This window comes from Mesorhizobium sp. P3_A2 (assembly GCF_056403115.1).
On sequence record NZ_JBFUGC010000003.1, the window covers coordinates 221,124 to 277,315 of the forward strand.

At 63.5% G+C, this 56,192-nt stretch carries 53 protein-coding genes (1 of these 53 only partly in view); 27 read left to right on the forward strand and 26 right to left on the reverse strand.

Annotated elements, in window-relative coordinates; all coding sequences use genetic code 11:
• Window positions 1–21 precede the first annotated feature (21 nt).
• Window positions 22–2,820, reverse strand: a complete 2,799-nt coding sequence (gene gyrA, locus AC1DXM_RS08590) for a DNA gyrase subunit A (RefSeq protein ID WP_477232664.1) — start codon at window positions 2,818–2,820, stop codon at window positions 22–24.
• A gap of 211 nt (window positions 2,821–3,031) precedes the next feature.
• Here gyrA and AC1DXM_RS08595 point away from each other — a divergent pair, with 211 nt between their 5' ends.
• Window positions 3,032–4,720, forward strand: coding sequence for a SulP family inorganic anion transporter (locus tag AC1DXM_RS08595; RefSeq protein ID WP_477232665.1), 1,689 nt, complete (start codon window positions 3,032–3,034; stop codon window positions 4,718–4,720).
• Window positions 4,717–4,854 carry a hypothetical protein gene (locus tag AC1DXM_RS08600; protein ID WP_477232666.1) on the forward strand — a complete coding sequence of 46 codons (138 nt, stop codon included), beginning with the start codon at window positions 4,717–4,719 and terminating at the stop codon, window positions 4,852–4,854. The genes AC1DXM_RS08595 and AC1DXM_RS08600 overlap by 4 nt, the downstream gene beginning before the upstream one ends.
• A 2-nt stretch (window positions 4,855–4,856) precedes the next feature.
• On the opposite strand, the gene AC1DXM_RS08605 is transcribed toward AC1DXM_RS08600, so the two are convergent.
• The gene (locus AC1DXM_RS08605) at window positions 4,857–5,717 is read right to left on the reverse strand and encodes a helix-turn-helix transcriptional regulator (RefSeq protein ID WP_477232667.1); all 861 of its coding nucleotides are present in this window, start codon (window positions 5,715–5,717) and stop codon (window positions 4,857–4,859) included.
• An 86-nt stretch (window positions 5,718–5,803) separates the two neighbouring features.
• On the opposite strand from AC1DXM_RS08605, the gene AC1DXM_RS08610 reads away from it, so the two are divergent.
• The 3 genes from AC1DXM_RS08610 to AC1DXM_RS08620 all read left to right on the forward strand — a co-directional run bounded on the left by AC1DXM_RS08610 (window position 5,804) and on the right by AC1DXM_RS08620 (window position 7,484).
• Window positions 5,804–6,340, forward strand: a complete 537-nt coding sequence (locus AC1DXM_RS08610) for a hypothetical protein (RefSeq protein WP_477232668.1) — start codon at window positions 5,804–5,806, stop codon at window positions 6,338–6,340.
• A 32-nt stretch (window positions 6,341–6,372) separates the two neighbouring features.
• Window positions 6,373–6,750, forward strand: coding sequence for a VOC family protein (locus tag AC1DXM_RS08615; RefSeq protein ID WP_477232669.1), 378 nt, complete (start codon window positions 6,373–6,375; stop codon window positions 6,748–6,750).
• Window positions 6,751–6,854: 104 nt separating this feature from the next.
• Window positions 6,855–7,484 (forward strand): MarC family protein, encoded by a 630-nt coding sequence (locus AC1DXM_RS08620; protein ID WP_023822237.1) that lies wholly within the window; start codon window positions 6,855–6,857, stop codon window positions 7,482–7,484.
• Between the two features lie 34 nt (window positions 7,485–7,518).
• Here AC1DXM_RS08620 and AC1DXM_RS08625 read toward each other — a convergent pair whose 3' ends face one another.
• The 3 genes from AC1DXM_RS08625 to ssb are packed head-to-tail and all read right to left on the reverse strand — an operon-like array spanning window position 7,519 to window position 8,935.
• A complete protein-coding gene (locus AC1DXM_RS08625) occupies window positions 7,519–7,944 on the reverse strand; it encodes an OsmC family protein (RefSeq protein ID WP_477232670.1) in 426 nt (141 codons plus the stop codon).
• Window positions 7,945–7,971: 27 nt separating this feature from the next.
• Entirely contained in the window at window positions 7,972–8,367 is a 396-nt protein-coding gene (locus AC1DXM_RS08630) for a DUF2306 domain-containing protein (RefSeq protein WP_477232671.1), read from the reverse strand.
• A gap of 40 nt (window positions 8,368–8,407) precedes the next feature.
• Window positions 8,408–8,935: a single-stranded DNA-binding protein gene (gene ssb / locus AC1DXM_RS08635; RefSeq protein WP_192253736.1), complete on the reverse strand. Its 528-nt coding sequence runs from the start codon at window positions 8,933–8,935 to the stop codon at window positions 8,408–8,410.
• Between the two features lie 209 nt (window positions 8,936–9,144).
• On the opposite strand from ssb, the gene AC1DXM_RS08640 reads away from it, so the two are divergent.
• From AC1DXM_RS08640 to AC1DXM_RS08680, 9 genes are all read left to right on the forward strand, one after another.
• Window positions 9,145–9,534 (forward strand): cupin domain-containing protein, encoded by a 390-nt coding sequence (locus AC1DXM_RS08640; RefSeq protein ID WP_203278375.1) that lies wholly within the window; start codon window positions 9,145–9,147, stop codon window positions 9,532–9,534.
• A gap of 44 nt (window positions 9,535–9,578) precedes the next feature.
• Window positions 9,579–9,893, forward strand: coding sequence for an ArsR/SmtB family transcription factor (locus AC1DXM_RS08645; RefSeq protein ID WP_477232672.1), 315 nt, complete (start codon window positions 9,579–9,581; stop codon window positions 9,891–9,893).
• Window positions 9,890–10,363 carry an SRPBCC family protein gene (locus AC1DXM_RS08650; RefSeq protein ID WP_477232673.1) on the forward strand — a complete coding sequence of 158 codons (474 nt, stop codon included), beginning with the start codon at window positions 9,890–9,892 and terminating at the stop codon, window positions 10,361–10,363. Before AC1DXM_RS08645 ends, AC1DXM_RS08650 begins: the two co-directional genes overlap by 4 nt.
• Window positions 10,364–10,391: 28 nt before the next feature.
• The gene (locus AC1DXM_RS08655; protein WP_477232674.1) at window positions 10,392–11,000 is read left to right on the forward strand and encodes an ATP-dependent Clp protease proteolytic subunit; all 609 of its coding nucleotides are present in this window, start codon (window positions 10,392–10,394) and stop codon (window positions 10,998–11,000) included.
• Between the two features lie 110 nt (window positions 11,001–11,110).
• Window positions 11,111–11,368, forward strand: coding sequence for a hypothetical protein (locus AC1DXM_RS08660; RefSeq protein ID WP_477232675.1), 258 nt, complete (start codon window positions 11,111–11,113; stop codon window positions 11,366–11,368).
• A 734-nt stretch (window positions 11,369–12,102) separates the two neighbouring features.
• Window positions 12,103–15,024 carry an excinuclease ABC subunit UvrA gene (gene uvrA, locus AC1DXM_RS08665; RefSeq protein WP_477232676.1) on the forward strand — a complete coding sequence of 974 codons (2,922 nt, stop codon included), beginning with the start codon at window positions 12,103–12,105 and terminating at the stop codon, window positions 15,022–15,024.
• 35 nt (window positions 15,025–15,059) lie between these two features.
• A complete protein-coding gene (locus AC1DXM_RS08670; RefSeq protein WP_477232677.1) occupies window positions 15,060–15,530 on the forward strand; it encodes a GNAT family N-acetyltransferase in 471 nt (156 codons plus the stop codon).
• Window positions 15,531–15,554: 24 nt separating this feature from the next.
• A complete protein-coding gene (locus tag AC1DXM_RS08675; protein ID WP_477232678.1) occupies window positions 15,555–16,358 on the forward strand; it encodes a DUF72 domain-containing protein in 804 nt (267 codons plus the stop codon).
• Window positions 16,359–16,575: 217 nt separating this feature from the next.
• Entirely contained in the window at window positions 16,576–17,721 is a 1,146-nt protein-coding gene (locus tag AC1DXM_RS08680; RefSeq protein ID WP_477232949.1) for a GGDEF domain-containing protein, read from the forward strand.
• 58 nt (window positions 17,722–17,779) lie between these two features.
• On the opposite strand, the gene AC1DXM_RS08685 is transcribed toward AC1DXM_RS08680, so the two are convergent.
• From AC1DXM_RS08685 to urtA, 6 genes are all read right to left on the reverse strand, one after another.
• Window positions 17,780–17,956: a hypothetical protein gene (locus AC1DXM_RS08685; protein ID WP_112561526.1), complete on the reverse strand. Its 177-nt coding sequence runs from the start codon at window positions 17,954–17,956 to the stop codon at window positions 17,780–17,782.
• Window positions 17,957–18,481: 525 nt separating this feature from the next.
• Entirely contained in the window at window positions 18,482–19,177 is a 696-nt protein-coding gene (gene urtE, locus AC1DXM_RS08690) for an urea ABC transporter ATP-binding subunit UrtE (protein ID WP_013895283.1), read from the reverse strand.
• Between the two features lie 69 nt (window positions 19,178–19,246).
• On the reverse strand, window positions 19,247–19,993 hold the full coding sequence (urtD, locus tag AC1DXM_RS08695; protein ID WP_192253719.1) for an urea ABC transporter ATP-binding protein UrtD: 747 nt from the start codon (window positions 19,991–19,993) through the stop codon (window positions 19,247–19,249).
• Window positions 19,994–19,997: 4 nt separating this feature from the next.
• Window positions 19,998–21,230 carry an urea ABC transporter permease subunit UrtC gene (urtC, locus tag AC1DXM_RS08700; protein ID WP_477232679.1) on the reverse strand — a complete coding sequence of 411 codons (1,233 nt, stop codon included), beginning with the start codon at window positions 21,228–21,230 and terminating at the stop codon, window positions 19,998–20,000.
• Window positions 21,227–22,843, reverse strand: coding sequence for an urea ABC transporter permease subunit UrtB (gene urtB / locus AC1DXM_RS08705; RefSeq protein WP_477232680.1), 1,617 nt, complete (start codon window positions 22,841–22,843; stop codon window positions 21,227–21,229). The genes urtC and urtB overlap by 4 nt, the downstream gene beginning before the upstream one ends.
• A gap of 104 nt (window positions 22,844–22,947) precedes the next feature.
• Window positions 22,948–24,258, reverse strand: coding sequence for an urea ABC transporter substrate-binding protein (gene urtA, locus AC1DXM_RS08710; RefSeq protein ID WP_112561521.1), 1,311 nt, complete (start codon window positions 24,256–24,258; stop codon window positions 22,948–22,950).
• 313 nt (window positions 24,259–24,571) lie between these two features.
• On the opposite strand from urtA, the gene AC1DXM_RS08715 reads away from it, so the two are divergent.
• Window positions 24,572–24,967 carry a hypothetical protein gene (locus AC1DXM_RS08715; RefSeq protein ID WP_477232681.1) on the forward strand — a complete coding sequence of 132 codons (396 nt, stop codon included), beginning with the start codon at window positions 24,572–24,574 and terminating at the stop codon, window positions 24,965–24,967.
• 120 nt (window positions 24,968–25,087) lie between these two features.
• Window positions 25,088–27,001, forward strand: coding sequence for a PhoX family protein (locus AC1DXM_RS08720; protein WP_477232682.1), 1,914 nt, complete (start codon window positions 25,088–25,090; stop codon window positions 26,999–27,001).
• A gap of 101 nt (window positions 27,002–27,102) precedes the next feature.
• Here the strand turns inward: AC1DXM_RS08720 and AC1DXM_RS08725 are convergent, their stop codons facing one another.
• The 3 genes from AC1DXM_RS08725 to AC1DXM_RS08735 form a co-directional block, all read right to left on the reverse strand.
• Window positions 27,103–28,674, reverse strand: coding sequence for a GMC family oxidoreductase (locus AC1DXM_RS08725; protein ID WP_477232683.1), 1,572 nt, complete (start codon window positions 28,672–28,674; stop codon window positions 27,103–27,105).
• A gap of 49 nt (window positions 28,675–28,723) precedes the next feature.
• On the reverse strand, window positions 28,724–29,254 hold the full coding sequence (locus tag AC1DXM_RS08730) for a gluconate 2-dehydrogenase subunit 3 family protein (protein WP_477232684.1): 531 nt from the start codon (window positions 29,252–29,254) through the stop codon (window positions 28,724–28,726).
• An 82-nt stretch (window positions 29,255–29,336) separates the two neighbouring features.
• Window positions 29,337–29,732 carry a VOC family protein gene (locus AC1DXM_RS08735; RefSeq protein ID WP_477232685.1) on the reverse strand — a complete coding sequence of 132 codons (396 nt, stop codon included), beginning with the start codon at window positions 29,730–29,732 and terminating at the stop codon, window positions 29,337–29,339.
• Between the two features lie 221 nt (window positions 29,733–29,953).
• On the opposite strand from AC1DXM_RS08735, the gene AC1DXM_RS08740 reads away from it, so the two are divergent.
• The gene (locus tag AC1DXM_RS08740; protein ID WP_477232686.1) at window positions 29,954–30,256 is read left to right on the forward strand and encodes a ribbon-helix-helix domain-containing protein; all 303 of its coding nucleotides are present in this window, start codon (window positions 29,954–29,956) and stop codon (window positions 30,254–30,256) included.
• 3 nt (window positions 30,257–30,259) lie between these two features.
• Here the strand turns inward: AC1DXM_RS08740 and AC1DXM_RS08745 are convergent, their stop codons facing one another.
• Together AC1DXM_RS08745 and cckA are read right to left on the reverse strand one after the other, a co-directional pair.
• On the reverse strand, window positions 30,260–30,970 hold the full coding sequence (locus AC1DXM_RS08745) for a purine-nucleoside phosphorylase (RefSeq protein WP_477232687.1): 711 nt from the start codon (window positions 30,968–30,970) through the stop codon (window positions 30,260–30,262).
• Between the two features lie 172 nt (window positions 30,971–31,142).
• The gene (gene cckA / locus AC1DXM_RS08750; RefSeq protein WP_477232688.1) at window positions 31,143–33,716 is read right to left on the reverse strand and encodes a cell cycle histidine kinase CckA; all 2,574 of its coding nucleotides are present in this window, start codon (window positions 33,714–33,716) and stop codon (window positions 31,143–31,145) included.
• 207 nt (window positions 33,717–33,923) lie between these two features.
• Between cckA and AC1DXM_RS08755 the strand changes: the two genes are divergently transcribed.
• Window positions 33,924–34,637, forward strand: a complete 714-nt coding sequence (locus tag AC1DXM_RS08755) for a hypothetical protein (RefSeq protein ID WP_477232689.1) — start codon at window positions 33,924–33,926, stop codon at window positions 34,635–34,637.
• A gap of 173 nt (window positions 34,638–34,810) precedes the next feature.
• On the opposite strand, the gene dksA is transcribed toward AC1DXM_RS08755, so the two are convergent.
• Complete coding sequence (gene dksA / locus AC1DXM_RS08760) at window positions 34,811–35,227, reverse strand: RNA polymerase-binding protein DksA (RefSeq protein ID WP_112395407.1); 417 nt, start codon at window positions 35,225–35,227, stop codon at window positions 34,811–34,813.
• A gap of 254 nt (window positions 35,228–35,481) precedes the next feature.
• Between dksA and AC1DXM_RS08765 the strand changes: the two genes are divergently transcribed.
• From AC1DXM_RS08765 to AC1DXM_RS08780, 4 genes are all read left to right on the forward strand, one after another.
• Complete coding sequence (locus tag AC1DXM_RS08765) at window positions 35,482–35,985, forward strand: SixA phosphatase family protein (RefSeq protein WP_477232690.1); 504 nt, start codon at window positions 35,482–35,484, stop codon at window positions 35,983–35,985.
• 84 nt (window positions 35,986–36,069) lie between these two features.
• Window positions 36,070–37,548 (forward strand): YcjX family GTP-binding protein, encoded by a 1,479-nt coding sequence (locus AC1DXM_RS08770; protein WP_477232691.1) that lies wholly within the window; start codon window positions 36,070–36,072, stop codon window positions 37,546–37,548.
• Window positions 37,545–38,609: a YcjF family protein gene (locus AC1DXM_RS08775; RefSeq protein WP_477232692.1), complete on the forward strand. Its 1,065-nt coding sequence runs from the start codon at window positions 37,545–37,547 to the stop codon at window positions 38,607–38,609. Before AC1DXM_RS08770 ends, AC1DXM_RS08775 begins: the two co-directional genes overlap by 4 nt.
• An 83-nt stretch (window positions 38,610–38,692) precedes the next feature.
• Complete coding sequence (locus AC1DXM_RS08780; RefSeq protein ID WP_477232693.1) at window positions 38,693–39,241, forward strand: hypothetical protein; 549 nt, start codon at window positions 38,693–38,695, stop codon at window positions 39,239–39,241.
• A gap of 72 nt (window positions 39,242–39,313) precedes the next feature.
• Here the strand turns inward: AC1DXM_RS08780 and AC1DXM_RS08785 are convergent, their stop codons facing one another.
• The 3 genes from AC1DXM_RS08785 to AC1DXM_RS08795 form a co-directional block, all read right to left on the reverse strand.
• Window positions 39,314–39,580, reverse strand: coding sequence for a hypothetical protein (locus AC1DXM_RS08785; protein ID WP_112561811.1), 267 nt, complete (start codon window positions 39,578–39,580; stop codon window positions 39,314–39,316).
• A 181-nt stretch (window positions 39,581–39,761) separates the two neighbouring features.
• Window positions 39,762–40,970 carry an MFS transporter gene (locus AC1DXM_RS08790; RefSeq protein WP_477232694.1) on the reverse strand — a complete coding sequence of 403 codons (1,209 nt, stop codon included), beginning with the start codon at window positions 40,968–40,970 and terminating at the stop codon, window positions 39,762–39,764.
• 60 nt (window positions 40,971–41,030) lie between these two features.
• On the reverse strand, window positions 41,031–42,020 hold the full coding sequence (locus AC1DXM_RS08795; RefSeq protein ID WP_477232950.1) for an AraC family transcriptional regulator: 990 nt from the start codon (window positions 42,018–42,020) through the stop codon (window positions 41,031–41,033).
• 161 nt (window positions 42,021–42,181) lie between these two features.
• Between AC1DXM_RS08795 and AC1DXM_RS08800 the strand changes: the two genes are divergently transcribed.
• Both AC1DXM_RS08800 and AC1DXM_RS08805 read left to right on the forward strand, forming a co-directional pair.
• A complete protein-coding gene (locus AC1DXM_RS08800) occupies window positions 42,182–44,032 on the forward strand; it encodes a monovalent cation:proton antiporter-2 (CPA2) family protein (RefSeq protein ID WP_477232695.1) in 1,851 nt (616 codons plus the stop codon).
• Entirely contained in the window at window positions 44,029–44,577 is a 549-nt protein-coding gene (locus tag AC1DXM_RS08805; RefSeq protein WP_477232696.1) for a DUF924 family protein, read from the forward strand. The genes AC1DXM_RS08800 and AC1DXM_RS08805 overlap by 4 nt, the downstream gene beginning before the upstream one ends.
• Here AC1DXM_RS08805 and folK read toward each other — a convergent pair.
• From folK to folP, 3 genes are read right to left on the reverse strand one after another with little or no spacing between them, the layout of a single operon-like run.
• Window positions 44,574–45,086, reverse strand: coding sequence for a 2-amino-4-hydroxy-6-hydroxymethyldihydropteridine diphosphokinase (gene folK / locus AC1DXM_RS08810; protein WP_477232697.1), 513 nt, complete (start codon window positions 45,084–45,086; stop codon window positions 44,574–44,576). The genes AC1DXM_RS08805 and folK overlap by 4 nt on opposite strands.
• Entirely contained in the window at window positions 45,070–45,429 is a 360-nt protein-coding gene (gene folB, locus AC1DXM_RS08815) for a dihydroneopterin aldolase (protein WP_112395424.1), read from the reverse strand. The genes folK and folB overlap by 17 nt, the downstream gene beginning before the upstream one ends.
• Before the next feature lie 17 nt (window positions 45,430–45,446).
• The gene (gene folP / locus AC1DXM_RS08820) at window positions 45,447–46,292 is read right to left on the reverse strand and encodes a dihydropteroate synthase (RefSeq protein WP_477232698.1); all 846 of its coding nucleotides are present in this window, start codon (window positions 46,290–46,292) and stop codon (window positions 45,447–45,449) included.
• 118 nt (window positions 46,293–46,410) lie between these two features.
• On the opposite strand from folP, the gene AC1DXM_RS08825 reads away from it, so the two are divergent.
• The gene (locus tag AC1DXM_RS08825; protein ID WP_477232699.1) at window positions 46,411–47,031 is read left to right on the forward strand and encodes a DUF922 domain-containing Zn-dependent protease; all 621 of its coding nucleotides are present in this window, start codon (window positions 46,411–46,413) and stop codon (window positions 47,029–47,031) included.
• Between the two features lie 217 nt (window positions 47,032–47,248).
• Window positions 47,249–48,733: an MDR family MFS transporter gene (locus AC1DXM_RS08830; protein WP_477232700.1), complete on the forward strand. Its 1,485-nt coding sequence runs from the start codon at window positions 47,249–47,251 to the stop codon at window positions 48,731–48,733.
• Window positions 48,734–48,754: 21 nt separating this feature from the next.
• Here the strand turns inward: AC1DXM_RS08830 and AC1DXM_RS08835 are convergent, their stop codons facing one another.
• The 3 genes from AC1DXM_RS08835 to AC1DXM_RS08845 form a co-directional block, all read right to left on the reverse strand.
• A complete protein-coding gene (locus AC1DXM_RS08835; protein WP_477232701.1) occupies window positions 48,755–49,786 on the reverse strand; it encodes an NAD(P)/FAD-dependent oxidoreductase in 1,032 nt (343 codons plus the stop codon).
• 105 nt (window positions 49,787–49,891) lie between these two features.
• Entirely contained in the window at window positions 49,892–50,212 is a 321-nt protein-coding gene (locus AC1DXM_RS08840; RefSeq protein WP_023707481.1) for a 2Fe-2S iron-sulfur cluster-binding protein, read from the reverse strand.
• 157 nt (window positions 50,213–50,369) lie between these two features.
• Window positions 50,370–50,708, reverse strand: coding sequence for an Hpt domain-containing protein (locus AC1DXM_RS08845; RefSeq protein ID WP_477232951.1), 339 nt, complete (start codon window positions 50,706–50,708; stop codon window positions 50,370–50,372).
• A 317-nt stretch (window positions 50,709–51,025) separates the two neighbouring features.
• Between AC1DXM_RS08845 and AC1DXM_RS08850 the strand changes: the two genes are divergently transcribed.
• Window positions 51,026–56,192, forward strand: partial view of an apolipoprotein A-IV repeat region-like domain-containing protein gene (locus AC1DXM_RS08850; protein ID WP_477232702.1) — the 5' portion only. Its footprint extends 893 nt past the window's final position; the window shows 5,167 of its 6,060 coding nt (coding positions 1–5,167); its start codon is at window positions 51,026–51,028; the stop codon falls past the right edge of the window.

Sequence of the window (56,192 nt, forward strand, 5' to 3'; positions counted from 1 at the left end):
CCGGCGTTGTTGTGTCTGAGCCTATTCGGCGCTGTCGGGTGCGGCATCCGCAGCATCCGGGCCACCCTCGGCCGCACCCTCGCCGCTCTCTTCGACATCCTCGTCAGACTGCGGTTCCGATATCCGCTCGACCGAAACCACCTTCTCGCCTTCGGCGGTATTGAAGATGGTCACGCCCTTGGTGGCGCGGCTTGCGAAACGGATGCCGTTGACCGGCACCCGGATGACCGTGCCGCCGTCCGAAACCAGCATGATCTGGTCGTCATTGCCGACAGGGAAGGTCGCAACCAGCTGGCCGATCTCTGCCGTTTTCGACACGTCGGTGGCGCGGATGCCCTTGCCGCCGCGCCCAGTCAAGCGGAAATCATAGGACGACGAGCGCTTGCCGTAGCCATATTCGGTTACCGTCAGCACATACTGCTCATGCGCCTTGAGGAACTCGTAGCGGTCGTCGGACAGCTCCGCCTCCTCGCCGATCTCCTCATTGGTCAGCGCGATCTCTTCTTCCTCGCCGGCCGTCTCGAGCCGCCGCTCCGCCGCCGCCCGCTTGAGGTAAGCGGCGCGCTCCGCCGGTGAGGCATCGACATGCTCGATCACCGACATCGAGATGATGCGGTCGGTCTCGGCCATGCTTATGCCGCGCACGCCGACCGAATTGCGGCTCTGGAACACGCGCACGTCGCCGACCGAGAAGCGGATGCACTGGCCGGAGTTCGCCGTCAAAAGCACGTCGTCATTGTCGGTGCAGGTCTCGACGCCGAGGATCTCGTCGCCTTCCTCCTCCAGCTTCATGGCGATCTTGCCGTTGCGGTTGACCTGGACGAAGTCGGACAGCTTGTTGCGCCGCACCGTGCCGCGCGTGGTGGCGAACATCACGTCGAGCTCGCCCCAGCTGGTCTCGTCCTCGGGCAGCGGCATGATGGTGGTGATGCGCTCGCCCTGCTCCAGCGGCAGCATGTTGATCAGCGCCTTGCCGCGCGACTGCGGGTTGCCGATCGGCAGCCGCCAGACCTTTTCCTTGTAGACGATGCCGCGCGAGGAGAAGAACAGCACCGGCGTATGGGTGTTGGCAACGAACAGCCGGGTGACGAAATCCTCTTCCTTGGTCGACATGCCGGAGCGGCCCTTGCCGCCGCGGCGCTGTGCCCGGTAGAGCGACAGCGGCACGCGCTTGATGTAGCCGGAATGACTGACGGTGACGACCATGTCCTCGCGCTGGATCAGGTCCTCGTCTTCCATGTCGGCGCCGCCGTCGGTGAGCTCGGTGCGGCGCGGCGTGCCGAACTCGTCGCGCACGGCGGCAAGCTCGTCCTTGACGATCTGCTGGATGCGCGCGCGGGACGACAAAATATCAAGGTAATCAACGATTTCGGCGCCGATCGTGTTCAACTCGTCGGCGATCTCGTCGCGGCCGAGCGCGGTCAGGCGCTGCAGGCGCAGTTCGAGGATGGCGCGCGCCTGTTCCTCGGACAGATTGTAAGTGCCGTCCTCGTTGATGCGATGGCGCGGATCGTCGATCAAAAGGATCAGCGACTCGACATCGCCGGAGGGCCAGCGCCGCTCCATCAACTGCTCGCGCGCCGTCTGCGGGTCGGGCGCGGTCCGGATCAGCTTGATCACTTCGTCGATGTTGGCGACGGCAATGGCGAGACCGACCAGGACATGGGCGCGGTCGCGCGCCTTGCGCAGCAGGAACTTCGTTCGCCGGCTAATCACCTCTTCGCGGAAGCCGACAAATGCCTTCAGCATGTCGGTCAGCGTCATCACTTCCGGCTTGCCGCCGTTCAGCGCCACCATATTGGCGCCGAAGGAGGTCTGCAGCGGCGTGAAGCGGTAAAGCTGGTTGAGGATGACGTCGGCGACAGCGTCGCGTTTCAGTTCGATGACGACGCGGTAGCCCTGGCGGTCGCTCTCGTCGCGGATGTCGGAAATGCCCTCGATGCGCTTGTCGCGCACCAGCTCGGCCATTTTCTCGATCATCGAGGCCTTGTTCACCTGGTACGGGACTTCGGTGATGATGATCGATTCACGGTCGTTGCCGCGCTGTTCGACATTGACCTTGCCGCGCATGACGATGGAGCCGCGACCGGTCGCGTAGGCGCTGTAGATGCCGGAACGGCCAAGCACGATGCCGCCGGTCGGGAAATCGGGCCCTGGAATGATCTCCATCAGTGCCGGCAGGTCGATCGCCGGATTGTCGATGATGGCGATGGCGCCGTTGCAGACTTCGGCCAGATTGTGCGGGGGAATGTTGGTGGCCATGCCGACGGCAATGCCGCCGGAACCGTTGACCAGAAGGTTGGGGAAGCGAGCCGGCAACACCTTCGGCTCGGTGTCGGAGGCATCATAGGTCTCCTGGAAATCGACGGTTTCCTTGTCGATGTCCTCAAGCAGTTCATGCGCGACCTTGGTCAGGCGCGATTCGGTGTAGCGCATCGCCGCCGGCGGATCGCCGTCGATGGAGCCGAAATTGCCTTGGCCGTCGATCAGCGGCACGCGCAGCGACCAGTCCTGCGCCATGCGCACCAAGGCGTCATAGATCGAGGCATCACCATGCGGATGGTATTTACCCATCACGTCGGCGACCGGGCGGGCCGACTTCACATATTTGCGGTTCCAGTGGTAGCCGCTCTCATGCGCGGCATAGAGAATGCGCCGATGCACCGGCTTCAGGCCGTCGCGAACGTCCGGCAGCGCACGGCTGACGATCACGCTCATGGCGTAGGAGAGGTAGGAGCTCTGCATCTCCTCGATGATGGAGATCGGCTCGATGCCGGTGGGGCCGCCGTCGGCGCCGCGCGGTGTCTTTTGGTCGGTCAAATTGGATCACAATCTAATCAGGAATCACTGACCGCTTATATAGGAAGCCCGCTCGAAACTCCAATGTTCCCAGCACTTTTCCAAAGACAATTTCGGTGGTAATTTCAAATGGATACCGCTGATTGCGACGATTTGGCAAAAGCGTATTTCGCCGCCGCCAGAGCAAAAGCCTGCGGTGGACCGTTTTCCCCGGCCGGGAGCCTCGATCACGATGAACTGGACCCGGTGGCTGCCTTTGCGAGCGCTGAGCGGTTGGCGGCCCGGGGATCTCAATGGCGATCTGGCCGCAGGGCTGACGCTGGCGGCAATCGCCATTCCCGAACAGATGGCGACGGCGCGGCTTGGCGGCTTTGCGCCCGAGATCGGCTTCTTCGCCTTTGTCGCGGGATCGCTGGGCTTTGCCCTGTTCGGCGACAACCGCCATCTGTCGACCGGCGCGGATTCGACCATCACACCGCTTTTTGCCGGCGGCCTCGCACTCATCGCCGTTGCCGGCTCGGCGCATTATCTGGCGCTGGCGGCGATGCTGGCGCTGATGGTCGGTTTGCTGGTGGGTTTGAGCGGCATACTCCGGCTCGGCTGGATCGCCGACCTTCTGTCGGTGCCGGTCACCACCGGTTTTCTGGCCGGCATTTCGGTCCATATCATCGTTTCGCAACTGCCCGGACTGCTCGGCCTGCCGCCCGAAAGCGGTGAAACGCTGCGCCGCGTCGGTGAGATCGCCGCCAACCTGCATCTGACCAACCCGTGGAGCCTGACGCTCGGCCTTGGCGTCTTTGCCATTGTGTTCGCCGCCGAACGCATCAGCGCCCGCATCCCCGGCGCCTTGATCGGCATGGTGCTGGCGACGCTGGCGGTTGCTGTCTTCGATCTGAAGGCACGCGGCGTCGAGGTGCTTGGCGCCTTGCCCAACGGCCTGCCGCAGGCGGGCCTGCCGACGGTCAGCCTTCGCGATGCCCAGGCGCTGCTGCCGCTGGCGCTGCTGATCGCCATCGTCGTCATGGTGCAGACGGCGGCCACCAGCCGCTCCTTTACCGGCGACGACGTCAACCGCGATTTTGTCGGTGTCGGCGCCGGCAGCATCCTGTCCGGCCTGTTCGGCACCTTCGCGGTCAATGCCAGCCCGCCGCGCACCGCAATCGCCGCCCAGTCCGGCGGCCGTTCGCAGTTTTCAGGCCTGATTGCCGCGGCAATCGTGCTGGCGCTGGGCGCCTTTGGCGGCGGCCTGCTTGCCGATGTCCCGCAGGCCGCCCTTGCCGGCGTGCTGATGTTCGTTGCCCAGCACATTTTGCGCTGGAAGGTGTTTGCCAGTGTCTACCGGCAGGCGCCGGTCGAATTCCTGCTGATCCTGGTCACCATGACGGCGATCGTCCTGTTGCCGATCGAAACCGGCGTCGCGATCGGCATCGGCCTGTCGCTGCTGCATGGTCTCTGGAGCGCGACACGCACGCAGGCGATCGAGCTGGAACAGGTGCCCGGCACCTCGGTGTGGTGGCCGCCGAGCACGCCGTCGGCCGGCGAGCAGCTCCCCGGCGTGCTGGTCGCGGCTTTCCAGGCGCCGCTGTCCTTCGTCGATGCCGAAAGCTTCAAGCGCGGCGTCTGCAAACTGATCGACGCCCGGGGCGACGGTGTGGAACTGGTCGTACTCGAAGCCAGCAACATCGCCGAGATCGACTATACCGCCGCACAGGCGCTGATCGAAACCGTTGACCACTGCCGCAAGGCCGGTGCTGTCTTTGCCATCGCACGGCTGGAATCGCTGCGTGCCCAGGCGGCACTGGCGCGTTTCGGTATCGCCGACATCGTCGGCCCGCACAGAATCTTCCACAGCGTCGACGACGCCATCAAGGCGCTATCGTCGGACAAGAAACTTGTAGGACAACAGGACGAGGCACCATGACGACCGAGCGCGAGCCTTTGCTGAAGCCTGTCGCCGTGGAGGAGCTGCGGCCCACGATGAAGCAAGCGCTGATCCTGGCTAAGAGCAAGGACGCGGACTATCTGCCGGGCTGGTGCGGGCCGACCTCGGACTGAGGTCAGAAGGCTGCGAACGCTGACGGTGACGGCGAGGCGCTGCGTGACCGGCGCGCGCGATAGTCTCCCGGCGTCTCGCCCATGACGCGCCGGAAACGGCGATTGAATGTGGACAGGTCGTTGAAGCCGGCCTCGAAGGCGATTGCCGAGATAGGCTCATCCGACATGCGCAGCCGCACCGCCGCGCGGTGCAGCCTGGTTCTGAGCAGGAACTGATAAGGCGTCATGCCGGCGACCTGCCGGAAGGTGCGCAGGAAGTGATAGGGGCTGGTCGCCGTCGAGCCGGCAAGCTCGGAAAGCGAGACCGGCCGGTTGGCATTGAGTTCGATCTGCCGGACCGCTTCAGCAACCCGTTTCTGGTCACGGCGGCTCGGTGGGCGAGCGGCAGGCGCGGCCTCGCTGGCGACAGTAAGGGCTGCGCCGGCTATGCGCAGGCCAAGCTCCTCGAAGGCGTCGGTATCGGCCGTCTCGCGCGCCGCTTCGGCCTCGGCCAGCAGCGACGCCAGCGCCGGCAAGGGCGGCAGATGCGACACCCCGAACGTCAGCTTCTTGGCGCCAGCCACGTCGTTGGCAATCCGGTCGAGATAGGCGGGAGCGAAGTGGAAGGACAGGCAGCGGTCGCCGACGCCGTGCTCGTGCCCGCATTCATAGCAGGCGCCGACATTGCCGAGCAGGACGGCACCTGGCGCCAGCATGGCGGTGCCCTGGCTGGTGCGGTAGCGGAAGCTGCCGCTGGTGACTGCGGCAATGCAGACACCGCGGTGCTCTTCCTCGAACGGGCGATCGCCGGCGCCTGCGGTGCACACCACGTCGGACACATACCAGTCCGGCCCCGACGCCAGTTTTTGTTCGCTCGTCGTCATGGCTTGAAAGATAGCAATTTTTCCCAAGCGCAACACCCTGCCCCGGCCTATCGCTTGCAGCCTCCTGACACCACGAAGGCAGCAACATGACCAATTCATATTCTTTCAGCCAAGCGCTGCACAGCGATGGCCCTAATCGCGATCTGGCTGAGAAGCTCGACCTCTACGGCCGTTTCGTGGGCGCCTGGACATTCGATGCCACGCGCCACCTCGAGGACGGCACGGTTTTGACCGGGCGCGGCGAGGTGCATTTCGGCTGGGTGCTGGAAGGCAAGGCGATCCAGGATGTGTGGATCCTGCCCGCGCGGGATGCCGGGCCGACGCCCTCGCTCGGCAAATGGACCTTTTATGGCACAACGCTGCGGGCCTATGATCCCGGCGCGGATGCCTGGCACATCTTCTGGAGCGATCCGCGCAACCAATATTACAGCCGTCAGCTTGGTCGCGCCGAAGGCGACACGATTGTGCAGGTCGGCGCCGATGGAACCGGTTCCTCGGTCCGCTGGAGTTTTTCGCGGATCACCAAGAACAGTTTCCGCTGGCTCGGCGAGCGTTCGCACGACGATGGCAAGACGTGGCGGCTCGAAGTCGAGTTCCTGGCGCGCCGCGTCGCCCAGGGCTGATGGCGCAACACACCTGCAACAAGGAGAAAACCATGCTTGACCACGTTTCGATCGGTGTCCGCGACACCGCCGTGTCAAAGCCTTTCTACGATGCTGCGCTGAAGCCGCTCGGCTATTCCTGCCTCAGCCAGTCGCCGGGCTCGCTGGGCTATGGCGCGCAGGCGGCGGCATTTTGGGTGAACGACGCGGCGCGGCCGGTGCCGGCTGACGAAAAATCCGGCCTGCATTTCTGCTTTGCCGCACCGACGAGGGCGAGCGTCGACGCCTTTCACGCCGGCGCCTTGCGTGCAGGCGGCAACAGCAATGGTGCGCCGGGCCTGCGTGCCGACTATGGCGAAAACTACTACGCCGCCTTCGTCATCGATCCCGACGGCTATCGGCTGGAGGCCTATTGCAGCGCTGTCGGCTAACACCGCCGGCGTCTCCCGTATCGCCATCTCAGACGGTTCCCACCAGCCGGGCTTTGCTCTACCAATAGGTGGTGCGGGGCTCGGCCCGGCGGGAGGGGTCAGCGATGCCGAGTTTCGACAGCCTGTTCAATGCTTTCGTCACCATCCTGGTGACCATCGACCCGCCCGGTCTCGCGCCGCTCTTCCTGGCGGTGACACGCGGCATGAACCGCGAGGAGCGTCAGCAGGTTTCGGTGCGCGCCTCGATCATCGGCTTCCTGGTGATGGCGCTGTTTGCGGTTGCCGGCGCCTCGATCCTATCGGTGTTCGGCATCACGCTGCCGGCCTTCCGCGTCGCCGGCGGGTTCCTGCTGTTCTTCATCGCCTTCGAAATGGTGTTCGAGCGCCGCCAGGACCGCAAGGAGAAGATCGGCGACGTCGCCATCACCAAGGACATGATCCACAACATCGCCGCCTTCCCGCTGGCGATCCCGCTTATCGCCGGCCCCGGTGCGATTTCGGCGACCGTGCTTTTGTCCGGCTCGTTCCAGGGTTTTACCGCACAGGCGGCGCTGGTCGGCATCATCTTCGTTTGCCTTGCCATCACCTATCTGGTGTTCGTGCTCTCCGAACGCATCGACCGCATCCTCGGCCAGACCGGTCGCTCGATCCTGACCCGCCTGCTCGGCGTCATTCTGGCAGCGCTTGCGGTGCAGTTCGTGGCCGATGGCATCAAGGCGCTGATGGCGGGGTGAACGGCAGCGCCTACTGCCCTACTGCCCTACTGCCCTACTGCCCAGCCGTATCAATAACCTCGAAATCGTGGGTGATCACAGCTGTCTTCGCCATCATGGCGGAGGCCGAGCAGTATTTTTCGATCGACAGGTTAATCGCGCGCTGGACCTTGTCGTGCGACAGCGCGCGGCCCGTGACGGTGAAATGCATGTGGATGCGGGTGAAAACTTTTGGATCGGTTTCGGCCCGGTCGGCGTCGAGTTCGACGGTGCAATCCTCGATCGCTTCGCGGCCTTTTTCCAGAATGTGGACGACATCATAGGCCGAGCAGCCGCCGGTGCCGATCAGCACCAGTTCCATCGGGCTCGGGCCTGGCGTGTTGCCTTCAGGACCGGAGGCGGTTCCCAGCACGAGTTTGTGGCCACTGCCGGACTCGCCGACGAAAGTGCGCTCTTCGACCCATTTGATCCGTGCTTTCACGGCAATCATCCTCCTGGAAAGACATCCCTAGCCGAACACGACCGCATGCATGATGCGGGCGGGCAGCAGTGTGAACACGCCGGCGCCGATCAGCGCGAAAACATAGAGCGAAATCATGACCCTGCGATGTTTGGCTACGCGATGCCTACGCGCGTGCCAGACCGCAAGCGGAACGGTGATCAACACTATGATCGACAAGATATGGATCGGGCTGAACGGGCCGATGAGGCGGATCTGCTGGATCCAGAGGCTGGAGGCGGCGATGACCAGCATCAGCGCCGCCCAGGCATAGCCCATCACGCGGTGGCGCGTCGTGCCTTTCGGCAGCGCCAGCTGGGCGCCGCCCAAGGCAAGCGCGGCTAGGGCCGCGAAGGCGTGCCATGGAATGGGAGGGGGCGCCGATAGAAGCGGTCCGAGCGACATCGCGCCCTCTCCTCAAATCCCCTTCACGTGGCCTTGATACTCAGAACGGGATTTCGTCGTCCAGTTCGCGCGACGAACCACCACCGCCGCCGCCACCCTTGGAACCGCCGCCACCGCCACGGTTGAAGCTTTCATTGGGACTCGACTGGCCGAAATCCGAGCCACGGCTCGCACCGCCGCCACCGGCATAATTGCCGACCTGGCCGCCGCCCTCGCCGCGTGAATCGAGCATCTGCAGCTCGCCACGGAATTTCTGCAGCACGACTTCCGTCGTGTATTTGTCGGCGCCGGTCTGGTCCTGCCATTTGCGTGTCTGCAGTTGGCCTTCGACGTAAACCTTCATGCCCTTCTTCAGATATTGCTCGGCGACCTTGGCGATCTGGTCATTGAAAATGACGACGTTGTGCCACTCGGTCTTTTCCTTGCGCTCGCCGGAATTCTTGTCGCGCCAGCTTTCCGACGTGGCGATGCGGATGTTGACGACCGGGTCGCCGGAATTCAGGCGGCGGATTTCAGGGTCCGCGCCGAGGTTTCCGACCAGAATGACCTTGTTGACGCTACCCGCCATGACACTTCTCCGCGCTCATCCGAAACAAATTTTAAGTCGCTCACCTTACAGGCAGCGGCCAATGTCCGCCTGCTGTGGCTGCCTTTACCCACAAGGTTTTTGTTCTTTTTTTGTTCTATTCTTGTCTGCCCCGGCTGTCAAGAATGTCAGCAAGAGGTAGGGTGTGCGTCTGAAACTGCGACTATGCCGGGATCGAAAGGCGGAGGCGAATGAAAGTCATTGCGCATCTGGACCAGCCGCGAGAGCAATGGCGAGCGGGCGTGGAAACCCGCATGCAAGTTTCCGCCGGCAACGGAGCGAGCCAGCTTTGCCTGTTCGAACAGTGGGTTCAGCCCGGCGTCGGGGCTCCGACGCACCAACACCCAGTCGAGGAAGTGCTGACCGTCATCGCCGGGATCGCTGAAATGTGGATCGACGAAGGACGTCTGACACTGATTGCCGGACAATCGCTTCTCATCCCTGCCCAACGAAAACATGGGTTTAGAAACGTTGGCACCGAAACGCTTCACATCCAGGCCGTGCTGGCGTCGCCGATCTTCGAGGCGACTTTCGAAGGGGCCGCCGAGCCGGTGAGGCGCTGGCTTCCGGCGGCGCCATAAAAGACCGCTTGCCAAATCAATAAGTATCGACTTATGCTTTTGTCATGATCGAAGCAGAGATTTTTCGCGCCCTGGCCGACCCGACGCGCCGTGCCGTCTACGAGCGGCTTGCCGCCGGCGAGATGAGCGTATCGGAGTTGCGCAGCGGCATGAGCGTATCGCAGCCGGCCGTTTCCCAACATCTGGCGGTACTGCGCAGCGCCGGTCTGGTCAGCGAAAGGCGGTCCGGCCGCAACGCCTATTACCGCGCCGATCCACAAGGGCTCGATCCGCTGCTCGGCTGGATCGAACGCTACCGCGCATTCTGGCCGGAACGCATCGAAAGACTAAAGGCCGTTTTGAAGGACATGGACCAATGAGCGATGAAAAGCAGGCTCCGGCCGCCAAAGATGCCCTCGCCTTCGAATGCGACCTCCCGGACGCACCAGAAAAGGTGTGGCGGGCGCTGACCGTGCCGGAACTTTTGGCGGCGTGGATGATGCCAAACGACATCAAGCCGGAAACCGGCAACCGCTTTGCCTTTGCCGGGCCGGACGCGCCGATCGAGTGCGAAGTGCTCGATGCCGAACCGGGGCGACTGCTGCGCTATTCCTGGCGCGAGCGGTCCGACACCGGCGATGCCAATGGGTTGGACAGCATCGTCACCTTCACGCTCGCCCGCACCGTTTCAGGCGGTACGCATCTGCGCATCGTCCATGATGGGTTTGTGCAGGCGGCAACGCCTGCGGTGGCGATGGCGAGCGCCGGTTGCCAGCTTTCGCTCGGTGCTTACAAGCTCAAACCGCCCATGGCCGCGAATACGCCACGCCTGTTGCTGCGCGCCGCCTGAGCCCAAGAAAACAAACGGAGACAATGAGATGAGCGGCTTTGCCAATCTGGTGCCGATGGTGATCGAGCAATCGAGCCGCGGCGAACGCGCCTTCGACATTTTCTCGCGGCTGCTGCGCGAGCGCATCATCTTCATCAATGGCGAGATCAATGACGGCATGTCGGCACTGGTCTGCGCCCAGCTTCTGTCACTGGAATCGGACAATCCCGACAAGGAGATCTCGCTCTACATCAACTCGCCGGGCGGCGTGGTGACCAGCGGCTTCGCCATCTACGACACGATGCAATATGTCAGCTGCCCGGTGTCGACGGTGTGCATGGGCTTTGCCGCCTCGATGGCTTCGTTCCTGCTGATGGCAGGAACGCCGGGCCGGCGCATCGCGCTGCCCAACGCCAGCATCGTGCTGCATCAGCCCCTGGGCGGCTTCCAGGGCCAGGCCTCCGACATCCAGCGCCATGCCGAAGGCATTTTGCGCACCAAGCGGAACATGACCGAGCTCTATGCGCAGCATTGCGGACGCACCTACGAAGAAGTCGAGCGCACGCTTGACCGCGATTTCTTCATGACCGCGAAGGAAGCCAAGGACTGGGGCTTGGTCGACCATGTTTTTGATACCCGCAAGCAGGCGGCGGCCTAGATCGCGGATTGAACGCGCGCCGGCGTCGCGTCAATTTCGACGCCGCCGGTCTGGCCTCGCATGGAGCGCGACACTATAGTCCAGCCATGCGCTACCGCCTGAACAGACTGATGACAGCCACTGCGATCACCGCCGTGACCGCGAGCGCGGCTCTTGCCGGGGACAGCACGTCCCAGTCGCCGAAAGGCGCCTTGCCCGGCGTGACCAGCGACTATCGCATCGCCCAGCCGGCGCCGCAGCCCGAGCCGGACGACGCGCTGCCCGCCGGCGAGAACGGGACATTCAAGATCGGCAATACCGATGTCCGGATTTCCGGCAGCATCACCGTCGATATGGCTACAGGCGGGATCAAGCCGCCGCGCCGGTAGGATTAAGGCTCCATTTCATAACTGAGCCCCTCGCGGCCGGCCGCACAAAAGAGCAGCCCCGCCGTTGCTTCCGCAAACGGTCGGGGCTTTTTTTGGATTCCAGATCCAACTTGCCGGTAGTGTTATACCGACTTTTGTCTCGGATGCTTCGCGGCATTCAGCCGACGATCCGACTAGCAGTCTCTGATTTTCATGGGATATGGCAGGTCACGGTTTGTCGGGTGGCGAAAACGCTAAACCCAGGCACTTATGCCCGCCGCGGCTCCAACGAGATGTGGAGCCTCAAGGGACTATCCGGTGGCGTCATGCTCCGCTCCTATGTCCGTTGCTACTGTTGTCGTCCGAAGCGCAAATCGCAAAAGCCCGCGGCGTCTCGCAGGCCACCTGTTGGCGGCGAGGCCATCGAAAGACGGCCGGCTTCGTTGACCTCCCGAGACTGCGCCCCTGAGTCGGCGGCGTCAACCTTTGAATAGCCGGTTACCGAAAAATGTGATCGCTGGGAGCTTACGTCAGGGTCAGTTCTTGAAACCCCGTTGTCAGGTTTCTGCACAGCTTTGTCAGGAGCGTGTTCGGCCTTTGTTCTTTCCGCTTGCCCCTTCGCGCGAAAGACGGTTAAACGACTTTGGTCGAGAAGTGTGGCGTCTCTCGACGTGGCGGCAAAAATACCTACATAGGGGATGGCCGGGAAAAACCCGCCGATCCCACTGATAGCAGAACTGAGGCGGCGACCGGCGATGGCCGACCATAAATATCTTTCCATTCGCGGTGCACGCGAACACAATCTGAAGAATGTCGATCTCGACCTGCCGCGTGACAGCCTGATCGTCATGACCGGCCTGTCGGGCTCCGGCAAATCGTCGCTTGCCTTCGACACAATCTATGCCGAGGGCCAGCGCCGCTATGTCGAGAGCCTGTCGGCCTACGCGCGCCAGTTCCTCGAAATGATGCAGAAGCCGGACGTCGACCAGATCGACGGCCTGTCGCCTGCGATCTCCATCGAACAGAAGACGACGTCGAAGAACCCGCGCTCGACGGTCGGCACCGTCACCGAGATCTACGACTATATGCGCTTGCTGTTTGCGCGCGTCGGCATTCCCTATTCGCCGGCCACCGGCCTGCCGATCGAGAGCCAGACGGTCAGCCAGATGGTCGACCGGGTGCTGGCGGTCGAGGAAGGAACACGCCTGTTCCTGCTGGCGCCGATCGTACGCGGCCGCAAGGGCGAGTACCGCAAGGAACTGCTGGAGCTGCAGAAAAAGGGCTTTCAGCGGGTCAAGGTCGACGGCGTCTTCTACGAAATCGCCGATGTCCCAGCGCTGGACAAGAAGTACAAGCACGACATCGACGTCGTCGTCGACCGCATCGTCGTGCGCGGCGACCTGGCGACACGGCTTGCCGATTCCATCGAAACGGCGCTGAAGCTCGCCGAAGGGCTGGCGGTCGCGGAATTCGCCGACCGGCCGCTCGATGCCAGCCAGACCGGCGAGGATTCCGTCAACAAGTCGAAGAACGAGACGCATGAGCGCATCCTGTTCTCGGAAAAATTCGCCTGCCCGGTGTCCGGCTTCACCATTCCGGAGATCGAGCCCAGGCTGTTCTCGTTCAACAACCCGTTCGGCGCCTGCCCGACCTGCGACGGTCTCGGCAGTCAGCGTGCCATCGACGCCAGCCTGATCGTGCCGGACGAAAACGTCTCGCTGCGCGATGGCGCCGTCAGCCCGTGGGCGAAATCGACCTCGCCCTATTACGCGCAGACGCTGGAAGCGCTGGGCAAAGCCTACGGCTTCAAACTCGGCGACAAATTCAAGGACCTGACCGAAGAGGCCAAGGAAGCCGTCCTGCGCGGCACCGGCGAGCGCGAGGTCACCTTCCAGTATGATGACGGGCTGCGCTCCTACAAGACGACCAAGACGTTCGAAGGCGTCATTCCCAATCTGGAGCGGCGCTGGAAGGAAACCGAATCCGCCTGGATGCGCGAGGAGATCGAGCGCTTCATGTCGGCAACGCCCTGCCCGGTCTGCAAGGGCTACCGGCTGAAGCCGGAAGCGCTGGCGGTGAAAATCGCCGGAAGACATATCGGCGAGGTCACCGAGCAGTCGATCCGCAACGCCGACAAATGGTTCACTGACCTGCCGGCGCAGCTCAACGACAAGCAGAACGAGATTGCGGTCAGGGTGCTCAAGGAGATCCGCGACCGGCTGCGCTTCCTCAACGATGTCGGGTTGGATTACCTGACGCTGTCGCGCAATTCGGGCACGCTGTCGGGCGGCGAGAGCCAGCGCATTCGTCTGGCGTCGCAGATCGGCTCCGGCCTCACCGGCGTGCTCTACGTGCTGGACGAGCCGTCGATCGGCCTGCATCAGCGCGACAATGCCCGCCTGCTCGACACGCTGAAGCATTTGCGCGACATCGGCAACACGGTGATCGTTGTCGAGCACGACGAGGACGCTATCCTGCATGCCGACTATGTCGTCGACATGGGTCCGGCCGCCGGCATCCACGGCGGCGAGATCATCGCCCAGGGCACGCCGCAGCAGGTGATGGCCAACCCCAACTCGATCACCGGCAAATATCTGTCGGGCGCGCTTGAAGTGGCCACGCCAGGTGTCAGGCGCGAAGCCAAGAAGAACCGCCGGCTGAAGATCGTCGGCGCGCGCGGCAACAATCTGAAGAACGTCACCGCCGAAATCCCGCTCGGCACCTTCACCGCCGTCACCGGCGTGTCGGGCGGCGGCAAGTCGACCTTCCTGATCGAGACTTTGTTCAAGGCAGCGTCGCGCCGCATCATGGGCTCGCGTGAGCATCCGGCCGATCACGACCGGATCGAGGGGCTCGAATTCCTCGACAAGGTCATCGACATCGACCAGTCGCCGATCGGACGGACGCCACGTTCGAATCCCGCCACCTACACCGGCGCCTTCACGCCGATCCGCGACTGGTTCGCCGGACTGCCGGAAGCCAAGGCGCGCGGCTACCAGCCAGGGCGGTTCTCGTTCAACGTCAAGGGCGGCCGCTGCGAGGCCTGCCAGGGCGACGGCGTCATCAAGATCGAGATGCACTTCTTGCCCGACGTCTACGTCACCTGCGATGTCTGCCATGGCAAACGCTACAACCGCGAGACGCTCGATGTCGTGTTCAAGGGCAAATCGATCGCCGACGTGCTCGACATGACCGTTGAGGAAGGCGTCGATTTCTTCGCCGCCGTGCCCGGCGTCCGCGACAAGCTCGATACGCTGAAGCAGGTCGGCCTCGGCTACATCCATATCGGCCAGCAGGCGACGACGCTCTCGGGCGGCGAGGCGCAGCGCATCAAGCTCGCCAAGGAACTGTCGCGCAAGGCGACCGGCAAGACGCTCTACATCTTGGACGAACCGACCACCGGCCTGCATTTCCACGACGTCGCCAAGCTGCTGGAAGTGCTGCACGAACTGGTCGACCAGGGCAACACGGTGGTGGTCATCGAGCACAATCTCGAGGTGATCAAGACCGCCGACTGGGTGCTCGACCTCGGCCCCGAAGGCGGCGACGGCGGCGGCGAACTGGTGGCACAGGGTACGCCGGAAGCCATCGTGCGCGAAAAGCGCAGCTATACCGGCCAGTTCCTCAAGGAACTTTTGGAACGGCGCCCCGGGGGCAAGCGCGAAGCGGCGGAATAGCAGACAGACCGGTCGAGCGCCTGGAGAGTTTTTTAATGACATTCCGACAGGCGCTTGCCGGTGACCTCGACGCAGTCGTCTCGCTGACGCAGGCCGCCTATGAGCACTACACGCCCCTGCTCGGCGCGCCGCCTATTCCGGTCACCGAGGACTATGCGCCGCGCATCGAACGCGGAGAGGTCTGGCTGCTGGAGAGCGGCACGGAGCTCGCCGGGCTGATCGTCATCGAGCGGCATCCCGATCATGCGATGATCTTCAGCGTCGCCGTCTCGCCCGCTTTCCAGGGCAAGAAACTCGGCACCGCGCTGCTCGACTTCGCCGAGGAACGGGCGCGGTCGTGGGGCGTTCCGGAGGTTCGGCTCTACACCAATTCGCGCATGGAGCGGAACATTTCGATCTACACGGCCTATGGCTTCCAGGAAACGGGTCGCCGGGCCAATCCCCACCGGCCGGGATGGACGGTGGTCGACATGGCCAAGCCGGTCGGCGCGAGCACGACGGTCTGATCTTTCTGAATTTGGGAGGACGATATGAGCAAATCCGGGACAATCCGCTCAGGCATGGGTGGCTGGACTTTCGAACCCTGGGATACGTCCTTCTATCCGGACAAACTGTCGAAGGCCAAGCAGCTGCACTATGCCAGCCGCCAGGTGCCGAGCATCGAGGTCAACGGCACCTACTATTCCAGCTTCAAGGAGCCGACCTTCGTCAAATGGGCAAGCGAGGCGCCGGACGGTTTCGTCTATTCGCTGAAGGGCAACCGCTTCGTCACCAACCGGCGCGTGCTCGGCGAAGCCGGCGAGTCCGTGACGCGCTTCCTCAGCTCCGGCGTTGCAGCACTTGGCGAGAAGCTAGGCCCGATCCTGTGGCAGTTCGCGCCGACGAAAAAGTTCGACGCCGACGATTTCGAAGCCTTCCTGAAACTGCTGCCGGAAAAGCAGGACGGAGTAGCGCTGCGCCATGCTCTGGAAGTGCGCAACGACAGCTTTATCGTGCCGGAATTTGCCGCGCTGGCGCGCAAATACAAGGCGGCGATCGTCTACGCCGACCATGCCAAATACCCTGACATTGCCGACATCACCGGCGATTTCATCTATGCGCGGCTGCAGGCCGGCTCGGACGACAATCCCGACTGCTATACGCCGAAAGGCCTGGACGAATGGGCGGCGCGGGTAAAAACCTGGGCGGAAGGCAAGCAGCCGGCCGATCTGCGGCGCGCCGATCCGGATTTCGACGCGCCGGTCAAGCCGCGCGACGTGTTCGTCTACTTCATCACCGAGGGCAAGGTGCGCGCACCGTTCGGCGCCATGGCGCTGATGAAGCGGGTGAGCTGAGTGGCTGAGCGGTTCGCCCTTCGCGGAAAATGGCGAACCGCTCCAACTCGCCGTTTTGACGCAATCCGGACGGAAGTGCGTTTCAACCCAGAATTGCTCTAAATCAAGCCAAACGTGGTATCTTCCCCGCCATCGTAACCTTATCGATACCTCCTTGCTGCATGAATCCGGTTCGGCCGGTTGCAAGAGCCAGGTCGCCGCGGGCAAGGACGAGGGCATGTCGCTCGACTACAATTCCCTTCTGCTGGCTGTCGGTTTTTCCGCCGCTTGCCTCTGCATGACTTTGTTCGGCATCTGGCTGACCGCGCGCTCGGAAAAATTCCTGCTGACATGGGCGGTCAGCGTGCTTCTGATCGTCGCCGACGTCTTCGCCTACCAGGCCTATATCGACACGCCCGGACGCCTGCTCGGCCTCGCCGCCTTCACCTTCCTGCTGCTTGGCTTCGCGACCATGCTAGGCGCCGCCCACCAATTCACGACCGGCCGCTCGCCGTTGCCGCGCATCGCCATCGGTGCCGGTGTCTCGCTGGCGATCGCCTTGCCGCCAATGACGCTTGGCTATGACGGGCTGGGCTTCATGCTGGAAAATGCCTTCGCCGCGCTGCTGCTGTTTGCAACAGCCTATGAATACTGGAAGGGACGCACCGAATTCCCGGCTCCGATCATCGGCATTGCCGGGCTCTACACGGCCACCGCAATATCCTTCGTGCTGTGCTCCGGAGTGCTGGTCTGGGATGGCAGGCTGGTGCTCGGCCATGCGCCGAGCAACTGGGCCGAGGATCTCAGCCTCATCGTCGTCATCGCCTGCATGACCGGCATCGGCGCGCTGTCGCTGGCGCTCAACCAGGGGCGCCTGGCGCAGCATCACCGTCGCGAAGCGCTGACCGATCCGCTGACCGGCCTGCTGAACCGACGCGCTCTGTTCGACCTGCATGGCAAAACGCCGGTCGGCGTCTTCACCGCCGTGATCGTGTTCGATCTCGATGGCTTCAAGGCCATCAACGACGAGTTCGGCCATGCCACCGGCGACGAGGTGCTGAAACTGTTTGCCAAGGATTTGACCGCCAATCTCCAGCCGGGCGACGTCGCCGCGCGCATGGGCGGAGAGGAATTTGCGCTGGTCCTCGATCGCATCTTGCCTGAGAAGGTGGAATTCATAGCCGAGCGTATCCGGGCCAGTTTTGCCTCGCGCCGGATCGACACCGAGACCCGCCTGCTGGCCTGCACAGTGAGCGCCGGCTACGCCTTCGGCAGCGAAGGCGGCACCAAGTTCGACAAGGTGCTCAGCGCCGCCGACAAGGCGCTCTACGGCGCCAAGCGCGGCGGCCGCAACCGGGTGCTCGCCTTCCGGCGCGCCGGGTAGGCTGTGCCGATACTCAGCCGGCCTGACCTGAATCTCAACACATTGTCGGTCTGAGCGGTCAGGCTGCCAGGACGATCTCGTTGTAGGTATCGAGATCGACGTAGAAAACCTTGGTGATTTCGCCGATCAACTCATCCTGCTGGTAGCCTTGCGAGCGCAGAATGTTGATGGCGGTGATGATGTCGACGCGCTCTGTCAGCCGTCGTTTCTGGTGATCCTCGACGAACCGTTCCATAGCCTATTCTCCTGGCGGATTATCTGGACGCATTGACCGACAATCAGAACTGCGAGGGAAAGCTAGGGTGGCTTGCTTGCGTGGAACTTGCAGGCTGAGTCAGCGCATTCCCTCCATCTGCTACAGACTGATACGGAAGCGGCCGACTCACCGAGGCCTGGCAAAGACTAGCATGCAGTATTGCGGGTGCCAGTGTTGAGGATGGCGCCGTTGACGAAAGTCAGGCGCAACGGTGCGGATCAACGCGACTTCGTCATCCTTGGGCGTAGCGAACGCGAAGCGGAGCGAAGACCAAGGATCCATGCCGTGCCTAAGGCGCATTACTAACGGTCCAGAACGTGAAATGGGCAAATGGGCCGCAGAAGCGATTTATCCTCGACCGCGGCGCTCTTCGGCGGATGTAAAGGCATGGATTCTAGGGTCTGCGCGCGTCGCTTCGCTCCTTGCTCCGCCCTAGAATGACCAAGCGCTATGGGCGTTCAGCTAATCTTCAACGTCGCGATCCGTGCAGTCGTTCGACCTGCGCTACACCGTCAGAAACTTCCTGACATCCGCCCTGTCGAGATCTTCGGCCGGGCCGGTGTGGACGATCTGGCCGCGGTCCATGATGTTGACCTCGTCGGCGAGCTCGCGGCAGAAATCGAGATATTGCTCGACCAGAAGCACGGCGATGCCGGCCTGGTCGCGCAAATAGCGGATGGCGCGGCCGATGTCCTTGATAATCGACGGCTGAATGCCTTCGGTTGGCTCGTCCAGCACCAGCAGTTTCGGCCGCATCACCAGCGCCCGCCCGATGGCGAGCTGCTGCTGCTGGCCGCCGGAAAGATCGCCGCCGCGGCGGCCCAGCATCTGCTTCAGCACCGGGAACAGTTCGAAGACATGCGCAGGCACATTGCGGTCGGCGCGCTTCAAGGGCGCAAAGCCGGACTCCAGGTTCTCGCGCACCGTCAGCAGGGGAAAGATCTCCCTGCCCTGCGGCACGAATGCGATGCCCGACCGGGCGCGATCATACGCCGCGCTCCGGTCGAGCGCCTTCCCCTCGAAGGCAACGCTTCCGCTCGTCAGCCGGTGGTGGCCGACGATCGATCTCATCAAACTGGTCTTGCCGACGCCATTGCGGCCGAGCACGCAAGTGATCTTGCCGGCGCCCGCCTTCAGCGACACGCCGCGCAGCGCCTGGGCGGCGCCGTAGTGGAGCGTGGCGTTGGAAACTTCGAGCATGTCAGCGCCTTTTCCAGAAGCGGAGGAAAGACAGATCGAAGCGATGGAATTGCACCCGCCACACCATGCTCATCTCCCCAGATAGACTTCGACGACCCGCTCGTCGGCCGAGACGAAATCAAGCGTCCCTTCCGACAGCACCGAGCCCTCATGCAGGCAGGTGACCTTGACGCCGAGCTCGCGCACGAAATGCATGTCGTGCTCGACGACGATAACCGAATGGTCACGCGCTATGTCCTTGAGCAAGCGCGCTGTTTCCTCGGTCTCGGCATCGGTCATGCCGGCGACCGGCTCGTCGACCAAGAGCAGCTTCGGATCCTGTGCCAAGAGCATGCCGATCTCCAGCCACTGTTTCTGGCCGTGGCTGAGATTGGCCGCCAGATCGTGACGCTTGTCGCCGAGCCGGATGACGCCGAGGATGTCGTCGATCTGCCTCGCCTCGGCGGCCGAGCGGCGATGGAACAGCGCCGGAAAGATCGAGCGTGGCCCCTTCAGCGCCAGCATCAGATTGTCTTCGACGCTGTGGCTTTCGAAGACCGTCGGCTTCTGGAATTTGCGGCCAATGCCCATCATGGCGATCTCGGCCTCGTCGTGCCGGGTCAGGTCGACCTGGCCGTCGAAAAACACCTCGCCCTCGTCAGGCCGCGTCTTGCCGGTAACAATGTCCATCATCGTCGTCTTGCCGGCGCCGTTGGGGCCGATGATGGCGCGCATCTCGCCCTTGTCGAGCACAAGCGACAGATTGTTGATGGCGCGGAAACCGTCGAAGGAGACAGAGACGCCGTCGAGATAAAGGATGGTGTTGGACTTCGACATCGCTCTACTCCGCCGGCTGCGGTTCGGGGCCGGACGTAGACCAGTCGCCCGGCCTTGTCGCTGCGGCGCGGACGATCTTCGCAGGTGGCGGGGCCTCAGGATCGGTGCCAGCCTCCTCAGCGATCGCGGCTGCCCGCATCGCCTTGGCGTTGCCGCGCCAGGAATCCCACATGCCGATGATGCCCTTGGGCAGGAACAGGGTGACGGCGACGAACAGGCCGCCCAACGCGAACAGCCAGAATTCCGGCAGCACGCCGGTGAACCAGGATTTGCCGGCATTGACGAGCAGCGCGCCGACGATCGGCCCGACGATGGTGCCCCGCCCGCCGACGGCGGCCCAGATCACCACTTCGATCGAGTTGGAGGGCTCGAATTCGCCGGGGTTGATGATGCCCACCTGCGGCACGTAGAGCGCGCCGGCAATGCCGGCCATGATTGCCGAGACAGTGAAGGCGAAAAGCTTCACGTTCTCCGCCCGCCAGCCGAGGAAGCGTGTGCGGCTTTCGGCATCGCGCACCGCCATCAAGAGCTTGCCGTATTTGGAACCGACAATTGCCCAGGTGACGAAGACGGCGAGCGCAAGCGTCACCGCGCTGGCGGCAAACAGGGCCGAGCGCGTGGCGTCGGCCTGCACGTTGAAGCCCAAAATGTCCTTGAAATCGGTGAGGCCGTTGTTGCCGCCGAAACCCATGTCGTTGCGGAAGAAGGCGAGCAGAAGCGCGTATGTCATCGCCTGGGTGATGATGGAGAGATAGACGCCGGTGACGCGGCTGCGGAAGGCGAACCAGCCGAAGACGAAGGCGAGCAGGCCGGGTACGGCCAGCACCATGAGGGCGGCAAACCAGAAATGGTCGAAGCCATACCAGAACCAGGGCAATTCCTTGTAGTTCAGGAACACCATGAAATCGGGCAGGATCGGGTTGCCGTACACCCCCCGCGAGCCGATCTGGCGCATCAGATACATGCCCATCGCATAGCCGCCGAGCGCGAAGAAGGCGCCGTGGCCGAGCGAGAGGATGCCGCAATAGCCCCAGACGAGATCGAGCGCCAAGGCAAGCAATGCGTAGCAGAGATATTTGCCGGTCAGCGCCACGATGTAAGGCGGGATGTAGAAGGCGCTGGTCGGCGACGCCGCAAGGTTGAGCAGGGGCACGATGATGGCTGCGGCCAACAGGATGAAAATGGTGATGGCGATGCGGCGGTCGGCGCCCGCGGCGAAGAAGCGTCCGGTGATCATGCTTCCACCGCCCTGCCCTTGAGCGCGAACAGGCCGCGCGGGCGCTTCTGGATGAACAGGATGATCAGCACCAGCACGACGATCTTGCCGAGCACCGCGCCGGCATAGGGCTCGAGAACCTTGTTGACGATGCCGAGCGAGAAGGCGCCGACCAGCGTGCCCCACAGATTGCCGACGCCGCCGAAGACGACGACCATGAAACTGTCGATGATGTAGCCGCGGCCGAGATTGGGCGAGACATTGTCGATCTGGCTGAGCGCGACACCGGCGATGCCGGCAATTCCCGATCCCAGCGCAAAGGTCAGCGCGTCGACCCAGGGCGTCCTTATGCCCATGGAGGAGGCCATACGTCGGTTGGCGGTGACGGCGCGCATCTGCAGGCCCCAGGGCGTGCGCTTCATGACATAGAGCAGCACGCCGAAGACGGTCAGCGCGAAGACCAGGATCCACAACCGGTTCCAGGTGATGGCGAGCTGGCCGACATCGAACGAGCCAGACATCCAGGAGGGATTGCCGACCTCCTGGTTGGTCGGCCCGAAGATCGAGCGCACCGCCTGCTGCAGGACCAGCGAGACGCCCCAGGTCGCGAGCAGCGTTTCCAGCGGCCGGCCGTAGAGAAAGCGGATGACGCCGCGCTCGATGATCAGGCCGACGGAAGCGGCGACCAGGAAGGCGAGCGGCAGCGCAATGACCAGCGACCAGTCGAACAGACCGGGGAATGAGGTTCGGATCACCTGCTGCACGACGAAGGTGGTGTAGGCGCCCAGCATGACCATCTCGCCATGCGCCATGTTGATGACGCCCATGACGCCGAAGGTGATGGCAAGGCCGATGGCCGCCAGCAGCAGCACCGAGCCGAGCGATATGCCATACCAGATGTTCTGGCCGGCATCCCACAGTGCCAGGCTCGAATTGATGCTGGCGATTGCCCCAGTCGCCGCGTCCTTCACCGCGCCTTGCGCATTGGCCTCGACCGACGTGAGCAGCGACAGCGCATCGCGGTCGCCGCGCGCGCCGATGAGCGCAATGGCTGCAAGCTTGTCGGCCTCGGGCTTGTCGGAGACCAGAACCGACGCAGCGCGCGCCTGTTCGAACAGCGCCTTGACCTTCGCGTCGGTCTCGGCGGCGATGGCCGCGTCGAGCGGCTCGATGTTGGCGGCATCGGGCGTCTTGAACATTGTGTCGGCGGCGGCAATGCGGACAGCCGGATCCTTGGCGCGCAGCGTCAGCGTGCCCAGCGCGTCGCGGATGACGCGGCGCAGCGTGTTGTTGACCTTGATCTTGGTGATGTCGGCCTTGGCGGCCTCGCCGGCGCTCTCACCGCTCAGCGGATCGAGTAGCGTGACACTGTCGCCCGCCTCATTGCCGACGAAGACGGCTGAATCTGCTTTGCGGATGTAAAGATTGCCTTCGGCAAGGGCGGCAAGCGGCCGTTCGACTGCGGGATCGCCGGTCGCGGCAAGCTCGCGCACCACGGCTTCGGTCGCCGAAAACCCTGAGCCGGTGGCGAATTTGGCGATGACGGCGCGCAGATCAGCTTCGGCTGCGTTCGACGGCAACAGACTTGCCATCAGTAACACCAGCATGAGACCGAAAGCGCGCAACAGGATCATCCGTTCAGATACTTTTCCGGGAGGTGGAATTTGGCGTCCGGGCGGGCTGAAGCGCCCGGACGCCTTGCGGTCTCTGGCCTTGGATCGGCCAGTCCCGGGAGGGATCAGTTCGTGCCCTTGCCGCCACACCTGCCGGTGGCAACGTTGAAGTTGCCGCAGGACAGAGGCGCACGCCAATCCGAGATCAGGTCCTTGGAGTCGGGCAGATAATCGGACCACTCGTCGCCCATCACGAGGCCGGGCGTCTGCGACACGGTCTCGAACTGGCCGTCGGCCTGGATCTCGCCGATCAGCACCGGCTTGGTGATGTGATGGTTCGGCATCATCGTCGAATAGCCGCCGGTCAGGTTCGGCACGGACACGCCGACCATGGCGTCGATGACCTTGTCCGGATCGGTGGTGCCGGCCTTCTCGACCGCCTTCACCCACATGTTGAAGCCGATATAGTGGGCTTCCATCGGGTCATTGGTGGTGCGCTTGTCGTTCTTGATGAACTTGTGCCAGTCAGCGATGAACTTCTTGTTTTCCGGCGTGTCGACGCTCTCGAAGTAGTTCCAGGCGGCGAGATGGCCGACCAGCGGCGCGGTGTCGAGACCGGCCAGTTCTTCCTCGCCGACCGAGAAGGCCATGACCGGGATGTCCTCGGCCTTGATGCCCTGGTTGCCGAGCTCCTTGTAGAAGGGAACGTTGGCGTCGCCATTGACGGTCGAGACGACGGCGGTCTTCTTGCCGGCCGAACCGAATTTCTTGATCGCCGAGACTTCGGTCTGCCAGTCGGAGAAGCCGAACGGCGTGTAGTTGACCATGATGTCTTCGGCGGCGACGCCCTTGGCCTTCAGATAGGCCTCGAGGATCTTGTTGGTGGTGCGAGGATAGACATAGTCGGTGCCTTCCAGCACCCAGCGCTTCACCGAGCCGCCATCCTCACTCATGAGGTAGTCGACGGCTGGGATCGCCTGCTGGTTTGGCGCGGCGCCGGTGTAGAACACGTTGCGCTCGCTTTCCTCGCCCTCATACTGGACGGGATAGAACAGGATGTTGTCGAGTTCGGAAAACACCGGCAGCACCGATTTGCGCGACACCGAGGTCCAGCAGCCGAACACGGCGGCGACCTTGTCCTTCGAAATCAGCTCGCGCGCCTTTTCGGCGAACAGCGGCCAGTTGGACGCCGGATCGACGACGACCGCTTCCAGCTTCTTGCCGAGCAGGCCGCCCTTGGCGTTCTGCTCTTCGATGAGCATCAGCATGGCGTCTTTCAACGTCGTCTCCGAAATCGCCATGGTCCCCGACAGCGAGTGCAGAATGCCGACCTTGATCGTGTCTTCGGCGGCCTTGGCCGGAGACGACATCGACAGGCCGGCAGCGACCACGCCGGCCGAAAACATTTTTGTTATTGTAGCGAAATTACCCCTCATACCGAACACTCCCAAGCTGGTTGATTGCAGCGCAACCATGCAATGCAACAGCCGTGCCAAACGCAAACGCGACTCTCGGAAATGGGGGATAATCTAACGTTATCAGCCGATTATTATATTAGCCTAAAGAAAACAAAGGCAGCCGGTTAGAAATTGATTGAGGGAAATTTGCGCAGCGCACAAGGGTTTTGCCTAATTTTCGCCCAATTATGACAAGTGCCTAGATTTTGAACTCAGCCAGCGGCATGCGGACGAACAATATTGCGGCACGGCGCAAAAATGGGGCAAGCTCACGCCGCAAACGAGTGACCCGATGACATCCCGTATCTCATGCATTTCCGGCATCCTGCTGCTGATGGCAACGAGCGAAGCCGCGCGCGCCGACTTCAGCGATGGCAAACTGCCAGACGGCACCTATCACTGCGAAGTCTATCTGCTCGGCGCCTTCCTCAACCTCGGTGACATCACCATCAAGGGCAATGTCTATAGCGGCCCGGTGACGTTCGGCACCGCGCCGCAAGGCTATAACTATCAGATGAACGCCAATGGCGAGATCACCTGGCTAGGCCCGCTGGGCGGCTACACCACTGGCGGCAACACCGTCTCCATGACGCAAGCAACGCTGGACGGCGAGACCACCCCGTCGTTCGACATCATCCTGAGGCAGCCCGACGGCGCCTTCACCGCCTCGACCTGCACCAAGGGCTGAGCCGGGCCAACCACTCTCGCAGTCGCCTGCGCCAAAACCTTCCCCTCATGTCATGCGGATGTTGCCGAAGCAGACTAGGGCAGCGGTGCGCCGTAACATCCACCCTGAGAGGCAGACACCATGGCCAACGCACCGTCTTCATCCTCCCCCGTCATCCGCGACGTCATTGCCGAGCGCGTCTCGCGCCGGTCTCTTTTGAAAGGCAGTCTTGCCTCCGGCGCGCTGCTTGCCGGCGGCAGCTTTGTCGGCTCCTTGTTTGCCGGCGAAACGCATGCCGCGGCAGCGCAATCGACGCTCGGTTTTCCCGAGTTGAAGCGCGTCTACGACAAGACCCATGCCGCCGCTGAAGGCTATGAGACGACCATCGTGGCGCGCTGGGGCGATCCGCTTGCAGCCGGCCTCGCCGAATTCGACGGCAACAAACTCGCCGCCGACGAGCAGGAGAAACGCTTCGGTTACAACTGCGACTATATCGCCTTCATGCCGCTGCCCAAGGGCACGGTGAATTCCGACCACGGCCTGCTCTGCGTCAACAATGAATACATCTCGCCCAATGTGATGTTTCCCGGGATGACCGAGGACGATGCCGGCAAGACGATGACCAAGGAACAGGTCGATCTCGGCATGGCCGCGATGGGCCATTCCATCGTCGAAGTGCAGTTGAAGGACGGCAAGTGGGAAACCGTGGCCGACAGCCCGCTCAACCGCCGCATCACCGCCAACACTGAAATGACGGTTTCCGGGCCGGTCGCCGGCCATGCCTTGATGAAGACCACGGCCGACGCCACCGGCACCAAAGTGCTCGGCACCAGCTACAATTGCAGCGGCGGTTTTACCCCGTGGGGCACGGTGCTGACCTGCGAGGAAGGCGTGTCCGATATTTTCGGCGGCGATCCGAAGAAGGCACCGACCGCCGACCTGCTCGACCGCTACGGTTTCGACGGCTCCGACATCTATGGCCGCGGCCGGTTCCACGACCGCTTTAACCTCGACAAGGAACCAAACGAAGCCAACCGCTTCGACTGGGTGGTCGAGATCGACCCTTACGATCCGCAGTCCAAGCCGGTAAAGCGCACTGCACTCGGACGCATGTCGCATGAAGCGTCGACCGTGGTCCTCAACAAGGACGGCCGCGTCGTCGTCTATATGGGTGACGACGACTATTTCGAATACATGTACCGCTTCGTCTCGGCCAAGGCCTATGACAAGGCCAACCCGGCCTCTGGCGCCGATCTGCTCGATGACGGCGTGCTGTCGGTCGCCCGCTTCGATGCCGACGGCTCGATGACATGGCTGCCGCTGGTGCATGGCCAGGGCAAGCTCACCGCCGAGAACGGTTTTGCCGACCAGGCCGAAGTGCTGCTGAAGACGCGGTTTGCCGCCGACGCGCTCGGCGCCACGCCGATGGACCGGCCTGAGGACATCGAGACCAATCCGGTGACCGGCCGCGTCTATGCAGTGATGACCAAGAACAAGAAGCGCGACCAGTCGAAGGTCAATCCGGCGAACACCCGGCCGGAGAACCTCTGGGGCCATATCGTCGAACTGATCCCGCCCGGCGGGCGCGGCGCGGACGCCGACCACACGGCGGAAAAGTATGCCTGGGACCTGTTCGTGCTCTGCGGCAATCCGAAGGATGCAAAAGTCGGCGCCACCTTCCATCCCGATACGTCCGACAATGGCTGGTTCGTCTGCCCCGACAACATCACCTTCGACCCGGCCGGTCGGCTGTGGGTGGCGACCGACGGCGCCAATGATTTCGACCTGCCGGACGGCGTCTACGGCGTCGACACCGAAGGTGCGGCGCGCGGCCTGCCGAAACTGCTGTTCACCTGCCCGCACGGTGCTGAGGCGACCGGCCCATGCTTCACGCCGGACGGCACCACGCTGTTCCTGTCGGTACAGCACCCTGCGGAAGACGCCGAGACGCTCGACAAGGTGCAGACGCTGTGGCCCGATTTCAAAGACGGCCAGTTGCCGCGGCCGTCCGTCGTCGCCATCCGCCGCAAGGACGGGCAGCCGGTCGGCGCTTGATCCCGAGAAAAAGGCGGAACGCGGCTTCACGCGTTCCGCCTCGATGTCCGGGAGGACGGTTGGGTCTGACATCGCCCCGGTACCGGGGCGATGCATAGGGCTCAGATCGTCTTGGCCGACATTTGCGCGGCGATGTATTCGGCCTGGCGAATCGCCAGCGACACGATGGTCAGCGTCGGGTTTTCCGCCGCACCGGTGGTGAACTGGCTGCCGTCCGACACGAACAGGTTTTTGATGTCATGCGCCTGGCCGTGCTTGTTGACGACGCCGTCTTCCGCCTTCTCGCTCATCCGGTTGGTGCCGAGATTGTGGGTCGAGGGGTAGGGCGGCGTCGGGAATGAGCGCGTCGCGCCAACCGCATCGTAAAGCGCTGTGGCCTGCTTGTAGGCATGGTTGCGCATCGCCGTGTCGTTGGGATGGTCGTCGAAATGCACGTCGGCGATCGGCATGCCGTGCGCATCCTTCTCGTCCTTGTGCAGCGAGATGCGGTTTTCCGCGCGCGGCATGTCCTCGCCGACGATCCACAGGCCGGCCATGTGGTCATAGTGGTCGAGCGCGGTGGTGAAGGAACGACCCCAGCCGCCGGGATTGAGGAAGGCGGCCATGAAGGGCAGACCGAGCGACAGCGTCTCGAACTCGTAGCCGCCGACAAAGCCGCGCGACGGGTCATGGCGCGCCTCGTCGCGGATGATGCCGGCCATGGTGGTGCCGCGATACATGTGCACCGGTCTGTCGAAGATGGCGTAGACCGAGCCGGTGGTGTGGCGCATGTAGTTCTTGCCGACCTGCCCCGACGAATTGGCAAGCCCGTGCGGGAATTTCGCCGACTCGGAGTTCAGCAGCAGGCGCGGGCTTTCGATCGAATTGCCGGCGACGGCCACGATGCGGGCCTTCTGCTCCTGCAGCTTGCCGTCCTTGTCGGCATAGACGACGCCGGTCACCTTGCCTGAAGCGTCGTGGTTGATCTTGATCGCCATGGCATTCGGCCTGACTTCGAGATGACCTGTCGCCTCGCCCTTGGGAATCTCGGTGTAGAGCGTCGACCATTTGGCGCCCCATTTGCAGCCCTGGAAGCAGAAACCGGTCTGCTGGCAGGAGTTGCGGTCGTCGCGCTCGCCCGAGTTGATGGCCATGTTGCCGGTATGGCATTCCTTGTAGCCGAGCTTGTCGGCGCCGGCCTTCAGCACCTTGAAGTTGTTGTTGCCGGGCAGCCGCGGCCAGTTGTTGGTGCCGGTAACGCCCATCTTGGCTTCGGCCTTGGCATAGTAAGGCTCCAGCTCGGCCAGCGTGACCGGCCAATCCAGCAGGTTGGCGCCCTCAATCTTTCCGTAGGTCGAAAGCGTCTTGAACTCATGCTCCTGGAAGCGCAGCGAGGCGCCGGCCCAGTGCGTGGTCGAGCCGCCGACCGATTTGACGATCCAGGCCGGCAAATTGGGGAAATCCTTCGACACCCGCCAGTCGCCGGACGTCGTGCGCTTGTCCGTCCAGGCAAGCTGGCTGAAGGAGCCCCACTCGTCGTTGATGAAGTCCTCATATTCGTGGCGGGCGCCGGCCTCGAGGATGACGACATCGACGCCCTTCTGGGCGAGTTCGTTGCCGAGCGTGCCGCCGCCGGCGCCGGAGCCGATGATGACGACGACATTGTCGTTCTTGAGATCAAATGAAGCTGCCATGGTTTCCTCCCATGAATTCCTGTTTGCGGGGTTCAGAACGACCGGAGCTCTAGAGCCACTCGATGTCGTCGAAACCGCGCGCGATGTAGCCGCCCTTGGAGTAGGATTCGCCCTCGTAGCCGAAGATCGGCCACACCTCCGGCTGGTTGTAGAGGCTGACGACGAGGCCGCCGCGAATGGACTGGAAGAACGGCGTCGCCTCGATCTGCTGCAGCACGGCGACGCGCTGCTCTTCCCAACCAAGGCCGCGATAGCCGCCCTCGCCCGACTTCTTGTCGAGGTCGGCGATACCGTCTTCGATCATCGTCTTGTAGGCGGCGTCCTTGCCGGCCTGCTCGTCATGACCCTTCACGGCAATGGCGTAGTATTTGTCGGGCACCTGATCGTGCGGATAGATGTCGCGCGCCATCTGGATCAGCGTCGCCATGGTTTCGGGCTTGAGTGCGGATGTCTCGAGCCCCCAGGCATTTTCGGGGCTGATGACGGCGCTGCCGGAGACGACGAGCAGCGCGCCGATGCCACCGCGTCTGAGAAGTTCACGACGTGAGAGCCCGGGCTTTCCGTCATAGATCGTGACCATTTGTTCCTCCCTGCTTGCTATTTGCGCCCCTGAAGAGCGCCGTTGCTGGCGTCCGCGCGGCTGAGCGCGGCCGAATAATCCCCTACTGGAAGCGCCCTCCACGCTGCAGAACCTCGATCTTGTAGCCGTCGGGATCCTCGATGAAGAAAAAGCGGGCGATCCGCGTCCCGTCGCGGTTGAACTCGACGATCTTCTTCGGATTGAAGCCGAGCGCGCCGATTCGGTCATGCTCGCTGTCGAGGTCGGCGACCGAGACCGCCAGATGGCCGTAACCATCGCCAAGCCCATAAGGTTCGGTGCGGCCCTTGTTCACAGTGAGTTCGAGTTCGAACCCGGTTTCGGGGTTGGCGAGGTAAATCAGCGTGAATGTCTCGAAATCCAGCCTGTCGGCGACGTCGAGCCCGAAAGCGTTTCTGTAGAAATCGACGGATCGGGCCTCATCGAGAACCCGGATCATGGAATGGATCGCCTTCGCCAAATCAGTCTCCGTCGCTGCATGCTGGAGGCGATTATGGGCGGCACTGATAAAAGGTGGTGGCAGCCGGTTACCACGGCTAAATTTGCAATCGGTGCTATATCTGCGCCTAAAGACCAAAGTCCGATTGCCGTTTGCGGCTTTCGGGCTGAAAATGGCTGGACAAAAATAGGATTGAAGGCGCGACTCATAGCGCCCAAAACCAATAATATCGGGAGGTAGGAATGTGCAGGGTTTTTGCCGGCCAGGATCCGGAGGGCTACCGACAGATCAACCGGTCGATCCGTATCGACGGGCATTCGACCAGCATCCAGCTTGAAGCGACATTCTGGGCGCTGCTCGACGAGATCGCCGACAGCCAGGGCCTGACGACGCCGAAGTTCATCTCGAAACTCTATGACGAGGCGATCGAGATCAACGGAGCCATTCCCAACTTCGCCTCGATGCTGCGCACCACCTGCGCGCTCTATCTGCGCGGTCACCGGCCCGAGATGGACGAACTGGCGCCGAAGCGCGAAGCCGCCTGAAGCTTATGCCTCGGCCGCAACCTCGAGCCCGAGCCGCGCCATGTCGGTGAACAGCGCCTGGCGTTCGGAATAGGCGGTTAGCTCTTCGGTCACGATGTTGTCGACGACGGTCAGCAGCGACAACGCGCGGGCGCCGAAATGCGCCGCGAGGCGGTAAAGCGCGCTGGTTTCCATGTCGACGGCGAGCGCGCCAAGCGCCTGCGCTTCAGCGAATCGAGCGCGCCCTTCCGGGTGATAGAACACATCGCTGCAGATGGTCAGCCCTGCCTGGTGGTCGATGCCGAGTTGAGCGGCGCAGGCCAAGGCGTGGGCGAACAGGCCGGGATCAGGCCCGGCAGCGGCATCGTAGAGGCCGAAGACCTGGCCGCTTCGCTCGCTTTCGGCGCGCACCGATTGCGAGATCACCACGGAACGTAGCGGCACATCGGCGGTCAGACCACCGCAGGTGCCAGTGCGGATCAGCGTTTTGACGCCGTGGAAATCCAGCAGCTCATGCACATAGACCAGGAAGGACGGGACACCGATCCCGGTGGCCTGGATGCTGACGGGCCGACCGCGATAGAGGCCGGTAAAGCCCAGCGCGCCCCGGCGACGGTTGACGCAGCGCGGCGCCTCCAGAAACGTCTTCGCCATCCACTCGGCGCGCTGCGGATCGCCCGGCAACAGCACCGTTGCGGCATAGTCACCCTTGGCTGCCTCGTTGTGCGGCGTCACGACATGCTCCCCAAAACCCGCCGCCCCTTTCGCCTGCAATCATGGCAGCGTCGCGTCATTGCGCAAGCGGTGAATTAGGGAGATCTAAAGCGCGTCGCTTGCGACGCACTTTAGGCTTTTGTTTTATGCATGTCGTTTTCTCAAAACCGAGGCCACTTTTGAGCGACATGCATCAGGATTCAAGCACGTCCTTGACGACAGTGGCCAGTTGTTTGAGCGAGAACGGCTTCGGCAGGAAGCCGAATTGCGCGTCGGGCGGCAGGTTCCGGGCGAAGGCATCTTCGGCATAGCCGGACACAAAGACAAACTTGATGTCGGGCTGGCGCTTGCGCAATTCGCCAAGCAGCGTCGGTCCGTCCATCTCCGGCATCACCACGTCGGACACAACGATATCGACCTTGCCGCCGAGCGCCTCGAAGACTTCCAGAGCCTCGACGCCCGAGGACGCCTCGTGCACGGTGTAGCCGCGCGAGGTCAGCGCCCGCGAGCCGCCCATGCGCACGGCGTCCTCATCCTCGACCAGCAACACGGTGGCCGAGCCCGACAGGTCCTTGCCGGGATCGGCGGCTTTCACCGGGGCTGCCGGCGCTTCGCCGACTTCACCCGGCTTCTTCGCCTCCGCTATATGGCGCGGCAGGAAGATACGGAAGGTCGAACCCTTGCCGACTTCGGAATCGCAGAAGATGAAGCCGCCGGTCTGCTTGATGATGCCGTAGACCATCGACAGGCCGAGGCCCGTGCCCTTGCCGACTTCCTTGGTGGTGAAGAAGGGCTCGAAGATCTTCTTCAGCACGTCCGGCGCAATGCCTGAACCGGTATCCTCGACCTCGACCACGACATAGTCGGCCGGGGTGAGTTCGCGGTAGGCAAAGCTCTTGCACTCTTCGGCGGTAACATTTCGGGTGCGCACGGTGAGATCGCCGCCGGCCGGCATGGCGTCGCGCGCATTGACCGCGAGATTGACCACCACCTGCTCGAACTGGCCGATGTCGACCTTGACCGGCCACAGGTCGCGGCCATGGTCGACCTTCAGCTTGATGTCGTTACCGACCAGGCGGGCAAGCAGCATCCTGAGGTCGGCAAGCACGTCGGTCAGGTTCAGCACTTCCGGCCGCAGCGTCTGCTTGCGTGAGAAGGCGAGCAGCTGCCGCACCAGCGAGGCCGCCCGGTTGGCGTTTTGCTTGATGTTCATGATGTCGGGAAAGGACGGGTCCGACGGGCGATGATTGGTCAACAAAAGGTCCGACGCCATGATGATGGCGGTCAGCACATTGTTGAAGTCGTGGGCAATGCCGCCGGCGAGCTGGCCGACTGCCTGCATTTTCTGGCTTTGCGCCATCTGGCCCTCGAGCGCCTTTTGCTCGGTGGTGTCAACGGCATAGACGATGGCCGATTCCTCTGCACCCTCGCCGCCGGTGCCGTCGGCGACCGCGTTGACGTAGAAGCGGATATGCCGCTCCTCATTGCCGGGCAGCAGGGTGTCGATGGGCTCGATGTCGGCCTGCCTGAGCCGCGCCTTTTCGAAGGCGGCGGCAAAGGCCGGGCGGTCGCGCTCGTGGATGACCGTATCCAGCCGCACCCGGCGGTCGACGGCATCGCGGTCGACGACGGAGGCAAACAGCGACAGGAACGGCGCGTTGGTGCGCAGGATGCGGCCGCTGGCGTCGACGCCGGCAATCGCCATCGGCGTCGAGTTGAAGAAGCGGGTGAAGCGCACTTCCGACGCGCGCAGGTCGGCGGACGCGTCCTCCCCTTGCGTGCGGTTGAGCACGATGGTGCGCGTCGGGCCGTTGGTCCCCTCGCGGCTGGCCGAAACGCGGTGCATGAAGCGCACCGGCAGCGCTTCGCCTGTTGTCGTCGTCAGATCGAGATCGATGACGGCGTTGCGGGTGGTGCCGGGATCGGCCTTGACCGAGCGCACCAGCGCCATGCCGTCGCCGGCGACGATTTCCGGCAGCGTGACCGCGCCGGGCGTGAAGCTCGCGAGGTCAATGCCCAGCCATTCGGCGAGCGTGGCGTTGATGTAGGTGACGCGGCCCTCCTGGTCGGCCGAGAAGAAGCCGGCCGGCGCGTGGTCGAGATGGTCGATGGCCTTCTGCAGGTCAAGGAAGAAACGCTCCTGCTCTGCCCGTTCCTGCGAGATATCGGCGAGCTGCCAGGCGAGCATGGGCAGCCGCTGGCCGGGAACGCTGAAAGTGCGGGCCCGCGCCCGGTACCAGCGCGCGCCGGGTTCGGCGCCGGGCCGGATCGACTGCGCCAGCCGGAATTCGCCGTCGCCGGCCTGGCCGTCGCGCAGGCCCGAGGCCAGCCGGTATATGGTCACCGAGGCTTCGGGAACATCGGAAAGCAGGCCTTCGACCGTCTTCAGATCGGCTGCCGACGCGGCACCGGTCATCTCGGCATAGGCGCGATTGGCGTAGACGACGCGGCCCTTGGTGTCGGTGACGATCAGGCCCTGCGACATCGAATCGACGAAGGCCTTCGACAGTTCATCCCCGGTCGAACGCGGCGCGATCTGCACGAAGCCGATGGCCGTGGCGAACAGGAAGCCGACGCCGATCATGGCAAGCACGCCCAGCATGCCGAGCAGGAAGGGATCGCCAAGACGCTCGCGGAAAATGCCGAAAACGATCGCGGCCCCGGTCAAGACGATGATGAAGACGATGAGCCGGGTAACCGCGCCTGGCCGCGTGTTCTGGTCGACGATCGGTACCGGATAGAAATCGCCGCGCGTTTCCCTGGCCATATGCCCCCTGCTCGTGAGTTTGTCCGACACCGCCCCCGGCCGGTTGAATCACATTCTCCTAATCCGGAAAAGGCCTTGGCGGCAAATGTCTGATAAAAATGACGCGCCGGTGTTTCAAGCTGTTCATGAAGCGTGAAGGTAACTTGCGGTGCCCGGTCGCAACGGTCTAGTGTCGCCTCCACTTCAAAAACCGATTTGGGGGCACCGATGCAGTGGCTGGATAGCGTGGCGGGTCCTGGATATGCCGCAGCGCTGCTGTGGACGTTTGCCGCCCTTGTCCTGCTGGTCATCGTGCTTGTCATCATCAGGCTGGTCCGCAACCTGACTTTCGGCACCTTCGTTGCCGGCGGCAGGAACCGCAAGACGCGGCTGGCGGTCATGGACGCCACCGCGGTCGACAGCCACCGCCGGCTGGTGCTCATCCGGCGCGACGATATCGAACACCTGATTTTGATCGGCGGCCCGACCGACGTCGTCGTCGAGCGCGATATCAGGCTGGCGGCGCCACGCCGTCCGGCTTTGACCGGCGATGGCGGCGGCGGTGGCCAGCAGCAACAGGCGCCGCGTCCGCGCGCGGCACAACCCGCCCCCGCCGCACCTGCAAGGCAGGCGCCACCGCCGCAACCGGTAAGCGCGGCCCCTGCCGCCGTTCCGCCACGCCAGGCAGCGCCGGCGCCGAAGCCGGCCCAGATCTACCAGGCGAGCAATGTGACGCCGCTGCCGGCCTATGGCTCGGCCGCCAACACCGCCCGGCAGGCCCCGCCGCCACCGAAGCGCGAGTCCATCGACGACACGCTGATGCGGGAACTCGAGGTCTCGCTTGATGATTCGCACGCCAGCAAGCCGGCGGCGAAAGCGCCGGCTTCGCTCGATGACGAGATGACCAAGCTGCTCGGCGAGCTCGCCAGTCAGAAGCGATAAATCCTACCGGAAACCGGCCGGTCCTGACCGGAGTGTGGATCCATACCATTCTTGCGCATGATCTCTTCGAACCGAGACTTAGTGCGGCAAAAACCCGGAAGCTCCGCGCAAAAACAGAAATGGCCGGGAAACCCGGCCATTTCTAATGAACAGTTCTGCCTGATGGCTGCGGCTCAATCGTCGCGATAGACTTTCTCGCGGCGCTCGTGGCGCTCCTGCGCTTCGATCGACAGGGTCGCGATCGGGCGCGCGTCGAGACGCTTCAGCGCGATCGGTTCGCCGGTTTCCTCGCAATAGCCGTAAGTGCCTTCATCGATGCGCTGCAGCGCCGAATCGATCTTTGAAATGAGCTTGCGCTGGCGGTCGCGGGCGCGAAGCTCGATGGCGCGGTCGGTTTCAGAAGAAGCCCGATCGGCGAGATCGGGGTGGTTGGCGTTTTCCTGCTGCAGGATTTCGAGAGTTTCGCGCGCTTCGCGCAGTATGTCGTTCTTCCAGGTGACGAGCTTCAGGCGGAAGTATGATTTCTGCCGTTCGTTCATGAACGGCTCGTCTTCGGAGGGTACGTAATCGGCGGTAGAGATATCGTTCATTCGACTCACCCAACAACCCCAAATTTCGCGCCTATATATTCGCGCAGAGGGGGCTGCACAAGCGTAATCAGCGCGCGTTTCACGCAATTGTTAATGCCGTATGCAGCGAGCCCCGGCAAAGCCTTCCACAGCAAGGGCGCGGGCGAATTCGCACATGATTCGTTGCGCTTGGGTGTCGCGGCCCATTGTGCGGTGGGCCGTTCTCGTGGCTAATCCGATTGTGTCATTGATGGGCAGCACACCATGGGGGTCCGGTGAGCACACTGTATCTGTTGCGGCATGCCAAGGCTGGATGGGCGCTACCCGGCGTGCGCGACTTCGACCGCCCGCTCGACGCATCGGGCATTGCCGATGCCGAAATGATGGGGACGGCGATGCGTGCCCGCAACTACGTTCCCGATATCACGCTCTGCTCCAACGCCAAGCGGGCGCGCCAGACGCTGGAGGGCATAGCCGGCCACACCGACACCGGCCGAGTGCTGTTCTTCGACACGCTCTACAGCGAGGATGCCGCCGGCTATCTCGCCATCATCCGCGGCAATGGCGGCCTAGGCTCGCTGCTGGTCATCGGCCACAATCCAATGACGGAAGACCTTGCCATGGCGGTCTCGGGCGACGGCGACGAAGCGGCGCGGGCCATCATGAACCATGGTTTCCCGACCTCGGGCCTGGCGGTCGTGCGCTTCAACGGCACCCTCACCGAGGCCGCGCAAGGTGCCGGCTATCTCGAAGCCTTCCTGACGCCCGCCGATCTCTGAGCGGAGCCGGCTAGGTCCGGACGCCATTTCAAACTGCGGATGCAAAGCCTATATCGGGCGGACCGAGGCCCGAGAGAACAGATTTTGGCATCATCGCTGACCACATTCACAGACGAAGCGAGAATTGCCCTGGATACACTGTCGGGGCGGGCAAGCGGGCTGTTTTCGCCATCGCTGCGGCTCGGCGTCACCGGCCTGTCCCGTGCCGGCAAGACGGTATTCATCTCGGCGCTTGCCCACAATCTGATTCATGGTGGGCGGCTGCCGCTGTTCGAGGCGCAGAAGTCTGGACGCGTCGCGCGCGCCTTCCTCGAGGAACAGCCGGATGACGCCGTGCCGCGCTTCCAGTACGAGGACCATATCGCCGCCCTCGTCAACGGCCGCGTCTGGCCGGACTCGACGCGCGCCATTTCCGAACTCAGGCTCACCATCGAATATGAATCGGCCTCCGGCTGGAACCGCATGTTTTCCAGCGGGCGGTTGTCGGTCGACATTGTCGACTACCCCGGCGAATGGCTGCTCGACCTGCCGCTGCTCGGCAAGTCCTTCGCCGATTTCTCGCGCGAAGCCTTCGAAATGGCGATGCTGCCGGTGCGTCACGACCTCTCGCAGGACTGGCGGGCGCTGTCGGCGACGATCGATCCCAATGCCGACGCTGACGAAATGACGGCGCGCAGGCTGGCCGAAAGCTTTGCCGCCTATCTCAAGGCCTGCAAGCTCGACGAACGGGCACTTTCGACCTTGCCGCCCGGCCGTTTCCTCATGCCTGGCGATCTCGAGGGCTCGCCGGCGCTGACCTTCGCGCCCTTGCTGCTCAAGGGCGAACGACGCCCGCGCGCCGGCTCGCTGCAGGCGATGATGGAGCGCCGCTACGAGGCCTACAAGACGCATGTGGTGAAGCCGTTCTTCCGCGAACACATCACCCGCCTCGACCGCCAGATCGTGCTGATCGACGCCATGCAGGCGCTGAACGCTGGCCCCGGCGCAATGGCCGACTTAGAGCGCGCGGTGACCGAAATCCTTTCCTGTTTCCGCCCCGGACGGGGCAATTTCCTCACCGATTTGTTTTCGCGCCGCATCGACCGCATTCTGGTCGCCGCGACCAAGGCCGACCATCTGCACCACGAAAGCCATGACCGGCTGCAGGCGATCGTGCGACGGCTTGCCGACCGGGCCGTGGCGCGGGCGAATCTTACCGGTGCCGATGTCGACGTGGTCGCCATGGCGGCAGTGCGCGCGACACGCGAAGGCACGGTCAAACAGGGCCGCGAGACGCTGCCGGTGATCATCGGTACGCCGCTGAAGGGCGAGAGGATCAATGGCGAAACCTTCGACGGGAAAGCCGAAACCGCCATATTTCCCGGGGACTTGCCTGAGAAAATTGAAGCGGTTTTCGATGTTTCGGAAGCCGACCACCGGCAGAGCAGCGACAACCCGGCAATCCGTTTCGTGCGCTTTCGGCCGCCAAAGCTCGAACGCACTGCCGAAGGCGTCATGCTGTCGTTGCCGCATATCAGGCTCGACCGCGCCTTGCAGTTCCTGATCGGAGACCATCTGGCATGACCGCGCCCCGCAAGCCGGCAGCTTTCCGTATCGAGCCGGAGGCCGAACCGAAGCAGGCCCGCACCCATGCCGAGCCGCTTCCGACGCGCAGGCCGCGCGCCGTCGTCGTGCCGGCCGAAGTCGACGTCTTCGACGAGCCTGACATCATTGCTGCCGAACCACCGCCCGCGACCGCGCCGCGCAAGCGCTCGCTGTTTGCCAGCCTGTTTTTCGGCGCGGTCGGCGTGCTGGTTTCGCTGGCCGTCGGCCTGTGGACCGACCAGCTCATTCGCGATCTGTTCGAGCGCGCGGAGTGGCTGGGCTGGCTGGCGGCTGCCATGGCCGCAATCGCCGTGCTGGCGCTCGTGGTGGTGCTGGTACGCGAATTCCTGGCCATCGCCCGGCTGGCCGAGGTCGAAAAGCTGCAAAAACGGGCGCTCGATGCCGTCGCGCGCGACGATCCGAAGGCCGCAAGGGCCGTCGTCGACGAGCTCTCGGCCTTTGTGTCGGCGAAACCAGAAACGGCGGCCGGCAGGCGCTCGCTGGCCGAACTGCGCGGCGAGATCATCGATGGCGGCAACCTGGTGCGGCTGGCCGAAACCGAGATTCTTGGGGCCCTCGACGCCAGGGCCAAGGTGATGATCCTGGAAGCAGCCAAGCGGGTGTCGCTGGTCACCGCCGTCAGCCCGCGCGCGCTTGTCGACGTCGCCTATGTCGTCTTCGAGGCCGGGCGCCTCATCCGCCGCCTGTCCGAGCTTTACGGCGGCCGCCCGGGCACGCTCGGCTTCTTCCGGCTGGCGCGCAGCGTTCTCGCCCATCTGGCGGTGACCGGCTCGATCGCCGTCGGCGACAGCTTTGTCCAGCAGATCGTCGGCCACGGACTTGCCGCACGGCTTTCGGCGAAACTCGGCGAAGGCGTCGTCAACGGCATGATGACGGCGCGCATCGGCATAGCCGCGATGGAGACGGCGCGGCCCCTGCCCTTCATTGCCGCCAGGCGGCCGGGCATGGGCGATTTCCTGTCGGCGCTGACCTCGTTCGCGACCAAAAAAGAAGGCGAGACTGCGGCTACGACCAAGTGAAGTTCTGCCTCGCGGTCACCAAGCATTAACCAATCTTGTTCATGGTCGTCCAACAACAGCCTCCTTGTTGCCAGGTGTCGTCTATGAAAAGCGTAATCTTGTCCTGCGTCCTGCCCGTGGTCGCGCTTGCAGCACCTCTGGGCCTGGCCGGGAAAGCCTCTGCAGCCGAACCCGACAAGCAGTTCTTCCGCACCGTCGAAGGCAAATGGGTCGGCCCGGGCGAGATCGTCGCCGGCAAGTACAAGGGCACGAAATTCACCTGCAGCTTCGACGGCTCGACGCCTGACAACAAGACGGGCATGTCGCTGGACGGTGACTGCCGGGTCGGTGTCTTCACCCAGAAAATGTCGGCGACCGTCGAGCGCAAGGGACGCGACTACAAGGGCAACTTCATGGGCGGCGCCGCCGGTTCGGGCCTCGACATCATCGGCGGCAATGTCGTCGACCCTCGCAAGGTGGTCTTCACCATCAACCGCAACCAGTTGCGCGGCGTCATGCAGGCCCGCATTCCCGACGACAATTCGATGACGGTGACCATCGCCGTGCGCGTCGACCAGCAACTGGTGCCGGTGATCGGCATGAGCCTCAAGCGCGTCGATGCCGTCGAAGTCGGTGCCATCGCGAAGAACTGAGTTCCCGGCAGCGGCCAGCAAAAAAGGCGGTGGCTCCCCGAGCCACCGCCTTCTTCAATCCCCGAACGAAAATCAGCCCTTGATGGCGGCCGTCAGTTCGTCATAGGCCTTGCAGGCCTCGTCCAGCGTCGTGGCGCCCTGATATTTGGTGGTCACCGCTTGCACCTTGGCCGTCAGGTCAGCCGCCTTGGACGGATCCTTGGTGATCGCCTCCTGCAGCGCGGCGGTCATCTCCTGGGCCTTCTTGGCCGCAATCTCCTGCGTGCATTCTGGCGCCTTGGAACAGGCCGATGCGGCAAGCATGGCGACACCCACGCCAACGAGCAAAAACTTCTTCATGTCAGTCATCTCCTCACAAAGGCAGAACTTGATCGTCGCTGCCTTCAAACGGCCGAAGCCGAAGCGTCCCTTAGCCGCCGATTGCGGCAAAACGCAACGCGCGCACCGCATAAACTTGTGTAACGCGGCTGCAACATCGCGGCGGCCCGGAGTCAGGCCGCCGCATCAGTTGGAGCAGGGTTCAGCTGCGAGGCTGTAGCAGCGCCAGCAAAGCTGTCGATGCGGCAAGGATGGCGGTAAGCGTCAAGGGCGCCGTCGCGCCGTAGTTGTCCACGACATAGCCGCCGACAACCGCGCCAATGGTGATGGCGACCTGGAAAGAGACGACCATCAGGCTGCCCGCCGCTTCCAGCGCGTCAGGTGCCGCTCGGGACAGATTGGTCGGCAGCACCACCGGTCCCATGCCGAAGGCCAGGCCCCAAAGGGTGACGAAGCCGAAGGCAGCCCCGATGTGCACCCCCCAAAGCACCAATGCCAGCGCCGCAAACGCCATCAACGCAGCGGTGATCACGAGCGCCGTGCGGATATTGGCATCGGCCAAGCGGCCGCCGGCAATGTTGCCGACCACTGCGGCGATGCCAAATCCGAGCAGGGCGAGCGCAATCGGCCCGGTTGCAAGCAGCGTCACGTGTTCGAGGAAGGGGCGCACATAGACTGAGCCGGCGAAATGCCCGGTCATCAGCAAGACGATGGCCAGCATGCCGAGTTGAATGCCGCGCCGCCGTGTCAGCCGAAATACGTCGGCAAGGCTGTTGCTTGCGCTTGCAGGCAAGGTCGGCAGGCTGAGAAACTGCAGCAGCATGGCAACCAGAGCCAGCCCCGCTGTCATGGCCATGGCGCTGCGCCATCCGAGCCAGTCGCTGATCAATGCCCCCATCGACGGCGCGGCTATGGTGGCGAGCGAGACGCCGAGGGTGACGATGGCCATGCCCCGACCTGTCGCATTGGCACCAACCAGCCTCGCCACGACAGCAACCGAAAGCGCCCAGAAAGCGCTGAGCGCGATGCCCAGCCCGGCCCGGCCCAGCAACAGCAGCCAGAAATTGGGCGCCAGCGCTGCCAGAATATTGGAAGCGACCGCCAGGGCCATGAGACCAACCAGCACCGTCTTGCGGTTCAATCGGCCGATGAGAACATTGCTCAACATGGCCGTCACGGCGCCGACGGAAGCGGTGGCGGTGACGACCTGTCCGGCCGTGCCTTCGCTGATACCGAGATCGCGCGCCATCGGCGTCAACAGGCCTGCCGGCAGGAATTCGGCGGACACCAGAGCAAAGCTGGTGGCCGCCAATGAAATGACCGCGAACCAGGTGGCTGCGCTCCATGTGGCTGGCGCATCGGCGTCAAGGCCGATCGCGGCGTCTTCAAGCTGTAATGTTGTGTCAGTCACGGAAGGATCTCCAAAGTTTGGAGATCTTAAATAGGCGAGTCCGCCCGGATGATATGTACCCTAAAATCCGAAATTCATATCTATTCGTCCGGGATTTGTGCGACGCACAACACCTGGCGAAACATTGGTGATGCGCTTGAACGCGCGCGCGAAGGATGCCTCGGAATCGTAGCCCAAACGGGTAGCGACTTCGGCAACGGACAAGCCGTTCTGGCCCAGCAACTCACGCGCAAGCTGCATGCGCATGCGGGCGAGATAGTGTGCGGCACCTTCGCCCAGGACAGCGCTGAAGCGCTCGGCGAAAATCGAGCGCGATTGGCCTGCCACGCCGGCCAGGCTTCCCAGCGTCCAGTTGTGGCCGGGGTTTCGGTGCATGGCTGCCAGAGCACGGCCAATATGGGGGTCGCGGATGGCTGCGAGCCAACCGGTGGTCGAAGCGCCATTGCAATTGACCCAGCAGCGGATGAGCCGGGCTGTCAGCAAATCCGCCATACGCGACAAAATGGTGGCGCTGCCCATCTGCGGCTGTGCGGCCTCCACCGTCATCGCCGCCAGCAAAGGGCCGACGACAGGGTCATTGCCGGCCACGTCGCAACCCTTGATGAGAGGCGGCATCAACGTGATCAATGGGTTGAGCGCACAGGAGCCCAAGGCCATCGAGCCGCAGAAAAGGGTGCTCGTCGCGCCCGTTCCCTGCCGTACCACCTCGCAGACGTTGCCGCCGAACTTGATCACCTGGCAGCCCTCGAGCGAGTCGACCTCAACGTCCGGTGCGCTCGCCAGCCGATGGGCGATGCCTTGCGGCAGCAGCACCAGATCGCCATCGCGCAACTCCTGCCAGCCTTGCGATTCGGTATGAATCCAGCATGGCCCATGGCCGACAAAATGAAACCGAAGCAGCGGTTGTTGCGGAAAGTCTATGCTCCATGGATGCCGGAGTTCGCAGCGGCCATAGTTGACACCACTCAAGCGGAAGTCTTGCAGAACTTCGCTAAGCGCATCCATCGGAATATGGGACGGTGAAGACGGCCGGGACGAATGGTCAGACATTTTGCAGATATAGATGCCGAACGTCCGGCAGGCAAGCGGCGACAATTGTTCCACCGGGAGAATTGCTTCAACGGCAACCTACCCGTCCTGGCAGGCTTCCCGCCCTTGCCTCTAGCTCCCACTGCATGCAAGGAGTGCTGTCAGACACGGGGACAAGAGGCATGGCAGCGGAAGCATCGGGCAGCGATCTCATTCAGGTGGTGGCGCTGCTTGCCGCGGGTGTCGTCGCCGTTCCGATCTTCAAACGCATGGGGCTGGGCTCGATCCTCGGCTATCTCGCCGCTGGCGTGGTTATCGGCCCGTTCGGCATCCGCATCTTTTCCGAATCGGAAGCCATCCTGCACGTCGCCGAACTCGGCGTCGTCATGTTCCTGTTCATTATCGGGCTGGAGATGCAGCCGTCGCGGCTATGGGGGCTGCGGCGCGAAATTTTTGGACTCGGCGCCCTGCAGGTCGGCGTCTGCGCGGTGCTTCTGACTCTCGTCGGATTGGCGGGCGGCTTTCCGATCGCGCAGTCCTTCGTCGCCGGCGCCGGTTTCGTGCTGACCTCGACGGCGATCGTCATGCAGCTTCTGGAAGAACGCGGCGAGATGGCCAGCCCCAAGGGCCAGCGCATCGTTTCGATCCTGCTGCTCGAGGATTTGGCAATCGTGCCGCTTTTGGCGCTGGTCGCCTTCCTGGCGCCGGGCGGTGCCGAGATGACCCTGCAGCAAAGGCTGACCGAGGTCGGCATCGGCCTTGGCGCCATCGTCGGGCTGGTAGTGGCCGGCCGCTATCTGCTCAATCCGTTCTTCCGCATCCTAGCCGACGCCAAGGCGCGCGAAGTGATGACGGCGGCGGCGTTGCTGGTCGTGTTGGGGTCGGCGCTGGTCATGCAGCTTTCCGGCCTGTCAATGGCGATGGGCGCGTTCCTGGCCGGCGTGCTTCTGTCCGAATCGACCTTTCGCCACCAGTTGGAAGCCGACATCGAACCCTTTCGCGGCATCCTGCTCGGCCTGTTCTTCCTGGCTGTCGGCATGTCGCTCGACCTGCATGTGGTGATCGACAACTGGCGGCTCGTCGCCATCTATGTCGTCGCCTACATGGTGATGAAGGCACTCGGCATCTACCTCGTCGCCCGCATGCTGAAGAGCGGCCATCGCGAAGCGCTGGAGCGCGCCGTGTTCATGGCGCAGGGCGGCGAATTCGCCTTCGTGCTTTACTCCGCCGCGGCGGCCGTCGGCATCATCGACAGCCGGGCCAACGCCACGCTGACCGCGATCATCATCATCTCCATGGTGCTGACGCCGCTGGCCATCATTGTGCTCAAATATCTGACGCCGCGCGACGAGCAGTCGCTCGAAGGCGTTGATATCGCCGAAGGGCTGACCGGCAGTGTTCTGGTCATCGGCTTCGGCCGCTTCGGCCAGATCGCCAGCCAGCCGCTTTTGTTGCGCGGCATCGACGTGTCGATCATCGACAATGATGTCGAAATGATCCAGGCGGCCGCCGATTTCGGCTTCAAGGTCTATTATGGCGACGGCACGCGGCTCGACATTTTGCGCGCCGCAGGTGCTGGCCGCGCACGCGCCGTGCTGATCTGCGTCGACAAGGCGGATGCTGCCGTTCGCATTGCCGAACTGATCAAGGCGGAGTTCCCGTTGCTGACCGTTCTGGCTCGCGCCTTCGATCGCGGCACAGCGCTGTCGCTCATCCGCGTCGGAGTGGATTTCCAGCTGCGCGAAACCTTCGAATCGGCCCTCGTCTTCGGCGGCTCGGCGCTTGAAGCACTTGGCGTCGAACCGGAAGACGTCGCCGACGTCATCGAGGATGTTCGGCGCCGCGACAACGACCGCTTCGAGACGCAGTTGGCGGAAGGCATACGGGCTGGCCGGCGCTTCCTCAGAGGCAATATCGGCACGCCGATTCCGACGCCGCTCGCCCCGCCGCGTCGACCCGGCCAGGCGCTGAATGAAGAAACCGCCGGTGTGTTGAACAAATCCGAACCCGCCCAGCCAGAGGAAGGCAGATGACCGCATTGGACGAGCGCGCGCTCGCCGTCACAAAATTCTGGCGCGAGGCCGGCGAAGACGCCTGGTTCGAGAAGAATGACGCCTTCGACGCGGATTTCCGCAGCCAGTTTCTCGACCTGCATTATGCGGCCGCTCGTCGCGAATGCGACGCCTGGTCGGAGCATGCCGAGGGCTCGCTGGCGCTGATGATCCTGCTCGACCAGTTCCCGCGCAACTGCTTTCGCGGCTGCGGCCACATGTACGCCACCGATCCGCTGGCAAGGCATTTCGCCGCCAAGGCGATCGCCGCCGGCCATGACCTGGCGCTGGAAGAAGACCTGCGCGTCTTCCTGTATTTGCCCTACGAACATTCGGAACTGCCCACCGATCAGGACAGATCGGTCGAACTCACCACCGCCAGGGCGCCGGAGTATATAAAATACGCGATCGAACACCGCGATATCATCAAGCGTTTCGGCCGCTTCCCGCACAGGAACAAGATGCTTGGCCGCGACACGACGGCGGACGAACAGGCATTTCTCGATGGCGGCGGATTCTCCGGCTAACCCAGCCACCAGTCGCGGCCGGACGCCAGCCGCTCTATGCCTGACGTATCGACGGCGCTGAGCCGCTCGCTCACGCTGCGGCCGCCAACCGCCAGTTCCGGCGCGATCTCGGCCAGGGGCGCCAAAACGAAGGCGCGCTCCAGCATCCTGGGATGCGGCACTTCCAGCCCGGTCTCGTGGATGATGCGGTCGCCGAACACCAATATGTCGATGTCGATCAGGCGCGGCCCCCAGCGCTCCTCGCGCACCCGTTTCAGCTTGCGCTCGGCCTCCAGGCAAAGATCGAGCAGCGCCCTTGGCGCCAGCACAGTCGAGATTTCGGCAGCGGCATTCAAGAAATCCGGCTGGTCAAGCTTACCCCAGGGCGGTGTGCGGTAGAGCGAAGAGACGGCAATGACGCGGGTGTTGTCGTCGGCGTCGAGCAGGCGCAGCGCCGTGGCCATCGAGGCCGCGGGATCGCCGAGATTGCCGCCAAGGCTGAGATAGACCGTGTTATTCGGGCCAGACAACGGTCACCTCGACATAATCGAGCACGCCGGGCACCGGCGCGTTCGGTTTGCGCACGGTGATCTCGGCCTTCCTGATCTGCGGAAACCGCGCCGTCAGCGCCTTGGCCACTTCGAGCGCCAGCGCCTCGATGAGGAAACGGCGGTGCCCGGTGACGATCTTTTCAATCACCGTGAAGGCGATGCCGTAATTGACGGTGTCCTCGATGGAATCATCCTCCAGCGGGCGGCTGGGCTCGACCGTCAACTCGGCATCGACATAGAAACGCTGGCCAAGCGCCTCCTCCTCATCCAGCACGCCGTGCCGGGCAAAGAAGGCGCAGTTCTTCATGCGGATGACATACATTTCTTAGGTTCCTGGGCTCAGTGTCCCGGCTTTTCACGCGCCAGCATAGCATCCGCCATGGCCAGCGCGTCCACGTTGATTGCGACATCGTGGACGCGAAACAGATCGGCGCCCTTCAGCCTCAGGATGACGCTGGTGGCCGCCGTCCCGGCGCCGCGCGCGGCGGCGTCGCGGCCGGTGACGGTGCCGATGAAGCGCTTTCTGGAGGTGCCGGCCATCAGGGGAAAGCCAAGCGCCGTCAGTTCGGAGAACCGCGCCATCAGGTCGAGGTTTTCCTCGGCCGTCTCCTTGGCGAAGCCGAAGCCGGCATCGAGCACGATATGGTCGTCCTGGACGCCGCTGCGCTTCGCGATTTCCAGCGATGCCTTCAGGAAGAAAAACTGGTCGTCGATGACGTCGGGCAGCTTTTGCCGCTCGCGCCCGGTGTGCATGATGACCAGTCCGGCGCCGGTGTCGGCGGCGACGCGGGCAATGCCGGGTTCACGCTGCAAGCCCCAGACATCGTTGACGATATGCGCACCGGCGCCGACGGCCAGACGCGCGGTTTCCTCGCGATAGGTGTCGACCGAAATCAGGGCTTCACTGGCGCCGGCGAGTGCGGCGATCACCGGCAGAATGCGTGCCTGCTCTTCCCCAGGGGTTACGGGAGAGGCGCCGGGGCGCGTCGATTCTCCACCGACGTCGATGACGACAGCCCCCTCTTCCACCATGCGGCGCGCTTGCGCGACCGCCTGATCCGGCGTGATGAATAGTCCGCCATCCGAAAAACTGTCCGGCGTGACGTTGAGAATGCCGACCACTATGGCCTTCTCGCCAAGGTCGAGATGGCGTTCATGCGCCAGTTGCCATCGCCTTGTCGTCATTGTCCTTCAACCATGTGGCTCATCGAGCGCTTGCAATCCATCAACGATGCGTGATCGGTGGAAGATCAATTCCGTTGCGCCGGCAAGGGCCGTAAAGCAAGGTGAGTGAAGAGGCAACATGATGAAACGACCCCTGCTCTGCGCCCTGATGCTGGCTTTGACCGTCCTGCCGGCGAATGCTGCCAATCTGGTGAAGACCTACAGCTATTTTGCCATCGGCGGCAGCACGCTCGATGACATCGAGACGCAATTGTCGAAGCATGGACCCGAGGTGAAAAGCACCGGGATGAGGCATCCGGGCGCCACCCAGATGGCGTTCACCACCCGCATCAGCTACGCGCAAACCGCCGATACCTGCCGGATCGCCAAGGCCACCGTCACCGTCAAGGTCAAGGTCATACTTCCGGAGTGGCGCAGGCCGCGCAAGGCCGACGCCGATGTCAGGCTGTTCTGGGACACGCTGTCGGCCGACATCAAGCGCCACGAGGAGCGTCATGTCGAGATCGCCAAGAACCACGGCCGTCTCCTCGAGGACGCGCTGAACGCCAGCTACCCGCAAAAGACCTGCGCGGAGGCCAAGGCCAAGGCGGCGCAGATCACCGCAATCGAACTCGCCAGGCACGACCAGGACCAGCTGCGCTTCGACCGTGTCGAGGGCGTCAATTTCGAAAGCCGCATCCTGCGGCTGCTGCGCTACCGCGTGCAGCGCGTCGAGAACGGCCAACTTCCGCCCGGCTGAAACACAGGACTGATATCAAGCCAATCGCGCCGAAACATGAGGCCAGCCCCAGAAAACTTTCGGGCAAAGGTCGAAATCGGCCTATACCGACCGACATATGTCAGGCTCGCAAGGCGCGAGCTTCGGAACACGAGATCAAGACCAATCGAGGCGGCGTATAGCGGAGCGGCCATTTGGCGCCGCGCAATCGCTCGCCAAGCATTGTGGATGAACTGACATGGACCAGGCTGTCGACAAGCCGGTGATGGCGACGCCCGCCGTCCCGCTGACGGAGAGCGAAAAGAACGTCATCATCGCCGGCATCCTGTTGTCGATGCTCCTGGCGGCGCTCGACCAGACCATCGTCGCGCCGGCCATGCCGACCATCGGCCGTTCGCTCGGCCATGCCGACTATCTGCCGTGGATCGTGACCGGCTATCTCTTGACGGCGACCGCCATGGCGCCGCTCTACGGCAAGATCTCCGACGTCTATGGCCGCCGGCCGACCGTCTATGCGGCGATCCTGATCTTCCTCGCGGGATCGCTGGTCAGCGCCATGGCGCCCAACATGTTCGTGCTGGTCATCGGTCGGGCAATCCAGGGTGCCGGCGGTGGCGGCCTGTTCGCCTTGGCGCAGATCGTCATCGGCGACCTGGTGCCGCCACGCGAGCGGGCGCGCTATGCCGCCTGGATATCGGGCACGTGGGCTGTCGCCAGCATCGCCGGACCGTTGCTGGGCGGCGGATTTGCCGAACATCTGCACTGGTCGCTGATCTTCTGGATCAACATCCCGCTTGGCCTGGTGGCCATGGCGATCATCAACAAGCCGCTGCGCAAGCTGCCGGTTGCTGCAAAGCGGCATCGCATCGACGCCCTGGGCGCACTGCTTCTGGTGGTGGCGACGGCACTGCTGCTTTTGGCCCTCAACTGGGGCGGCAGCGCCTATCCCTGGGCCTCGCGCGAAATCCTCGGCCTGCTTGCCTGTTCGGCGGTCTTCTGGGGCGCGTTTGCACTGCGGCTGATGCGTGCGGTCGAGCCGCTGATTTCGCTTGAAGTGCTGAGCAATCCGATCGTGCTTGCCGGCACGGCGTCGATGTTCCTGCTGCAGGCCGCCAATATCGGCCTGTCCGTGTACCTGCCGGTCTATCTGCAGTCGATCATCGGCCTCTCGGTCAGCCAGTCAGGCCTTGCCATGCTCGGCCTGCTGCTCGGCACGGTGGCCGGCGCGACGTTCAGCGGCCGCACGATACCGCGCTTCTTCCACTATAAGCGCATCGCCATGGTCGGCGTTCTCTTCGCCATTGTCTGCCTTGGCGTGCTCAGCCTGGTCGCCGGCCGCGCCTCGCTGCTGGTGGTCGAACTCTTGACCATCTGCATCGGGCTTGGAAGCGGCACCACTTTCCCGGTCGCCACCGTGTCGGTGCAGAACGCCGTCGACCGCGCACATCTCGGCGTCGCCACCGGCGTGCTGACCTTCCTGCGTTCGCTGGGCAGCGCGCTCGGCGTCGCCGTGCTCGGCGCGGTCGCGCTCGGCTATGGCCTGCCGCTTGCCGGCGAAGGCGTGCCGGCTGCCGGACAGATCGTGTCGGCGACGCCCTTCATGATGATCTTCCTTGCCGCGGCCCTCACGCTCGTGCTGGCGCTGATCATGCTGGCGCTGATGCCAGAGAAGTCGCTGCGCGGCCGCGACGAGGCCGAGGCGCCAGTCGTCCTGGTGGAGTGATCCGGCAAAAGCCCTGAACGCCTATTCCACGACGCCGAGCTTTTTCTGCAGGCTGGTTGAGGAGGTCGTATACTGGAAGACGATGCGCTCGCCGGGGCTTACGATGCGCTTGGCGGCCTGCGCCATCAGCGCTACCTCGTGAAAACCCGACAGAATCAGCTTCAGCTTGCCGGGGTACCAGTTGATATCGCCGACGGCGAAGATGCCCGGCACCGAGGTCTGGAATTTCTCGGTATCGACCGGAATGAGGTTCTCGTGAAGGTTGAGCCCCCATTCGGCGATCGGGCCGAGCTTCATGGTCAGGCCGAAGAACGGCAGCAGGCGGGTGCACGGCACCTCGATGTCGCCGTCAGGCCCGCCCTTGATGGTCGCTGACGCCAGCTGGCCGTCGGCGCCGGTCAGGCCGGTGACCTGGCCGACGCGGAACGCCAACTGCTTCATCTCCTGCATGGCGTACATCTTGTTGACGCTGTCGGGCGCCGCCCTGAATTCCGGGCGGCGGTGGACCAGCGTCACGCTTTTTGCCACCGGCTGCAGGTTCAGCGTCCAGTCGAGTGCGGAATCGCCGCCGCCGACGATGACGAGATCGTGGCCACGGAAATCCTCCATGTGGCGCACCGAATAAAAGACGCTCTTGCCCTCATAGGCCTCGATGCCGGGAATGGGCGGCCGCTTGGGCTGGAACGAGCCGCCGCCGGCGGCGATCACCACCACCTTGGCCTCGAACACCTCGTTCTCGTCGGTGGTGACCCGAAAGGAGCCATCCTCCAGCTTTTCCAGGCTGGAGACCATGCGGTTATAGGTGAAGTCAGGCTTGAACGGATGGATCTGCTCGATCAGCTTGTCGACCAGCCCTTGCGCCGAGATCAAGGGCCAGCCCGGAATGTCGTAGATCGGCTTTTCCGGATAGAGTTCGGCGCACTGGCCACCGGGCCGGTCGAGGATGTCGATCAGATGGCACTTCATGTCGAGGAGGCCGAGTTCGAACACGGCGAACAGGCCGACCGGCCCAGCCCCGACAATGAGTGCGTCCGTCTTGATTACATCGGTCATGCCGGGCGAGCCTCATTGCCAAAACTGGGTCAAACTGGGGCGAGACTGCATGAGCATGGGCCTGCTGCCAAGCGGCCAAGGCAAAAATCGGTTGGAACGGGGAGATCAGCCCTGGCGGGCGGGCACGCGCACGACGAGGCCGTCAAGGGCGTCGCGCACCTTGATCTGGCAGGACAGGCGCGAGTTCGGCTGGACGTCATAGGCGAAGTCCAGCATGTCCTCTTCCATCGCCTCCGGCTCGCCGACCTCGGCCGTCCAGGCTTCGTCGACATAGACATGGCAGGTCGCGCAGGCGCAGGCGCCGCCGCATTCGGCCTCGATGCCCGGCACCGCGTTGCGGATCGCATTCTCCATGACGGTCGAGCCGTTTTCGGCCTCGACATCGAAAGGAGTGCCGTCATGGGCGATGAAGGTCAGCTTGGTCATTTGTCACCTGAAGGGAGTCTCAGCCGAGATAATCACTCCGCCAGACAAGTCAACTGCGGCGCGAAAGCGCCGCTTTGTGACGTTTTTTCGGAAAGCTGGCTAAAGCGCGCCCTGGCCCGGCCGATTCATGCCGGTGGCCGCAGACAAGCGGCAGCCATTACCGGCTGATGGCGGCGATGAAATCGCGCACTTCCTCGATCAGGGCGCCGAGGCGCTTGAGGGTGCGTGTGTCTTCCGGCTGCTGTTCGATCGATGAGGCGCAATCGGCGATGGCAAAGGCGCCGACCCCGCGCGCCGAACCTTTCAGCCCATGCGCCAGGAGCAGCCTCTCCCTGACATCGGCATCGATGATCTTGTCGCGAACAGAAAGCGCCTGCTGTACGAACAGTGCCAACACCTCCTGTTCGAGGGCGCGATCGCCCATTGTCTGGCGGGCCAGATGGGCCAGATCCACCGGCCGCGAACGGGCTGGACCCGACGCATCGCCGCCCGGCATTGAGAAGGCAATGCCGCTTTCACCGCGTACCAATTTTGAAACTCCTTTGTCCCGCTCGCCAAAAACACTTAGGCGATTTCCGTCGCCAACGCGTTAATGAATGGGCCGGAAAATTGTTGCCGTGGAGGCGGCGAAATCACGTTCACGTTAACCTTATATTTAAAGTTTTACGTATCTCGCGGAATGCATGTTTTCTTTACCCCTGTGTGTCATTACGATACGAGGGTCCATTTTCAGCCTCCTGCGTGGGATAAGACAAGCCAGAATCAGGCCAAAATCATAAAGTCCCTCGGCAGCTAGTACAGGGTAGCGAAGGCATGGCGAAGAAACCAACGACGACCAGAAATCTCGACAGCGACGTAGCCAGGGAACTCGAAAAGGCACTAGATCTCGACCTTAGCGGAGACGGCAGCGGCGATCTCGATATAGCGGCGTCGATGGAAGATCTGGAAGCGCAGATTTCGCAGGCCGCGGACGAACTGGCGCGCGAAGGCCGTACCCAGAAACCCGCCCCCGCTCAAAGCGCACCCGTCCAACAGAATCAAAGCGCGACGCCGGCTGCCAAGCCCGCTGAATTGCGCCCGGTTGAATCGCGTAACAGCGCGCAGCCGGCCGGGTTCAAGCCGGCAAACGATGATCGCCAGAAAGACTACAAGACGTTGCTGCACGGCCTCAACCGGCGCGCGTCGAGCACAATCTATTGGGTCGTGGCGTTCGTGTCGCTGGCCTGGATTGCCGGCGCCGGCGGCCTTGCCAATCTGCTGTTTGGCCCGAGCATCTGGAAAATCCGTACATTCGATCAACTCCTGGCCCGCCCCGAACTGATTGGCCTCGCAATCGCGGCAATCATACCGGTTGTCCTATTTTGGGCCTTCGCGGCGATGATCCGCCGCGCGCAAGAAATGCGCATCGCCGCCCAGTCGATGACGGAAGTGGCTTTCCGCCTGGCAGAACCGGAAAACCTCGCCCAGGACCGCGTCATGATGATCGGCCAGGCCGTTCGCCGCGAAGTGGCGGCCATGGGCGAAGGCATCGAGCGCACGCTGGCGCGCGCCGTCGAACTGGAAACGCTGGTCCACAGCGAGGTCAACCAGATCGAACGCTCCTATTCGGAGAATGAATCCCGCATCCGCTCGCTGGTCGACGGGCTGGGCAGCGAACGCGAAGCCGTCGTCACCCATGCCGAGCGCGTGCGCGCCTCGATCACCGGCGCGCATGAGACGCTGAAGGACGAAATCGGCGCTGCCTCGGACATCATTCGCGACTCCATCCTCAACGCGTCGACCAAGCTGTCGATGACGATCACCAATTCCGGCGACACGCTGATCGACCGTATCAACGAAAGCTCGATGTCGATCTTCGATCAGGTGGAAGGCCGGCTCGATACGATCACCGACCGGCTGTCGACCTCGGGCGAAGCCTTCGCTTCGCTGCTCGACACCCGCATCGCCAAGCTGACGGACACCACCGACGGCCTGACCCGCTCGCTGACCGACCTGCTCGACGACCGCACCACCGGCATGGTGTCGCTGCTCGGCGGTGCCGCGCGCACGCTCAGTTCGGAATTTGAGTCCAGCCTCAACGGTATCGAGCGGACGCTGGCCGAGCGCGGCCAGGCGCTGATCAGCGAATTCCAGACCCGCGCCGAAGCTCTGGACACCGGCACGCAGAAGCTCAACGCCGCGCTCGAGGCGCGTGCCCGGCAGATCAATGAAACGCTGGTCGAGCGCGCCCGCGAAATCGCCCACACCTTCGCCGAGAGCAAGGACCATTTGTCGGCGATGATCGATCAGGGCAAGACCCAGATCGGCGCCGACATGGCCGACATTGTCTCGTCGACCTCGTCCATGCTCGAAGCCCGCGCCAGCGATTTCGCCGGCCGTATGGAAGCGGCCCGCCACGTCGTGTCGCGCTCCTTCGACACCGACATCCAGCGTCTCGCCGACGCCCGCGTCGGCATCGAGGAAGCCGTCGAAAACCACAGCCGCAAGCTGTCCGAAAGCCGCGAGCGCATGGCAGCGGCAATGGAGGCGGACCTGGCGAAATTCGCCGAGGGCCGCGCCGGCATCGACGCAGCCGTGACCAACCAGGTGCAGAAGCTGGCCGAAGGCCGCAACCTGATTTCGCGTGCTTTGGAAGAGGACCTGCGCAAGGTCAACGAGTCGCGCGCCGCCATCGACGCGTCGGTCGGCAGCCATCTCGAACGCCTCGAAGAGGGCCGCAACCGGCTCAACCAGGCCTTGCACGAAGACTCGGGAAAACTCGTGCAAGCCCGCACGATCATTGATGAAATGGTCGCTGGGCATGTTGGCAAGCTGGCCGAAGGCCGCAACATTCTGTCGCGCGCACTCGAGGCCGATCTCGGCAAGCTCGCCGACAGCCGCGCCTCGATTGACGGGCTGGTCGCCGGCCAGGTCGAAAAGATCGCCGAAGGCCGCGCAGTCCTCACCAAGGCGCTCGAAAACGACATTATCGGCATCAAGGGCGTGATCGAGAACCACTCGGCGAAACTGGCCGAGGACCGGACCGAACTCAGCAAGGCGCTGGAGAACGACCTGTCCAGCATCAGGGGCCTGCTCTCCGACCATTCGAACCGGCTCGCCGATGATCGTGGCCTGCTGTCACAGACGCTCGAGGCCGACCTCGCCAAGTTGGCGGAAAGCCGGTCGAGCATCGACGGGCTGGTAGCCGGCCAGGTCGAGAAGCTGGCCGAGGGCCGTGACATCCTCAAGCGCGCGCTCGAAGCCGACATCAATACCATCAAGGGTGCCATCGCGGGTCATTCCGACAGGGTGGCGGAAGAGCGCAGCCAGCTTTCGAAGGCACTGGAAGCCGATCTGCAGAATGTGGACAGCCTGATCGCCGACCACACGAGCCGGCTTGTCCAGGATCGTTCGACACTCTCCCAGGCGCTTCAGGACGATCTGCACAATGTGAGCGGCATCATGGCCGATCATCAAAACAGGCTCGTCCAGGATCGTTCGGCCCTCTCAAAGGCACTGGAGGACGACATCGCCAAGCTGGCGGAGAGCCGCTCCAGCATCGATGGGCTGGTCGCCGGACAGGTTGAGAAGCTCGCCGAGGGCCGCGACATCCTCAAGCGGGCGCTCGAAGCCGATCTCAACACGATCAGGAGCGCCATTGTCGACCAGTCGCAGAAGCTGACTGAAAACCGTGGAGAATTCGCACGGGTGCTGGAAGCCGATCTGGAAAATGTCAACAGCCTGCTCCAGGATCACAGCGACAAGCTCGCCCAGGATCGCGCGACGCTGTCGAAGGCTCTTGAGGACGACCTCGCCAAGCTGGCCGAGAGCCGGTCGAGCATCGACGGACTGGTCGCCGGCCAGGTCGAGAAGCTGGCCGAAGGCCGCGACATCCTCAAGCGCGCGCTGGAAGCCGACCTGCAGAAGCTGTCGGCAAGCCGCGGCGAGGTCGACGACATCATCGCCGGCCATGTCGGCAAGCTGGCCGAAGGCCGCAACATGCTGACCCAGGCGCTGGAAGACGATCTGGCAAAGCTCGCCGACACCCGCAAGGATGTCGACCGCTCGCTGTCGGGCCATATCGACCAGATCGCCGCCAGAAGCACCGACATTTCCGCGGCTATCGCAGCCGACGTCGAGAAGATCGAGCAGGCGTTCAGCAAGCAGACCGGCATCATCGAGGAGCGCGCCGGAACCATGGAGCGCGCGCTGTCGGTGGGTGTCGACAATGTCCGCAACGTGCTCGAAAAGAGCGCCGTCTTTGTTGCCGGCGCCCTGCGTGAGAAGGTGATGGAAGTCACCAGCGCCCTGCACGAACAGGCGGGTGCCGCCTTCAGCGATGCCGACCGCAAGATCGCCGAGCGTGCCGAGCAGACTTCGGCCGCCCTGCTCGCCCGGGCCGAGGACATCGCCCGCACCTTCGAGGACGCGGATCGCCGCCTGCACGCACGCGCCGAGGACACGACGAGCGCGCTGCTTGCCCGCCATGACGAGACTTCGAACTCGCTGCTCGCCCGCGCCGAAGAAACGGCCGAGCGGCTGGCTGCCCGCGCCGGCGAAATTGCCGGCACGTTCGACGCCGCCGACCAGAAGCTCGTCGCCCGTGCGGTCGAGACGGCGCAGTCGCTCGCCGACCGCGCCGGCGACATCCTGCGTAACTTCGAGGGTGCGGACCAGCGGCTGAGCATGCGCATCGGCGAATCCGCCGAAGCGTTGGCCGCCCGCGCCTCCGACCTCGGCCGCATCTTCGACGCCGCCGACCAGCAGCTGATCTCGCGCATTGCCGAGGGTTCAGACGCCCTGTCGGCCCGCGCCACTGAGATCAGCCGCATCTTCGACGAGGCCGATCACCGCCTGGTGTCGCGCATCGCCGACTCCACCTCGACGATCGGCGAGCATGCCGACAACATCGTCGGTGCCTTCGCCAGCACCGAGCAGCGGGTTGCCGAACGCGCACGCCAGACCGGCCAGGAACTTGCCGTCCACGCCCGCGAAATGGAGCAGGCTCTGGCCGGCGCCGACGAGCGGCTGGCCGCGAGCGTCGCTGCCGCAACCACCCGCGTCGAGGAACAGGTCGCGAGTGTCGAAAACCGCCTCGCCTACACCACCGAGACGATGGGCCAGAAGCTCAACGAGCAGGTGTCGAGCGCCGAGGCTCAGCTGATCTCGCGCGCCAACACGATTGCAGAAACCTTCACCGCGGTTGGCCAGCATATCGGCCAGAGCACCAACGACGCGGCCAAGACCATCGGCACAAACACCCGCGAGCTCAACACGATGCTGGCGACACGTTCGGCCGAATTGTCGAAGATCCTCGACGAAACCGCACGGCCGCTGGTCGAGCGCTTCGCCCAGGGCGGCTCGGAACTGCAAAAGAGCATGGAAGAGGTCACCGAACGCGCCACCGAGAAGCTGCGCAGCGAAAACGCCGCCCTTGTCAACGCGCTCGCCAGCCGTACGGCCGAAACGCTGTCGGCCGTCGAAGGCGCGCGCTCGTCGCTCGCCGACAGCGTCGCCGACCTCATCGGCCGCATGAGCGTCTCCAGCTCGCAGCTCGGTGAGCTGATCGAGCAGGCGGCGGTCAATCTCGGCCAAGTCGACGAACGTCTCAGCGGCAGCACGCAAAGCTTCGCCGCGACCACCGAAAAAGCGGCGCAGACCTTCGCCAGCTCGGCCCGCCTGGTCGATTCGAACACGACGCGGCTTACCGAATTGTCGTCTTCGACGCTGCGCGAGGTGGCCTCGATCGCCACCAAGTTCGACGAGCACAGCCGCTTGCTGTCGTCGGCTTCCGACCTGCTGAGCTCGGCGCAGAGCAATCTGGAACACACGCTGGAGAGGCAGTCGTCACTGGAAGATCTCGCCGTCGGCCTGGTCAAGAAGTCGGAAGACCTCGAAAAGGTTATGCGTTCCTTCGAGAGCCTTGTCGGCCAGACGATGCAGAATGCCGAAGGCAGGACGCTGGCGTCCGCCGACAAGATCCGCATTGCCATTGCGGAAG

Coding starts and splice junctions, on each gene's coding strand:
- AC1DXM_RS08595 (WP_477232665.1), top strand. CDS start 3,032: ATGAACTGGACCCGGTGGCTGCCTTTGCGAGCGCTGAGCGGTTGGCGG.
- AC1DXM_RS08600 (WP_477232666.1), top strand. CDS start 4,717: ATGACGACCGAGCGCGAGCCTTTGCTGAAGCCTGTCGCCGTGGAGGAG.
- AC1DXM_RS08605 (WP_477232667.1), bottom strand. CDS start 5,717: ATGACGACGAGCGAACAAAAACTGGCGTCGGGGCCGGACTGGTATGTG.
- AC1DXM_RS08610 (WP_477232668.1), top strand. CDS start 5,804: ATGACCAATTCATATTCTTTCAGCCAAGCGCTGCACAGCGATGGCCCT.
- AC1DXM_RS08615 (WP_477232669.1), top strand. CDS start 6,373: ATGCTTGACCACGTTTCGATCGGTGTCCGCGACACCGCCGTGTCAAAG.
- AC1DXM_RS08620 (WP_023822237.1), top strand. CDS start 6,855: ATGCCGAGTTTCGACAGCCTGTTCAATGCTTTCGTCACCATCCTGGTG.
- AC1DXM_RS08630 (WP_477232671.1), bottom strand. CDS start 8,367: ATGTCGCTCGGACCGCTTCTATCGGCGCCCCCTCCCATTCCATGGCAC.
- ssb (WP_192253736.1), bottom strand. CDS start 8,935: ATGGCGGGTAGCGTCAACAAGGTCATTCTGGTCGGAAACCTCGGCGCG.
- AC1DXM_RS08640 (WP_203278375.1), top strand. CDS start 9,145: ATGAAAGTCATTGCGCATCTGGACCAGCCGCGAGAGCAATGGCGAGCG.
- AC1DXM_RS08645 (WP_477232672.1), top strand. CDS start 9,579: ATGATCGAAGCAGAGATTTTTCGCGCCCTGGCCGACCCGACGCGCCGT.
- AC1DXM_RS08650 (WP_477232673.1), top strand. CDS start 9,890: ATGAGCGATGAAAAGCAGGCTCCGGCCGCCAAAGATGCCCTCGCCTTC.
- AC1DXM_RS08655 (WP_477232674.1), top strand. CDS start 10,392: ATGAGCGGCTTTGCCAATCTGGTGCCGATGGTGATCGAGCAATCGAGC.
- AC1DXM_RS08660 (WP_477232675.1), top strand. CDS start 11,111: ATGACAGCCACTGCGATCACCGCCGTGACCGCGAGCGCGGCTCTTGCC.
- uvrA (WP_477232676.1), top strand. CDS start 12,103: ATGGCCGACCATAAATATCTTTCCATTCGCGGTGCACGCGAACACAAT.
- AC1DXM_RS08670 (WP_477232677.1), top strand. CDS start 15,060: ATGACATTCCGACAGGCGCTTGCCGGTGACCTCGACGCAGTCGTCTCG.
- AC1DXM_RS08675 (WP_477232678.1), top strand. CDS start 15,555: ATGAGCAAATCCGGGACAATCCGCTCAGGCATGGGTGGCTGGACTTTC.
- AC1DXM_RS08680 (WP_477232949.1), top strand. CDS start 16,576: ATGTCGCTCGACTACAATTCCCTTCTGCTGGCTGTCGGTTTTTCCGCC.
- AC1DXM_RS08685 (WP_112561526.1), bottom strand. CDS start 17,956: ATGGAACGGTTCGTCGAGGATCACCAGAAACGACGGCTGACAGAGCGC.
- urtE (WP_013895283.1), bottom strand. CDS start 19,177: ATGCTCGAAGTTTCCAACGCCACGCTCCACTACGGCGCCGCCCAGGCG.
- urtD (WP_192253719.1), bottom strand. CDS start 19,993: ATGTCGAAGTCCAACACCATCCTTTATCTCGACGGCGTCTCTGTCTCC.
- urtC (WP_477232679.1), bottom strand. CDS start 21,230: ATGATCACCGGACGCTTCTTCGCCGCGGGCGCCGACCGCCGCATCGCC.
- urtB (WP_477232680.1), bottom strand. CDS start 22,843: ATGATCCTGTTGCGCGCTTTCGGTCTCATGCTGGTGTTACTGATGGCA.
- urtA (WP_112561521.1), bottom strand. CDS start 24,258: ATGAGGGGTAATTTCGCTACAATAACAAAAATGTTTTCGGCCGGCGTG.
- AC1DXM_RS08715 (WP_477232681.1), top strand. CDS start 24,572: ATGACATCCCGTATCTCATGCATTTCCGGCATCCTGCTGCTGATGGCA.
- AC1DXM_RS08720 (WP_477232682.1), top strand. CDS start 25,088: ATGGCCAACGCACCGTCTTCATCCTCCCCCGTCATCCGCGACGTCATT.
- AC1DXM_RS08725 (WP_477232683.1), bottom strand. CDS start 28,674: ATGGCAGCTTCATTTGATCTCAAGAACGACAATGTCGTCGTCATCATC.
- AC1DXM_RS08730 (WP_477232684.1), bottom strand. CDS start 29,254: ATGGTCACGATCTATGACGGAAAGCCCGGGCTCTCACGTCGTGAACTT.
- AC1DXM_RS08740 (WP_477232686.1), top strand. CDS start 29,954: ATGTGCAGGGTTTTTGCCGGCCAGGATCCGGAGGGCTACCGACAGATC.
- cckA (WP_477232688.1), bottom strand. CDS start 33,716: ATGGCCAGGGAAACGCGCGGCGATTTCTATCCGGTACCGATCGTCGAC.
- AC1DXM_RS08755 (WP_477232689.1), top strand. CDS start 33,924: ATGCAGTGGCTGGATAGCGTGGCGGGTCCTGGATATGCCGCAGCGCTG.
- dksA (WP_112395407.1), bottom strand. CDS start 35,227: ATGAACGATATCTCTACCGCCGATTACGTACCCTCCGAAGACGAGCCG.
- AC1DXM_RS08775 (WP_477232692.1), top strand. CDS start 37,545: ATGACCGCGCCCCGCAAGCCGGCAGCTTTCCGTATCGAGCCGGAGGCC.
- AC1DXM_RS08780 (WP_477232693.1), top strand. CDS start 38,693: ATGAAAAGCGTAATCTTGTCCTGCGTCCTGCCCGTGGTCGCGCTTGCA.
- AC1DXM_RS08785 (WP_112561811.1), bottom strand. CDS start 39,580: ATGAAGAAGTTTTTGCTCGTTGGCGTGGGTGTCGCCATGCTTGCCGCA.
- AC1DXM_RS08795 (WP_477232950.1), bottom strand. CDS start 42,020: ATGTCTGACCATTCGTCCCGGCCGTCTTCACCGTCCCATATTCCGATG.
- AC1DXM_RS08800 (WP_477232695.1), top strand. CDS start 42,182: ATGGCAGCGGAAGCATCGGGCAGCGATCTCATTCAGGTGGTGGCGCTG.
- AC1DXM_RS08805 (WP_477232696.1), top strand. CDS start 44,029: ATGACCGCATTGGACGAGCGCGCGCTCGCCGTCACAAAATTCTGGCGC.
- folB (WP_112395424.1), bottom strand. CDS start 45,429: ATGTATGTCATCCGCATGAAGAACTGCGCCTTCTTTGCCCGGCACGGC.
- folP (WP_477232698.1), bottom strand. CDS start 46,292: ATGACGACAAGGCGATGGCAACTGGCGCATGAACGCCATCTCGACCTT.
- AC1DXM_RS08825 (WP_477232699.1), top strand. CDS start 46,411: ATGATGAAACGACCCCTGCTCTGCGCCCTGATGCTGGCTTTGACCGTC.
- AC1DXM_RS08830 (WP_477232700.1), top strand. CDS start 47,249: ATGGACCAGGCTGTCGACAAGCCGGTGATGGCGACGCCCGCCGTCCCG.
- AC1DXM_RS08835 (WP_477232701.1), bottom strand. CDS start 49,786: ATGACCGATGTAATCAAGACGGACGCACTCATTGTCGGGGCTGGGCCG.
- AC1DXM_RS08840 (WP_023707481.1), bottom strand. CDS start 50,212: ATGACCAAGCTGACCTTCATCGCCCATGACGGCACTCCTTTCGATGTC.
- AC1DXM_RS08845 (WP_477232951.1), bottom strand. CDS start 50,708: ATGCCGGGCGGCGATGCGTCGGGTCCAGCCCGTTCGCGGCCGGTGGAT.